Genomic DNA, 54,873 nt, shown 5'->3' with positions numbered 1-54,873 from the left:
GTCGGACGGGGCTCCGGGAGGGGGCGCACGGGAGCACACGACGGGCGCGTTGCACGCCCCCGGTGACCGTGCGCGCCCGCCGACCCGGTAACCCGGCCGCCACGGCGCACTGTCCGTGACCGCGCCCCCGCCCGGCGCCGCACGACCCCTCCCGACCCCCGCATCCGGTCCACCGCACCGGTCTGATGCTCACACTGACTGGGCATCACCTTCCACGGACCGTGTCCCGGCACCCCGCTGCCTGCGTCGGCCGGAGCCCCGGGACCAGGGAGGGAGCACTCCAGTGCCCACGTACGACTTCACCCGCCGCGCCCGCCGCCCGTCCGACCCGGACGTCGTCGTGGTCGGCGCCGGACTCGCGGGCCTGGCCGCCGCCCGCGCGCTCACCGGCCACGGCCTCACCGTCCAGGTCCTGGAGACCACCGACCGGATCGGCGGCCGGATGGCCACCCGCGAGCTCGACGGCTTCCGCCTCGACGACGGCAGCCACCTGCTCAACACCGCCTACCCGGAGCTGCGCCGGGCGCTCGACCTCGACCGCCTGGACCTGCGCCCGCTCGCGCCCGGCGTACTCGTGCACAGCGCCGGCCGCCGCTACCGCGCCGGGGACCCCCAGCTCACCGCCGCCCGGCAGGCCGCCCTCCGGGCCCCGCTCGGCAGCCCGCTGGACAAGGCCCGCCTCGGCAGCTGGCTGGGCCGGATCGCCACCACCCCCGCCGCCCGGCTGCAGGCCCGCCCGGAGACCACCGCCGCCCGCGCACTGGCCGGCCACGGCCTCGCCCCGCGCACCGTCGACGGCTTCCTGCGCCCGCTGCTCAGCGCCCTGCTCGGCGACCCGGCCCTCGGCACCAGCAGCCGGATCGCCGACCTGGTGCTGCGCTCGTACGCCCGCGGCCGGCTCTGTCTGCCCGCCGACGGGATCGCGGCCGTGCCCGCCCAGCTGGCCGCCGCGCTGCCCGCCGGCACCGTGCGGACCGGGGTGCAGGTCACCTCGATCGGCGCCGACGGCGTGGAGACCCTCGCGCACGGGCGGATCGGCGCCCAGGCCGTGGTGGTCGCCACCGACGCCCGCTCCGCGGCCGAGCTGCTGCCGGGGCTCCGGCTGCCCGACTTCCACCCCGTCACCACCTTCTTCCACGCGGCCGACCGCGCCCCGCTCGCCGAGGCCGTGCTGCTGCTGGACGCCGACCGGCCGAACGGACACCCGCCGCTGGTCTCGCACTCGCTGGTGCTCAGCGAGCTGCACCCGTCCTACGCCCCGGCCGGGCAGGCGCTGGTCGCCACCACCGTGCTCGGCCGGCGCTCCTTCGACGCGGGCGGTCCGGCCGGGCTGGAACCGGCCGTCCGCGCCCGGCTCGCCGAGCTGTACGGCGCCTCGACGGCGGACTGGCAGTTCCTCAGCGTGCGGCACGTCCCGGACGCGCTGCCCGCGATGCCGCCGCCGCACAACCCCCGCCGCCCGGTGCGGCTGCTGGCCGGGCTGTACGTCGCCGGGGACCACCGGGACACCAGCACCGTGCAGGGCGCGCTGGTGTCCGGGCGGCGGGCGGCGCGGGCGGTGCTCGGCGACCTCGGGCTGCCGGCCGGGGCGCGGGAGGCCGAGGCGGCGGCCTGAGGCCGGTACCGCGGGGGCGCGGACACGCCAGCGGTCTGCCGGGGTGACAGACCGACGGCGTGCCAGGATGCCTCGCATGACCGTTCTGATCACTCATCGGATGGTTCCAACGGTTTCGGCCGCCCGGCCGGCCGCCCGGTGAGCGCCTCCGCCCAGCCGGTGGCGCTGATCCTGATCCCCGCCGCAGCCGTCGCCGCACCGCTGCTCGCCGACCGGCTGCTGCGGTGGATCGCCGTACCGACCGTGGTGTTCGAGATCGTGCTCGGCGTGCTGATCGGCCCGTCCGTCCTGGACTGGGCGCACGTCGACGACCTGGTGAACGCGCTGTCCCAGTTCGGCCTGGCCATACTGATGTTCCTCGCCGGGTACGAGATCGACTTCGCCAAGCTGCGCGGTGGCCCGCTGAAACGGGCGGGCACCGCGTGGCTGGTCTCGCTCGTCCTGGCCCTCGGCGTCGGCGCCCTGGTCAACCGGGACCCGTGGGACGGCGCCTTCGCCGGGCTGGTGCTCACCACCACCGCGCTCGGCACGATCCTGCCGATCCTCCGCGACTCCGGCGAACTGCCCACCCCTTTCGGCTCGTTGGTGATGGCCACCGGTGCGGTCGGGGAGTTCGGGCCGATCATCGCGATCGCCGTGCTGCTCAGCGGCAACTCGCCCACCCGGACCGCGGTCATCCTCGGCGCCTTCGCGGTGATCACCGCCGTCGCCGTGCTCGGCGCCCGCCGGCCACGCCCGGCCTGGGCCACCCGGCTGATCGAGCGGACCCTGCGCACCTCCGGGCAGTTCGCGATCCGGGCGGTGATCCTGGTGCTGGCCGTCATGGTCGCGGCCGCGCTCTGGCTCGACCTCGACATGCTGCTCGGCGCCTTCACCGCCGGGATCGTCTCCCGGCTGCTGCTCTCCGACATCCGCCGGGCCGAGGAGGAGGTGATCGAGGCCAAGCTGGAGAGCATCGGCTTCGGCTTCCTGGTGCCGATCTTCTTCGTGGTCAGCGGGATGAACTTCGACCTGGACGCGCTGCTGGACGACCCCGGCACCCTGCTGCTCGTCCCGGTGTTCCTGCTGCTGTTCCTCGCCGTACGCGGCCTGCCGGCCGGGCTGCTCGCCCCGGCCGGGCTCGGCGGGCGCGACCGTGCCGCGCTCGGGCTCTACGCGTCGACGGCGCTGCCGCTGGTCGTGGTGATCACCACGATCGAGGTGGAGGCCGGACACCTGCCCTCCTCGACGGCGGCGGCGCTGGTCGGCGCCGGGATGCTGTCGGTCCTGGTGTTCCCGCTGGTGGCCCAGCGGGTACGGGGCGGGCGGCGGGCGGCCGCCGACCCCGAGCGGCCGAGGGTCCGGGCCGAGAGCTGGTGAGCTCCCGGCCCTCGCACGGCCGGTTCCGTCAGATCACGCCCGCCTGGCGGGCCGTCTCCTCGAAGGCCCGGGCCACCTGGCTGCCCCGGTACGGGGTGAGGCGGCGGTGGAAGTCCCGGACGTACTCCAGCGAGCGGGCCGAGCGCATCTCCCCCGCCGCCCGCAGCGCGTCGGTGGCCATGGTGCAGGCCTCGTCGAGGTCCCCCATGCCGAGCCGGGCGGTGGCGAGCACCAGCCGGCAGAAGATCCGGCTGCGCGCGTAGGCGGGCGAGCGCAGCCGCAGCGACTTCTCGGCGTGCTGCGCGCAAGTGCGCCACTGCTGGAGGTCGCGGTAGCAGTGGGCGAACTCGTCGGAGAGCTGGGCCTCGTCGAAGTACCGCGCCCAGGAGGGCAGTTCGTCGCCGGTACGGGAGGCCGCGAGCGACCGCTCGGCCCGGACCAGCGCGGTGGTGCAGGAGCGGACGTCGCCCAGCAGGCCGTGGCCCCGGGCCTCGGCGGCGTGCATCAGCGACTGGACCACCGGCGGGACGGCGGTGCCGACGCCCTGCTGGGCGACCCGGGCGAGCTGGACGGCCTCCCGGCCGTGGCCCAGGTGGACGGCCTGCTGGCTCATCGTCACCAGCACGTAGCCGCCGAGCGCGCGGTCCCCGGCGGCCTGGGAGAGGCGCAGCGCCTGGACGAAGTAGCGCTGGGCGAGGCCGTGCGCGGCGATGTCGAAGGACGTCCAGCCGGCCAGCCTGGTGAGGTCGGCGACGGCTCCGAACAGGGCGCGGCCGATCTGCTCGCCGTAGCGGCCGCGCAGCATCGGCTCGGCCTCGCTCTCCAGGTAGCGGACCAGCGCCTGGCGGGCGTGGCCGCCGCCGTAGGCGTGGTCGAGCGCGCGGAAGAGGTCCCCGACGGCGCGGATGGCGGCGATGTCGCCGCGGCCGACCCGCAGGGCGGGGCGGGCCTCCCGGGTCGGGTCGGTGTACGGCGGTTCGACGGCGGCGGGCGGGCGGCGGCTCTGGGTGGGCACCCGGCCGATGGTGGCGGCGGTGCCGGTGGTTCCGGCGGTGCTGCGGGCGCCCGGGGCGCCGGCGGGCTGGGTGCGCGCCGGGCCCGCGACGGGTGCGCCGGGCACGTTCGACGCCGGTGCGCCGGGGGCGGTGCCGGGCGGACCGGTGGCGGTGTCCGGGCGGGTCAGCGTGGAGCCGTCCCGGGCGACCCGTTCGTCGGTGCGGCCGATCAGCCAGTCCCGGCTGGGGACGACCAGGCCGGCCGGGGTGAAGGCGATCCGGCGCAGTTCGGACTGCGGGCCGTTGTCCTTGCGCCACATGCTCGCCACGATGTCCACCGCCTCCTGCGGGGTCTCGGCGAACTCCAGGCCCGCGTAGACCGGGGCGCAGGCGTCCAGGCCGAGGTCCTGGGCGGTGAGGCGGCGGCCGAGGCGGCGGGTGAAGACCTCGGCGATCAGCGCCGGGGTGGCGCCGCGGGGTTGCTGGCCGCGTAGCCAGCGGGTGACCGAGGTCTTGTCGTAGCGCAGGTCGAGGCCGTGCTCCAGGCCGAGCTGGTCGACCCGGCGGGCCAGGCCCGCGTGCGAGAAGCCGGCCTCCTCGATCAGGGCGGCGAGTTGGCCGTTCTGCGGCGTCGGGCCGGAGTGGCCGGTGTGGCTGCCGTGGCCGCTGGTGGTCGCTGGGGCGGCGGGCGCGGCGGTGGCTTCGTGCCGGGCGGGTGTGGCCTGCACGGGCAGTCGCAGTTCCTCGGCGGTCGGGGCGTCGGCGGTCATCGGGCTAGCGGTCAGCGTGTCGGCGGTCAGCGGTTCAGCGGTCAGCGTGTCGGCGGTCAGGGCGTCGGGCGCGTCCGGAAGGGCCCGGCCGACCGGGCCTCGGCGCTGGCCGAGCGGGTCGAGCGGTCCGTACGCCGGGCTGTCGGTTGCAGGCCGTTGGGACATGTCAGTCAACACCTCTCGGACGTCGCACCGGGCTCCACCAGCAGTTCGGCTCGCCCGGGGCGGCGCCCCCTGTCGGGAATCGGCGTGAATGTAGCGAGCATTCGGGCGCTATGGGTGGATCTGACCGACCAATCCTCCGAACGGGTGAAGCAAGCGCGCCCATTGTGGGGAAGCGGGGCCAGGGTGGGTTTGGCCGTACGGGGGCGAACCGTCAACCGGCGTCGGTGGTGGTCGACGCCATGACAGGCCGCGGTGCTGTGTCGGCCCGCCACATGGGAGCGGCGACGCCGGATTCCTACCGTTCTCGGCCATGGACACCTCTACTGCCCGCCCGCTCGACGGCCGCACGGCCCTGGTCACCGGAGCCGCCTCGGGCATCGGCCGGGCCTGCGCCGAAGCCCTCGCCGGAGCCGGCGCCCGGGTCTACGTCGTCGACCTCGCGGCCGGCCCGGCCCGGGAGCTCGCGGACCGGATCGGCGGGCGCGCGATCGTCGCCGACCTCGCCGATCCCGAGGCCGTGGACGCCCTGCCCGCCGACGCCGACGTCGTGGTCAACAACGCCGGCCTGCAACACGTCGCACCCGTCCACGAGTTCCCGGTCGAACGCTTCACCCTCATCCAACGCGTCATGGTCGAGGCCCCGTTCCGGATCCTGCGCCGCACCCTCCCGCACATGTACGAGCGGGGGTGGGGCCGGATCGTCAACGTCTCCTCCGTCCACGGCCTGCGCGCCAGCGCCTTCAAGTCCGCGTACGTCACGGCCAAGCACGGCCTGGAGGGCCTCAGCAAGACCGTCGCCCTGGAGGGCGCCCCGTACGGGGTCACCAGCAACTGCCTCAACCCCGGGTACGTCCGAACTCCCCTGGTGGAGAAGCAGATCGCCGCCCAGGCGCTGGCCCACGGCATCCCCGAGGAGGAGGTGGTCGAGCGGATCATGCTCGACCGGACCGCCGTCAAGCGGCTCATCGAACCCGAGGAGGTCGCCCAACTCGCCCTCTGGCTCTGCTCCCCCGCCGCCGCCTACGTCACCGGCGCCAGCCTGCCGATCGACGGCGGCTGGACGGCGCACTGAGCCGGTGCCGGCACCGACAACGGTCATGGGGCGGAGGGCCACAGCGGGCCGACGGGCTGTGTGGGTCGACCACATGGGCCGCCGGGCGCGGGCTCCCTACCTTGTGGCGACATCGTCCCCGTCCCCCTGGACCTGGAAGTGGTGACCATGAACGCCCCCGCACGTGGCACGGCGGCTACCAGTTCACTCCCGCGAGTGGTGGCCGCGAGTCTGATCGGCACGACGATCGAGTGGTACGACTACTTCTTGTACGGAACGGCCGCGGCGCTGGTCTTCGGGAAGCTGTTCTTCCCCAACACCGACCCGCTGACCGGGACCCTGCTGTCGTTCCTGACGTACGCGATCGGGTTCGCGGCACGGCCGGTCGGAGCGCTGGTGTTCGGTCACTTCGGCGACCGGATCGGCCGGAAGAGACTGCTGGTGGTGAGCCTGCTGCTGATGGGCGGATCGACCACCGCGATCGGGCTGCTGCCGACCTACGACTCGATCGGGGCGGCGGCGCCGGTGCTGCTGACCGCGCTGCGGCTGGTGCAGGGCTTCGCGCTCGGCGGCGAGTGGGGCGGGGCGGTGCTGCTGGTGTCGGAGCACGGGGACCGGCGGCGGCGGGGGTTCTGGGCGTCGTGGCCGCAGGGCGGGGCACCCGCCGGGAACCTGCTGGCGGCGGGCGTGCTGTCGCTGATGACGGCGGTGCAGTCGGAGAGCGCGTTCCTGGCGTGGGGGTGGCGGGTGCCGTTCCTGCTGTCGGCGGTGCTGGTCGGCGTCGGGATGTGGATCCGGCTGGCGGTGGAGGAGTCGCCGCTGTTCCGGGAGGCGGTCGCGAACCGCCCGGAGGCCGAACAGGCGCCGCTGGTGGGGGTGTTGCGCAACCACTGGCGGGAGGTGCTGGTGGCCATGGGCGCGCGGATGGCGGAGAACATCTCGTACTACGTGATGACCACCTTTGTGCTGACGTACGCCGTCACCCACGCCCACTTCGACAAGCAGAGCGCGCTGAACGCCGTACTGATCGGCTCCGCGATCCAGTTCGTGCTGATCCCGCTGTTCGGGGCGCTGTCCGACCGGGTCGGGCGCAAACCGGTGTACCTGGTGGGCGCGGTCGGCGTCGGGGCCTGGGCGTTCGTGTTCTTCGGGCTGGTGGACACCCACTCGTTCGGGCAGCTGGTCCTCGCGGTGACGGTCGGCCTGGTCTTCCACAGCGCCATGTACGCCCCGCAGGCGGCCTTCTTCTCCGAGCTGTTCGCGACCCGGCTGCGCTACTCGGGGGCCTCCATCGGCGCCCAGTTCGCCTCGGTGGCGGCCGGCGCGCCGGCGCCGCTGATCGCGACCGCGCTGCTCAAGGACTACGGCAGCGCCACCCCCGTCTCGGTGTACGTGGCGATCGCGGCGGCGGTCACCGTCCTGGCGGTGCTGTGCGCGCGGGAGACCAGGGGGCAGGACCTGGCGGAGGTCGCGGAGGAGGCGTCGCCGGACGGTGCGGCGGTCGGGAAGCCCGCCGTGGCCTGAACGCGGCGGCCTGGGGACGCGGTGGCCCGGACGCGGTGGCCTAGCGCGGTGGCATGGACGCGGTGGCTGAGCGCGGTGGCCTGAACGCGGTGGCACGGACGGAATGGCCTGGACGGCGAGCCGATAGCATCGCGATTCCTCGGCACCGACGGAACCGACGCCGATTGGCGGCCCGCACCATGAACCACCCCGGATGACCGGATGAACCGCCCCGACGAGAGCGCCGCGCCCGCGCTGCGACGGCTGCTCGACCTGCTCGCCTCCGGCTCCGCCACCGAGGACTTCGCCGAGGTGCTGGCCGACGCCCGCCGCCGCGGGGCGCCGGCCGGCGTCCTCGCCGAGATCGACGACGCCACCTGGCAGGCCCTGCGGGTGCACCGCACCCTGCGTCAGCACCGGCGCCGGGAAGCCGAGTTGACGGCACTGTTCGACACCGCCGGAGACCTCGCCGCGTCCCGGGACCTGGACACCGTGCTGCAGGCCATCGTCCGCCGCGCCCGGATGCTGCTCGGCACCGACACCGCCTACCTGACCCTGCCGGACGAGGCCGCCGGCGACACCTACATGCGGGTCACCGACGGCTCGGTCTCCGTCCTGTTCCAGACCCTGCGGCTCAGCCTCGGCGACGGCCTCGGCGGGCTGGTCGCCCAGACCGCCCGCCCCTACGCCACCCCCGACTACCGCGCCGACGAGCGCTTCCACCACACCGGCACGATCGACGCGGGCGTGCTGGACGAGGGCCTGGTGGCGATCATCGGCGTACCGCTGCTGCTCGGCGGCGACGTCATCGGCGTCCTGTTCGCCGCCGACCGCTCGCCGCGCGCCTTCTCCCCCGACGAGGTCGCGCTGCTCTGCACCCTGGCCGCGCACGCCGCGATCGCCCTGGACACCGCCGCGGCGCTGGCCGACACCCGGGCCGCGCTGGCCGAACTCAACGCCGCCAACGAGCTGGTCCGGGCCCACTCCGCCGCCGTCCAGCGCGCCGAGCAGGCCCACGACCGGCTGACCGACCTGGTGCTGCGCGGCGCCGAGGTGTCGGACGTGGCCGCCGCCGTCGCCCACCTGCTGGACGGGGAGACGACCGTCCTGGACGCCGAGGGCGAACCGCTCGCCGGACCGCCCGCCGCCGCGGCCGAACTCGCCGACGCGGTGGCCGCCTCCCGGGCCGAGGGCCGGTCCGTACGGCACGACGGGCTCTGGGTGTGCGCGGTGCTGGCCGGGCACGACCTGCTCGGCACCCTGGTGCTGCGCGGCCGGCCCGACCTGGACGACCCCGACCGGCGGCTGTTCGAACGGGCCGGCGTGGTGACCGCGCTGGTCCTGCTGCTGCGCCGCTCGGTCGCGGAGACCGAGAACCGGGTCCGCGGCGAACTGCTCACCGACCTGCTCACCGCCCCCGACCGCGACCCGGCCGGGCTCACCGCCCGCGGCCGCCGGCTCGGGGTCGACCTCGCCCGGCCGCACCTGGCGCTGGCCGCCGAACCCGCCGACCGCGACGGCGACGACCGGGGGCGACTGGCCGGCGCGGCGCGGCGGTACCTGTTCGGATCCCGCGGCGTCAGCGCCGAGCACGGCGAGGCGGTCGCACTGCTGGTGCCCGTCGCCCCGGGCTGCGCCGAGGACCCGGAGCAGACCGCCCGGCGGGCCGCCGAACGGCTGGCCCGGCTGGCGGGCTTCGCCGTCACCGTCGGCGCCGGCCGCCCCGCCGCCGGCCCGGCCGCCCTGGCCGCCTCGTACGACGAGGGCCTGCGCTGCGTACGGGCCCTGCGGGTGCTCGGCCGCGCCGGGGAGGGCGCCTCGGCCGGCGCGCTCGGCTTCCTCGGGGTGCTGCTCGGCGACGGCCACGACGTGGACGGCTTCGTCGGCGGCGCGCTCGGCCCGCTGCTCGCCTACGACGCCAAGCGCGGCACCGAGCTGGTCCGCACCCTGCGCGCCTACTTCGACTGCGGCGGCAGCCTGACCAGGGCCAAGGACGAGCTGCACGTCCACGTGAACACGGTGGTCCAGCGGCTGGACCGGGTCGAGGCACTGCTCGGCGGGGGCTGGAACCAGCCGGAGCGGTCGCTGGAGCTGCAGCTGGCGCTGCGCCTGCAACTGCTGGCCGGGGGTGGTGGCGGCTGACAGGGGTGCCGGGGCGGGTGGGGGCAGGTGGAGGCGGGTGGGGGCGCGGCCGAACGGGTGACGCGGGCGTGGGCGTACAGTGGCGAGGTTGGTCTCGAACGCCTGGCAAGGAGCGGCAGCGGTGAGCGAGAACGTACGTTTCGTTCGAATGGGCATAGGCGAGCACGTCGTCCCGTACGAGGAGGCGTGGGAGGAACAGCAGCGGCTGCACGCGCTGCGGGTCGCGGACGAGATCCCCGACACCGTGCTGCTGCTGGAGCACCCGCCCGTCTACACCATGGGCAAGCGCACCAACCCCGCCGACCTGCCGCTGGACGGCACCCCGGTGGTCGAGGTCAACCGGGGCGGCGAGATCACCTGGCACGGCCCCGGCCAGCTGGTCGGCTACCCGATCGTCAAGCTGCCCGACCCGATCGACGTGATCGCCTACGTCCGCCGGCTGGAGGAGGCGCTGATCCGCGCCGCCGCCGACTTCGGCATCGGAACCACCCGGGTCGAGGGCCGCAGCGGGGTCTGGGTGCTCGGCGAGAACATTCCGGACGCCGTGGTGGACCCGGCCGAGGTGGTCGACATCGGCAAGCTGACCCTGCGGATGGGCCTGCCGCTGGGCATCGACCCGCGACTGGCCGGGCCCGAGTACGCGCCGTCCAACGCCGGGCAGCGCGGCGGCGACCGCAAGCTCGCCGCGATCGGCGTGCGGGTCGCCCGCGGGGTGACCATGCACGGCTTCGCGCTCAACTGCGATCCGGAGATGACGTACTTCGACAAGATCGTGCCGTGCGGCATCCGGGACGCGGGCGTCGCCTCGCTGGCCGGCGAGCTGGGCCGGGACTTCCCGGTGAGCGAGGCGCTGCCGTCGGTCGAACGGCACCTCCAGGCCGTCTTCGCCGAGCTGCCGGAGCCGGCGCTCAGTCGCTCGCTCAGCGGCTGAAGTCTTCCGGGAGCACGCCGGGCTCCCCCCAGTCACTGGGAATCTACTGGCCGGTAGCCGTGTTGCCCTGCGATTGCAGGGCGGCAGGCCCGGCGAAGGCCGTACAACCACAGGCGTACCCTGGGGGTACCCCGTCTAGTTCTAGGAGTCGCACGTGTCCGCTGTCGCGCCCGACGGCAGGAAGCTGCTCCGCCTGGAGGTCCGCAACAGCGAGACCCCCATCGAGCGGAAGCCCGAGTGGATCAAGACCCGCGCGAAGATGGGGCCGGAGTACAACGCCCTCCAGTCGCTGGTGAAGAAGGAGGGACTGCACACGGTCTGCCAGGAGGCCGGCTGTCCCAACATCTTCGAGTGCTGGGAGGACCGCGAGGCGACCTTCCTCATCGGCGGTGACCAGTGCACCCGCCGTTGCGACTTCTGCCAGATCGACACCGGCAAGCCCGCCGAGTTCGACCGCGACGAGCCGCGCCGGGTCGCCGAGTCCATCGTCACCATGGACCTCAACTACGCCACCATCACCGGCGTCGCCCGCGACGACCTGGAGGACGGCGGCGCCTGGCTGTACGCCGAGACCGTCCGCCAGGTGCACGCGATGACCGCCGAGCGCGCGACCGGCCGCACCGGCGTCGAGCTGCTCATCCCCGACTTCAACGCGGTGCCCGAGCAGCTGGCCGAGGTCTTCTCCTCCCGCCCCGAGGTGCTCGCCCACAACGTCGAGACCGTGCCGCGCATCTTCAAGCGGATCCGCCCGGCCTTCCGCTACGAGCGCTCCCTGGACGTCATCACCCAGGCCCGCGCCGCCGGACTGGTCACCAAGTCCAACCTGATCCTGGGCATGGGCGAGACCCGTGAGGAGGTCAGCCAGGCGCTGGCCGACCTGGTCGGGGCCGGCTGCGAGCTGATCACCATCACCCAGTACCTGCGGCCCTCGCTGCGCCACCACCCGGTGGAGCGCTGGGTCAAGCCCCAGGAGTTCGTCGAGCTCCAGGAGGAGGCCGAGGAGCTGGGCTTCGCCGGCGTCATGTCGGGCCCGCTGGTGCGCTCCTCGTACCGGGCCGGGCGGCTGTACCGGCAGGCGCTGGAGAAGCGCGAGCAGGCCGCGGTCTGACCTCGCGGTCCGACCTCGCCGTCGGCCCCGGGCCGTGCGAGCTGCTCGAGCTGTTTGATCTGTTTGATTTGTTTGCGCCATCGGAAGGGCGGAGCCTCGGCTCCGCCCTTCCGGGTTTCACCGCGCTTTGACTGCCTGGTCACGGGCTGGTAACACGGGGTGGGGACGATGGACGCCTGGTGGGCGTTCGATTCTTCTCAGCCACGAGAGGAGCTGTTCGGCATGCGGATGCGGATCCGGTCGGTGGGGGTGGCGCTGCGGTTCGCCGAGAGCGTCCTGCTGGCCCCCGGCCAGCGGCACGCGCGGCGCAACGCCTGGGCGGCGGTGTGCGAGGACCGTCGGCACGCGGCGGACCGTCGGCACGACGGCCCGCCGGGCGGGGCGGCCGGGGTGGGCGGGGTGGGCGGCGCGACGGGGGCGCGCTCCGCGGGACGGTGAGTCCGGCCGTCGCTGTGCGCGACGGCGTGTGGGCGGACGGGTCACGGTTCGGGCGAACGGGTACCCGGGCTTGGATATCCCGTACCCGTGCCACGTACCATGAGCGTTATGGCGAGGGAAACATCCGAGAACCCCGGACGGCTGAAGCAGATCCGTCTGGCGTACACCATGACCAAGAAGGTCGACACCAAGATCGGCCTGATCATCGCCGGCGTCGGCCTGCTGACCTTCGGCGTGTTCCTCGCCATCGGCTTCGCGATCGACCACCCCGTCTATCTGGGCATCCTGGGCTTCATCGTGGCCGTCCTGGCCATGGCGATCGTCTTCGGGCGCCGGGCCGAACGCGCCGCGTTCGGGCAGATGGAGGGGCAGCCGGGCGCCGTAGCTGCGGTGCTGAACAACATCCGGCGCGGCTGGAGCTCCAACTCCACCCCGGTCGCGGTCACCCGCAGCCAGGACGCGGTCTATCGCGCCGTCGGCCGGGCCGGCATCGCGCTGATCGGCGAGGGCAACCCCAACCGGGTGCGCCAGCTGCTGGCCTCCGAGAAGAAGAAGATGGCCCGCGTGGTCGGTGACATCCCGGTGCACGACATCGTGGTGGGCACCGGCGAGGGCGAGATCCCGCTCAAGAAGCTGCAGATCCACCTGATGCGGCTGCCCCGCGCGATCACCGCCGCCCAGGTCACCGAGACCAACGACCGTCTGCGCGCGCTGGGCGACCTGCTCTCCAAGGCGCCGATCCCCAAGGGCCCGATGCCCAAGGGTGCCCGGATGCCCAAGGGCGGCCAGGCCCGCTGACCTCCCCTCCGCTGACAACGCGGAACGGCCCCGCCCCGGAACCTCCGGGGCGGGGCCGTTCGACGTTTCCGGCTTCTCTCCGACTGCTTTCCGGCTTCTCGCCGACTTCCTGGGGCTCCGGGGTTCTCGGGCTCCGGGGCTCCGCCGGCGCCGAACCTCCGCTAGATCCGGACCTCGACGGTGCCGACGGCCTTGTCGTGCAGTCCCCGGGTGTCGCGGTCCCAGACCAGCGGCGGCACCACCAGGCACAGCAGCACGGTGCGCAGCAGGACCTGCGGGATGGTGGCGCGGCGCCCGTCCAGGCGGATCACCCGGAGGCCGAACAGCCGCTTGCCGAGGGTGGTGCCGGTGGTGGAGAGCAGCAGGACCGCGACCAGGAAGAAGAGCGGGAGGGTCCACAGGTTGGCCTCGGCCGTGTCGCCCTTGGCGAGCAGGCCGAAGGAGACCAGCGAGACCAGCCAGCCGTCCACGAACACGGCGCCGATCCGTCGGCCGGGGCCGGCGATCGAGCCGGGGCCCTCCTTGGGCAGTCCGAGGCGCTCGCCGCGGTAGCCGAAGTCGGCGCCCATCTTCTCGGCGGCCGCCTTGGGGCCGTCGATCCACGATCCCAACGCTTCTCTGGTGTCCACGAATCCACACTAACCGGGCTCACGCCGCGGACCGGCACCGGCTCCCCTCCCGGCGGGGCGCGGTCCCGGCCCCGAACCGACCCCGTGGCCGACCTCGGACCGGGTTCGAACCGGGCAGCTCCACGACCGGGTGAATCCCACTCACCGGGCTTACCTGTGGTCCAGACCATTTCCCGGAGGACCCCCAGGTCGGCGGGGCGATTTGCCCCGTCCCGTAGGCCTTTGCCGCCCATTCGGCGGTCGCGGTTAACATCTAGGAAACGAGCGGGTCACCGACTGGAAACGACCCATTCCTAGGGTGAGCCCAATTCGCGAGCCGAGGAGGATGGATGTTCAACAACGCCGCCGAAGTGAAGCAGTTCATCCAGGACAACGACGTGAAGTTCGTCGATGTCCGCTTCTGTGATCTGCCGGGCGTCATGCAGCACTTCTCCGTACCCGCGGCGACCTTCGATCCGTCCGAGACCCTGATGTTCGACGGTTCGTCGATCCGCGGCTTCCAGGCCATCCACGAGTCCGACATGGCCCTGGTCCCGGACCTCGCCACCGCACGCCTCGACCCCTTCCGGGTCGAGAAGCACCTCAACATCAACTTCTTCATCCAGGACCCGGTCACCGGCGAGGCCTACAGCCGCGACCCGCGCAACGTCGCCAAGAAGGCCGAGGCCTACCTCGCCTCCTCCGGCATCGCCGACACCGCGTTCTTCGGGCCCGAGGCCGAGTTCTACGTCTTCGACTCGGTGCGCTTCGACACCAGCGCCAACGCGTCCTTCTACCACATCGACTCGGAGGCCGGCGCCTGGAACAGCGGCGCCGCCGAGGGCGACGTGCGCGGCTACAAGGTCAAGTACAAGGGCGGCTACTTCCCCACCCCGCCGGTCGACCACTTCGCCGACCTGCGTGCCGAGATGTCCCTGGAGCTGGCCAAGTCCGGCCTGGAGGTCGAGCGCCAGCACCACGAGGTCGGCACCGCCGGCCAGGCGGAGATCAACTACAAGTTCAACACCCTGCTGCACGCGGCCGACGACCTGATGCTGTTCAAGTACATCATCAAGAACGTCGCCTGGCGGAACGGCAAGACGGCCACCTTCATGCCGAAGCCGATCTTCGGCGACAACGGCTCGGGCATGCACGTCCACCAGTCGCTGTGGACCGAGGGCTCCCCGCTCTTCTACGACGAGCAGGGCTACGCCGGACTCTCCGACACCGCCCGCTACTACATCGGCGGCCTGCTCCGGCACGCCCCCTCGCTGCTGGCCTTCACCAACCCGTCGGTGAACTCCTACCACCGCCTGGTCCCCGGCTTCGAGGCGCCCGTCAACCTGGTCTACTCCCAGCGCAACCGCTCGGCCGCGATCCGCATCCCGATCACCGGCTCCAACGCCAAGGCCAAGCGCATCGAGTTCCGCGCCCCGGACCCGTCCTCCAACCCGTACCTGGCCTTCTCCGCCATGCTGATGGCCGGCCTCGACGGCATCCGCAACAAGATCGAGCCGCTGGAGCCCGTCGACAAGGACCTCTACGAGCTCGCCCCCGAGGAGCACGCCAACGTCCCCCAGGTGCCCTCCTCCCTCCCCGCCGTCCTGGAGGCCCTCGAGGCCGACCACGAGTACCTCCTGGCGGGCAACGTCTTCACCCCGGACCTGATCGAGACCTGGATCGACTTCAAGCGCACCAACGAGATCGCCCCGATCGCCCTCCGGCCCCACCCGCACGAGTTCGAGCTCTACTACGACCTGTAGGGGTGCCTCTGACCTGCGGAAATGCGGTTTGATCTCTCATCGTTTCCGCAGGTCAGGCAGGGTCCTGACCTGCGGAAACGCGCGGAAAGGGGTCGACTGCAGTACCTCTGGGGCTCGTGATGTGAAATGAGTGTGAAATGAGCACGGACAGATCGAACTCACGATGATGACTCCTTGCCCTTGCCGGCGCTGGGCAGTACGCCATCTCGCTACTCTCAGTAGCCATCACTCGGGGCTCCCGACCCAACGGGTTCGATCTCTTACCGGCACTACGCCACCTCAGACGAGGTGTCACTCGTGCTCGCCAAGCAGCGGAGCCTGCCGTCATCGGGCCGCGCCGGCATGAGGGACGTGCAGTAGAGCGCTTCCCGGCAGGTGCTCTGGGCCAGGCACAGGGCGGACAGCACGGGCGCGGGGCCGCGACTGGACGAGCAGTTCGGTGACGACCCCACTGGACGCGAGGGTCGTCGCCGCAGGGTCGGGACTCGCGCGCAGCACCTGGGCCGCCCGAGCACGCGGACGCCTGACCTGACAGCCCGCGTGCGGGGGCGCAGTCCCGCCGTAGCGGGCCGAGCGCTCTGGCGGAGCACCCGCACGCCCCGGCGCACTGCCGGCAGGCGGGCGCGGCCAGGTCAAGAGCGAGGTGGGACGGCGCAGTTGCGCGGTTGGCGCGCGGCTTGTGCGGTCCGGCCCGCAAGGAGCACGGACCTTGACAGGGTTGTTCGGCGTCCACGGATACGGCGCTCATGACGCGGGCGGTCGCGGAGCGAGGGCGGGCACGCCCGCTGTGGGGGGCGTAAGCATGGTCCGACCAAGGAGAAGCATGCCTGGCCCGTGGCGCCGCCGCGGGGCACGCGTCATGACCGGGCAGAACGGTTGCAGACACCCCGGGCGTGAACTCCGGGGATGGCTGCGGGCGGCCTTTCCGGGCGTCCCCGCACTGGTCCCCGCCAGCGCGGCAGACCAGCGATCGGGGCGGCGTGCGATGAGCGCCTGGCACTCACCGCAGGGCGGCAGGTGGGTCAGGTGTCGGCGGCGGGTTTCTGGCCGTGCTGGGAGCGGCGGAGTTGTTCGTTGATGCGCAGGGCTTCTTCGAGTTGGTCTTCGAGGATGACGATGCGACAGGCGGCCTCGATGGCGGTGCCTTGGTCGACGAGGTCGCGGGCTCGCATCGCGATGCGCAGCTGGTAGCGGGAGTAGCGGCGGTGGCCGCCCTCGGAGCGAAGTGGGGTGATGAGGCCCTGCTCGCCCAGGGCGCGCAGGAAGCCGGGGGTGGTGCCGGTCATCTCGGCGGCGCGCCCCATGGTGTAGGCGGGGTAGTCGTCGTCGTCGAGGTTGTCTGGGGTGTGGGGCCTGTCGGTCGTCGTAGTCACTGCACCTCTCTTGGTTCCTGGGGAACGCGTCGAGGGGCCCCAGCGCCATTGCGGCTCCGGGGCCCCGAGGGGGAACAACACCATCTACCGGCCTGGGCCGGGTTCCTTGTTCCGCAACTCCCCAGGGGTGGGGGTGTGCGGGGATCGCGTATGCGTGACCGGAAACCACCGTCCTCGTACTCAAAAGGGGGTCTGCGGTGTCCGCCCGGGCGAATACCTCACGGGCCGGGCGATCCTGATGGCGCTCTGTCCCTCCGTTCATCCTCTGTACTGACTGATTGGCGAACTGCTCGGTACTGCTGAACTTCAACTGCCTGGTCCGACAGCCAGCCCCGTCGCCCGTCCTGCTCACCTGCTCGGCTTGGAACCCCACTGCCGGACTCCCAGCACGCGCGCCCGCAGCCTGGCGCCTTCACTGGGATACCGCGTACCGCGACTGCTGGTACTGCTCGACTCAACTTCACTTGCCGGTACTGCACCTGCATCTACCGCAGTACCGCTCGTTGGCGGGCCCCTGATCACTGCGGGCCGCCCGGCCCGGCCGCCGGTCCTGTCGCCTTACTGCACCATCCTGGCTTCAGGACCCTGCCACCGTGCCGACCTGCGAACTTCCGTACTACTGCCCGCCAGTTCGTGTCTGGCGGGTACCACTTGACCGCGTTTACGAGAGAAACACTAGCCACGACACCAGGCAATGTCTACTCCAGCGAGCACAGATTTTTCCGTGTCCGCCGGGGAGGTATTCTCCGTCCCGCGCGGGGGCCGGACGGACCGGGCCCGCAGGCGCAGCCGCATGACGGAGGAAGCCACGCTCAGCGGCTCAGGAGCGCGAACGGATCGAACGGGAGGCGAACAGTGGAAGGGCGGCAGACCGCGCCGCACGGGCGCACCCCCGACCCGCATACCAAGGCGTCGCTGGTGGCCGCCATCCGCGAAGCCGTCCGCGACCAGGACGAACGGGTCCTGCGCCGGCTGCTGGCCCGCTTCGCCGAACAGGCCACCATCGCCGACCTGCCCGCCCTGCGCGACGCCATCGACACCGCCCGGTGCCACGGCGACCGTCCGTCGGTACCCCGGTAGCCGGCCCGGCACCGCGGCGCCCCGGATCAAGACCAGCGGGCCAGGACGGCCCGAGCCGGGTAGACGCCGTCATCACCGCGATCGTGGCGGCGGTACGCGCCGGCGACGACGATCGCATCCGGGAGCTTCTGCCGAACCTGGCGGAGTGCGCGGACACTGCGGCGCTGTACGCACTGCGCGACGCGTTGGCCAGCGACCTGCCCGCCGCAGCGCGACCAGGTCCGCCCGCCCGGTCCGGCGCGGAGGAGGGGTGCCGACTGCTGGTGTGGTTTGAACGGGCGCGGGAGTTGGTGTCCGCCCGCAGACGGGGCACCCTGGGAGATGCAGATCACCAGCCACGGGCCCGGCCCGCGCCCGGCACAGCGGCGTGAAGGGAGCCTCGATGATCCAGGTAGGGGACATCCGCGAGTGGCGCACCCACGACGTCGTGGACACGGGGGGCCACAAGATCGGCACGCTGGAGGCGATCTACGTGGACACCAGCACCGACGAGGCGGCCATGGCCACCGTGCAGGTCGGCCTGCCCACCCGCCACCGCCTGGTCTTCGTACCCCTCGACGGAGCAACGGTGGGTCCGGGATACGTCAAGGTCGTCTACGACAAGGCCCTGGTGAAGGACTGCCCCGCGATCGGCACGGACGACGTCCTGCCCGCCGAGGACGAGGAAGCGGTCTTCCGGCACTACAACCTCGCCTACCAGAGCGGCGCCGCAGGCGAGCGCCAGCTCGCCCGGCGCTGACCGATCACCCGACCAAGGAGGCATGTCATGGCCCTGTTCCTCCTCGTGGTCCTCATCGCCATCGTGCTCGGCCTCGTCGGCGCCGTCGTCCACGGGCTGATCTACCTGCTCGTCATCGGCATCGTGCTCCTCGTCGCCGACGTGGCCTTCCTCGCCGTGCGCTCGACCAGGCACCGACGCGCCCTGCGCTGACAGTCCGCCCCGCAACACTCGGCCCCCGCCGCGGTCTCGGACGCACTCCGACGTGCACTTGAGACCGCCTTCGCCTCGCAGATCCCCCTCCCCCAGCCCCTGGACACCACCACCGAAGCCACCCGCCGGCACACCGGCGCCGCCCTCACCAGCCTCGACGGCGAGCGCCTTATGTGCCGCCTGCTGACCCAACTCCCGTGTGGCTACGCACTCCCGTACGACCGCGGTGACCTGACCGCCGCCGCCTGCCGAAGCGAACTGCGGCAGGTCTCCGCCGGTCAGGCTCAGCGCCCCCCGGGCCGACCTGGAGCCGGGGTGACGCTCCAGCGGCTTCCAGACCGCAGGTTGGCGCGGGCCCGACTCCTCGCTCCGCTCACAGCCTGGCGATCGGACTCACGACCGGCCCGCCTCACCCGGCTTCCAGCCTCGAAGCGGGCACTTGGCCTCCTACTCACCGTCTCAGCTGTCGGAGTAACCGAGGTCCCCGATCGTCCAGCTGCTGATGTCCTCGATGGCGATGCGGTACATGCCGCCGGTGTGGGGCAGGGCGAAGTTGCCCTGCAGGATTTTCGCGCGGTGGAGGTGCAGGTGCGTGGGCCGCACGGGCGGGCCTTCGGCGGGCGGCGCGAAGAGGGCGGCGAACGGCTTCAGGTGCTCAGAGGCCTGGAGGACCTCCGCCACCCGCTCCCACCACAGGGAAATCGGCGCGAGCCTGCCGGTGATCACTGCACCGGGGACCACCACGGTCAAGGACATCTGGTTGGTGTGCTCGGACTCGACCATCGCGGCGATGTCGACGAGCAGCCCGTCAGGGTTCGACATGAGTCCCAGATTAGGACACGGCGGTCGGTGTCCGGGAGTCCGCCTCAAGGCGGTGACTGCAGTGCGCGCGGGGTGTCGCCGGCCTACGCGGCCGGGCTTCGACGGGTCCCCGCTGCCGCGAAGGCAGGCCGGCTGCTGCGCGGCGGTCAATGGCCGGGGCAAGAGCCCCCAGATGATGCCGAGGCAACGGTGCGCCGTCGCCTCGGCGCAGGGACCACCCGCGAGCGGTGCGGCACGATCGGCCGCGAAGCGCGGGGCGCCCGGGGTCAGAGTTTGAACATCGCGGCGTACGGCTGGGTGATGCGTTCCTGCCTTGATCCGAAGTCGACGAGTACGGCGATGTCGCCGTCGCCTTCGACGCCGATGGCCCGGCCCAGCCCGTAGCGGTCGTGGGTGACTCGGTCGCCGACGGCGAACCGCTTGAGCGGCGCCTGGGCGCGGACTTTGAAGGGGCTGGTGGGCAGGGGCCGGCGGACTGCTGCTGATTTCGTCATTCCTTGCAGTATGCGCCGGAAATCGCGGGAGCGGGGCCTTTCGGTGGAACTCGAGCGCGGACGGGTCGGAATTCGAATCGTGCCGTCCCCTGTCGCCACCGGAACCGGTGGCGGGGCCGAGCCGGGGCCGAAATGGCGAGAGTCCACGCGGCTCGCCTCGAGGCTCGTCCATGTCGCACTGCCAGTGGAGCCACCGCCCCGGACAGCGCTATGCCGTCAACGACCATCCCCACAGGGCGCGTTGGCGTCCCTGGCGACTCGGGGGCGGCGGGCCCGAGGGGAGGCCACCGAAATACCGGGAGTGAAATAATCCACCACGGAAGGCCGGGGCCTGCTAGAGTCGTCTTAGTTGCAGTAGTGGTTCCCATGAACTTTGTGTGCGCCTGCTGATGTTTCGCGGGCGCATTTCTGTTTCCCGGCTCTTCCCCGGGTGGGTCATCATCGCGGCACTCGAGGCCCGCACTGTGCGCGCTTCGGACAGCCCCTTGAAGGAGATTTCTTTATGGCTAATGGCACTGTGAAGTGGTTCAACGCGGAAAAGGGCTTCGGCTTCATCGAGCAGGAGGGCGGCGGCGCTGACGTCTTCGCCCACTACTCGAACATCAACGCCAACGGCTTCCGTGAGCTGCTCGAGGGCCAGAAGGTCGAGTTCGACGTCACGCAGGGCCAGAAGGGCCCTCAGGCCGAGAACATTCGTCCGCTGTAGTTTTTCTGCTGAGGCACCCGCCTGGCAGCGAGGGGCCCGCACCGCGTACACGCTCGGTGCGGGCCCCTCCGCATTACACACCCCCGGCCGTTCAGGCCCCCTGGCTTCGCCACTGGCGGCCATCCCCACGCGAGACGCCCAGCGCCGCGTCCGGATCGGCGCCCTGCCGTGAGATCCCACGGTTCGAGGTTCGCGCTCCCGATCTTCGGTGAGCGCCGACCGCAGGTGACGTGCCGCACGGTTCTTCCGTCCACGCCCCGCTCTTCACACGTTCTGGCTCGTTCCCTTGCGGTCTCCGCCGGCGCCCCGCGCTGCGGAGCCTTCCTCGTGACGTGCCGCCCTGAGGAAGGTCTCCACATGAACCGCTCCCGTCGCTCCTCCTACCAGAGCTCCAACTCCCGCTCCGGCGCCGCCGCCTACGGATCCCGCTCCGGCGGCAGTTCCTTCTACGGTGACCGGCCGGCCGGCGGCCGCAGCTCCTCCGGGCGGGGTGGCCGTCAGAACTCCTCCCCGCAGGGCGAGTTCGCGATGCCGGTCAGCACCACCCCGGCGCTGCCGGCCGTCGAGTCGTTCTCCGAGCTGGGGATGCCGAAGGCGCTGCTGGCGGTGCTGACCCGCCAGGGCGTCACCGCGCCGTTCCCGATCCAGGCCGCAACCCTGCCGAACTCGCTGGCCGGGCGTGACGTCCTCGGCCGAGGCCGCACCGGCTCCGGCAAGACCATCGCGTTCGGTCTCGCCGTGCTGGCCCGCATCGCCGGGCAGAGGGCCGAGCCGCGCCGCCCGCTGGCGCTCGTGCTGGTGCCCACCCGCGAGCTCGCGCAGCAGGTGACCGACGCGCTCACCCCCTTCGCCCACGCGGTACGCCTGCGGATGGCGGCCGTGGTGGGCGGCATGTCGATCGGTCGCCAGGCCCAAGCGCTGAACCGTGGCGCGGAGGTCGTGGTGGCCACGCCCGGCCGGCTCAAGGACCTGATCCAGCGCGGCGACTGCCAGCTCGACGGGGTCGGCATCACGGTGCTCGACGAGGCCGACCAGATGGCCGACATGGGGTTCCTGCCGCAGGTCACCGAGCTCCTCGACCAGGTCGCTGTCGGCTGCCAGACGATGCTGTTCTCCGCCACCCTGGACCGCAACGTCGACCGCCTGGTGCGCCGCTTCCTCAAGGACCCCGTCACCCACTCCGTGGACCCGTCCGCGGGAGCCGTCAGCACGATGGAACACCACGTGCTGCACGTGCAGAACTTCGACAAGAACGCCACGATCGCCCACATCGCCTCCCGCGAGGGCGGCGTGATCATGTTCACCGACACCAAGCACGGCGCGGACCGCCTCGTGGAGGACCTGCTCGCCAACGGCGTGAAGGCAGCGGCCCTGCACGGTGGCAAGTCCCAGCCGCAGCGCACCCGCACCCTGGAGCAGTTCCGCAACGGCCAGGTCACCGCACTGATCGCCACCAACGTCGCCGCACGTGGCATCCACGTCGACGGGCTCGACCTGGTCGTCAACCTCGACCCGCCGGCCGACCACAAGGACTACCTGCACCGCGGCGGGCGCACGGCCCGTGCGGGCGAGTCCGGCACCGTCGTCACCCTGGTCCTGCCCAACCAGCGCCGTGAGATGGCCCGCATGATGGCCACCGCCGCCATCACCCCCGTCACCACCAGGGTCAGCGCCGGCGACGAGGAGCTGGCCCGGATCACGGGCGCCCGCGTGCCCACCGGCATCCCCACCGTGATCGCCGACCCCGTCGTCGAACGCCCGCGCCGCAGGCCCTCCGCGAGCCGCAACCGCCGCGGCCGACCCACCCAGGCCGGCCGTCCCACCCAGGCCGGCCGCACCCCGCGGACCGCCGCCGGCTCGCGCAGCGCGGCACCGAAGCGAGTCGTCCTCGCCGCCTAGGACACCGCACCCCACCGCAGCACCCGGACCGCCGCCACCACCGGCGGGAGCGACGCGAAGGAGTCCGCCCATGACCACCACCCTCGAACGCCCCACGGCCACCACCACGGTCAGCGACCTCATGACCACCCCTGACCTGCAGATCAGCGACGACGTCACCGCCGACACCGCGATGGACATCCTGAACGGCTCAGGCGCCGACCACGTCCTGGTCCGCGACGACGACGGCCGCTGCGCCGGGCTGCTCACCCGCCTGCACCTCGCGCCGTTCCAGGCCCGATCCTGGTACACCGAACGCACCGCCGTGCGCGACATCGCCCTCGACCGCGCCCCGTTCGCCACCCCCGACATGCCTGCCGACGGCGCGGCCAACGCCATGCGCGCCCGCGGCCTGACCACCTGGCCGGTGGTCGACCACGACGGCCACGCCATCGGTCTCTTCAGCCTCTAGGAGCAGCGGCCGGCGCCGACGTGGCGGCTTCCACTGCGCTGTGGGCACCTGCCGCGCCGGCTCGGCCGAGGAAGGTGACGCCGGCCTCGCCGTCGACATGTTCTCCGGCCGTGCCCCGGCTCCTGCCATAGTGGGTCTGACACTGTGTCGGAGTAGGCTGGACCTACCGAAGGCACTTCGTGAACTGGCCCCGATACTGGTTTCGTCTCCGGCGACCACCAATCCCGGGCCCACGTGCGTGGGCTCGGAGACGGGTCCATGACATGACTGTCACCCTCGACCGCTTGCAACTCGCTGAGGTACCCGCACAGCCGGGTGCTGCACCGGCCCTCCGGCTCTCACTCACCCCCGACGGCGCCTCCCGAGGCCGCCTGGACGGAGCATGGTGGCCGCGCTCGCACGATCTCCTCACCGAACTACCCTCGCTGGCGGCTGAGTTGGATGCGCGGTGGGGGCGTGTCACGCGCGTCGTGCTGAACCCCACGCACTGGCCCGTGATCCCCCGCCTGATCCCCGTCGCCGGCCACGTGGTCCACGGCGGCTGGTTCCTCCAGGAGCAGGACGAGAACGAGGTCATGGTGCGCTCCTACGCACCTCGGCGCCTGGATCTGCTGGTCGTCCCGCCGCACACCGGCGAGGCCGAGGCAGCCGACCTGATGACCGCCGCGGCCGATCCCGCGAACACCCGCACGGCGAGCGAACTGCTCGTGGGGTGGCCGGCGGTAGACGGCATGGCGGCCGCCGAACCGGACGGGCCGAAGCGCGTCTTCCCCGGGCTGCCGCTCACCGCCACCTCGTAGTCGCCGCCACCCGGCGGCTAGGTCACCCCGTGGACACCTCGGGTAGCGACCTGGCCGTCGGGTGCCGCAGCGCGACGCGACCGCCCAACGGCATTCGATCAGCGGTCGTGCGGTTTTGAGGGCAGGTTCCGACGCAGCGGTGCGGCAGTTGCGGCAGCTGTATCCGGACGTCGGCGTACGCTGCGAGGACGGTCTTCCGGGCGGGGATCTGAACTGGCGCCCCGCAAAGTGCGGCTCTAGCAGCTGATCAGCTTGCTGCTTTGAACAGCCTCTCCTGCGCGATTCGGCGCACGGCGCGGGTCAGGGGTGCCGCACGGGCGGCGGGGGTGTTCCGCCCGCGCGGCACGGTTTCCTCTGGGGCACCAGGCCGATGGGGGGGTCAGGCCTGGAGTTCCTTGTGGTCGCTGCCGCCGCTGATGTGGATCTTGCGGGGCTTGGCGGTCTCGGCGACCGGGATGGTGAGGGTGAGTACGCCTGCCTCGTAGGAGGCGGTGATGTGCTCGGTGTCGAGGGCGTCGCCGAGGAACAGCTGCCGGGAGAAGACGCCGAGGGGGCGTTCGGAGAGCTGGACCTCGGCGTTGTCGCCGCGCTGCGCGGGGCGGCGCTCGGCCTTGACGGTGAGCGTGTTCTTCTCGACGTCCAGGTCGATCGCGTCGGGGCTGACGCCGGGGAGGTCGAACTGGACGTAGAACGTGTCGCCGTCGCGCCAGGCATCCATCGGCATCGCGGACGGTCGCGACCACGTGCCGGTCGTGCCGAAGAACTGCTGGGTGAAACGGTCCAGCTCGCGGAAGGGGTCAGTGCGCATCAACATTGTCGAGTACCTCCTCGTCGTATCAACGGGCGACTTCGACGCGCTCACGCATCCGCTCAGGCATGTCACCTGTCAGTGACATGTCGCCGAATAGATGACATGGCGGATGGCAAGGCGTCTTGGGGAGTCAGGGCTCCGGCGTCGGTGGCCTTCCGTGGACAGGCCACCGAGGGGCGGGGTGTGGAGCGGGCTGTTGGTCGCTGCCACAGCGCGATTACCGACGGCGACGCACCGGGCCGCCCGGCTAGGGCGAAGACCATGCGTGACAAGTCCAACTCCGGTCTGCCGTGCCGCGAGCCGAAGGGCTGCGACCAAGTCGGGCCCACAGCTGGTACGGAACCCTGATCGGCATGGTGTCGGCTCGCGCGGGGTCAGGTCACGCCGCTGCGGGGACGGCCTGTCCGCTCTCCACGGGCGACGGCTGTCCGGCCTCGCCGGCCCGGATGGTGATCTTGCGGGCCCGGGAGGCCGAGGCGGTGGGGACGGTGAGGGTCAGGACGCCGTCCTGCAGGTGGGCCGTGATACGGCCCGGGTCGAGGCTTTCGGCCAGGTGGATCCGGCGCTCGGACGCCCCGTGGGAGCGCTCGGCGAGCTGGGTGCGCGCGTGCTCACCGCGGGGGGCGGGACGGCGTTCGGCCTTCACGGTCACCATCCGCCCCAGTGCCTCGACCTCGATCGCCTCCAGCGGGACGCCGGGCACATCGAGCGCGATCACGAAACGGTCGTCCTCGCGCCAGGCGTCCATCGGAATCGGGGCCGGCCGCGACCCGGCTGTGGGGGGCGCCTGGTGGGTCACCGCAGTGCGCATGGACATCGTCGGACACCTCCGGTCCAGAAGCTCTTGTTCGCACCGGTGCGGTGCGACACGAACCGTTGTAGCATGTCATCCAGACGATGACAAACACCCAGTCAGCGAAAGAGTGACGACATGGATACGCAGGACACCGGCACGGCCGGGGTCGGCCCGGCCTCGTTCCTGGCCGCCGCTGCCGCGCTGGGCATGATGGACGCCGCTGCCCGCACCGCTCGCCACGCACCTCCGGACGACGCGGGCCAGCACGACCCGGGCGGTGCGCTGTCAGCGCTCCTGCTGCTGCGTCACCTGCGTGAGGAACTCGCCGGCTGGGAGAGCGGTCTGATCGAGACCGCTCGCGGGGCCGGCGCCACCTGGGCCGACCTTGCCGAACCGATGGGCGTCCAGAGCCGCCAGGCCGCCGAGCGCCGCTACCTGCGCATGCGCCCGAACGCCGACGCCGGCACCGAGGCTGGCAGCACCGGCGAGCAGCGCGTCCAGGCGGTCCGCGACCAGCGTGCCGCCGACCGCGCGGTGACCACCTGGGCTCGCGACAACGCCGCGGACCTGCGCCGCCTCGCCGGGCAGATCGGCGCCCTGGACGGCCTCACCGCCTCGGCGGCGCCCGCCATAGAACGCCTGCTGGACGCGCTCGGCGACAACGACCCCGCCCGCCTGCTCGCCCCGCTCGCCGAGACCCGGCCCTTCCTGGAAGCGGACCACCCGACGATCGCCGGCCGCCTCGACGAGCTCACCACCCGAACCGGCCAGCTGCGGGCCGACAGCGGACGGCAGCGCCGCACACCCCCGGCCGGTCCGTGACCACCCCCGGTAGCGCCCCATCCGGGCCGCGGCCTACGCACAGCTGACCCGCTCCAAAGTCGAAGGCCCGCCCCGGCAGGCAGAGCGACGGCCGACGCCGCGGGCCCTCATGTGAAGACCATCCGTACTCCGATCCCAGCCGACGCCCATGACTCCAGCCGACCTGCAGCAGCTGCTGATCACACGCACCCCCGAGATCCCGGGCATCGCCGCCGCCGACAGGCGCGGCGACGACAGCCCCTACGGACTGGCCGTGACCCTGGACGGGGGCGGCCAGGTGTGGTGGAGCATCACCGGTGCCAGCGGCTCCGCCCCCGCCCAGGCCCCCGCTGGTACTGCCACCGAGAAGACGCAGGTGCCGGACCTGACGGGCCGGCCTGTTGCGGTTGCCCTCGTCGAGCAGGCCCTGGTCGCCGCCGCGACGGCCGACGGCGCGTCCAGCGACGTTGTTCGCGTCGACCGGTACAGCACACGCCCGGATCCGCCGGCGGTGCGATACGGCGCCACGCTGGAATGCCGCGACGGCTGGAAGCTTTTCCTGTCCTGCTACGGCACCGCCCGACCCGGCACCGCCCGCCCCGAACAGCCCTACCAGCCCCTCAGCCGCATCTGAATACCCCCGGAGCCGACCGCGCGGCACACCCGCCCGGCCTGCCCCGGCGACTTGACCCGACCCGAACCCTTTCCACCGAAGGAGACACCTCCCGTGGCCAGCCCGACCCAGACGCTGGAGTTCCAGGCGGAGACCCGCCAGCTGCTGCAGCTGGTGATCCACTCGATCTACTCGAACAAGGACATCTTCCTGCGTGAGCTGATCTCCAACGCCTCCGACGCCCTCGACAAGCTCCGCCTAGAATCCCTCACCGACACCGATCTCGACGTCGACACCTCCGACCTGCACATCACGTTGGAGGTCGACAGGGCGGCCCGCACCCTGACGGTGCGGGACAACGGCATCGGTATGACCCGCGACGAGGTCGTCGAACTGATCGGCACCATCGCCAAGTCCGGCACCGCCAGCCTGCTGGCCAAGATCAAGGAGGCCAAGGACGCGGACGCGGCGCAGCACCTGATCGGGCAGTTCGGAGTCGGCTTCTACTCGGCGTTCATGGTCGCCGACAAGGTCACCCTGCACACCCGCCGGGCCGGCACCGAGCAGGGCACCGCCTGGGAGTCCGACGGCGAGGGCACCTACACCATCGCGCAGGCCGAGGGCCTGCCGGTGGGCACCTCGGTCACGCTGCACCTCAAGCCGGCGGACGGCGAGGACGGGCTCGGCGACTACCTCGCGGCGTGGAAGATCCGCCAGATCGTCAAGCAGTACTCGGACTTCATCCGCTGGCCCATCCGCATGGCCACCGAAACCACCAGCAACGCCGGCACCGACGAGCCTGCCGCCGAGGAGGGCACTGAGCCCGCCACCGGAGACAGGGCCGCCCCCGAGCTGGAGACGCTGAACTCGATGAAGGCGCTCTGGGCACGCCCGCGCTCGGAGGTGTCCGAGGCGGAGTACCACGAGTTCTACCAGCAGATCAGCCACGACTGGCAGGCCCCGGCCGAGACCGTCCACATGCGCGCCGAGGGCACCTTCGAGTACGAGGCGCTGCTGTTCATCCCCGCCCACGCCCCGTTCGACCTGTTCTCCCGCGACACCAAGCGGGGCGTGCAGCTGTACGTCAAGCGCGTGTTCATCATGGACGACTGCGACGCGCTGATGCCCAACTACCTGCGCTTCGTCAAGGGCGTCGTCGACGCCCACGACCTGTCGCTGAACGTCTCCCGCGAGATCCTCCAGCACGACCGCCAGATCACCGCGGTCCGCCGGCGCCTCGTCAAGAAGGTCCTCACCGCCTTCAAGGACATGCAGGCCGCCAACCCCGAGGCCTACGCCACGGCGTGGGAGCAGTTCGGCCGGGTGATCAAGGAAGGCCTGCTGGAGGACCGCGACAACACTGACGCGCTGCTGCCCCTGGTCTCGGCCGCCTCCACCCACGACGCGCAGAAGCCGACCACGCTGCGCGAGTACGTCGCGCGGATGAAGGACGGCCAGGACACCATCTACTACCTGACCGGCGAGAACCGGGCCATGGTGGAGAACTCCCCGCACATGGAGGCATTCACCGCCAAGGGCTACGAGGTCCTCATCCTCACCGACCCCGTCGACGAGGTCTGGACCGACCAGGTCCCCGCCTTCGAGGGCCACCGCTTCCAGTCCATCGCCAAGGGCCAGGTCGACCTCGGCGACGACGCCGACACCGACGGCGGCGACGAGGCGAAGGCGCAGAAGGCCCGGCGCGAGGAGGACTTCGCCGCCCTCCTCACCTGGCTGCAGGCCACCCTGGCCGAGCACGTCAAGCAGGTCCGCCTCTCCACCCGGCTCACCACCTCCGCCGCCTGCCTGGTCGGCGACGCCCACGACCTGACCCCCACCCTGGAGAAGATGTACCGGGCCATGGGCCAGGAACTCCCCACCGTGAAGCGGATCCTGGAGCTCAACCCCACCCACCCCCTGATCACCGCCCTGCACCGGGCCCACGGGGCGAGGTCCGACGACCCGGTCCTCACCGACATCGCCGAACTCGTCCACGGCAGCGCCCTGCTCGCCGAGGGCGGCGACCTGCCCGACCCGGCCCGGTTCACCCGCCTCCTGACCGACCACCTCACCCACAGCCTGTAGCCGTCCGCGGGTGCGGCTCGCCGTTGTCGGCAGTGCAAAGCGGGCCGCACCCGCACCCGGCCAGGACCGCCAGGGCCTGCAGCACCCGCGCGCCTGAACCGCGCCGGGCGTGCGCGCGAGTGCTCTCGATCCGTGCGCATCACCGCCGCAGGAATGCAGCCCGCAGCACCGCTCCCATCGCTTCGGCAGCCGGCAACGGACTCCGGCCACCGCCGACAGACACCCGACCGACCAAGGACATCCGCACGTGTACGAGTACACCGACCGCAGGAACCGCACGCTGGCCGACCGCGTCGATGCCGCCGCCGAGCGTCGCCCGGACCACGGCACCGAGCAGGACAGGGCAGCCGCGACCGCGCTACTGGCCGACATGCTCCAGGCCGCAGCTCAGCACGGCATCACCCTCGACGCCTTCGACTGGGTCACCGACCTGCCCGGCACGTGCTACCGCGCCGTGGCCAGGCACCGCGACCTTGCCGACCGCGTCGATGCCGCCGCCGAGCGTCGCCCGGACCACGGCACCGAGCAGGACAGGGCAGCCGCGACCGCGCTGCTCGCCGACATGCTCCAGGCCGCAGCTCAGCACGGCATCACCCTCGACACTTTCGACTGGGTCACCGACCTGCCCGGGAGCTGCTACGCCGCCGTCGTCTCCCCTCTGCGCGCACAGGCCACCCAGTGGGCCACAGCCGGCTGACCCACGACAAGCCGGATCACTCCTACCGTTCTCGCCGCCCGGTAGACGCCCCGCGCGGTCGGCGGCGCCCCGGCCGCCCCGCGCAGCTCACGAACCGAACCGCTTGACCCCTTCACTCCATGTGACCAGCTCGGATCCCAGCGGACTTCACTCGCATGAGGCACCCGGGAGTCCGCAGGTCGACCGGTGGCTGCGGCTTCCTCCGAGCCCGTGATCCGTCTGTCCGCCCCGGGCCGTCTCCGATGACTTCGGCACCAGCTCTTCCAATCCCGCCTCCCTGCACAGTCCCGCCGGGCACTTCGGGCGCGCGGCGGCGGCTCGGGGGTTGCCGCCGCGCAGCGCGCGACTACCTCACTCACCGGCGCCGCAAAATCTATCCGCGCCGAAGTAGACATTGCTCGCGGGCGGGTCTAACGTTTCTCTCGTAGACAGCAGTCGGCGATACCGGCCAGACACGAACTGGCCGGATTGTTGGACCGAAGTTCGCAGTTCGGTCCGGCAGTGGAGTTCCGAAGCCAGGCAGGTGCAGGACGGCGACGGGACTGGCTGCTGGACCGGGCGGCCCGCAGGCATCAGGGGCCGCCACCAGCGGTATCGAGCAGTACACAGTTCAGTGAGTGCAGGACCGGCAGTCGCAAGACAGGCACGGTCTCGGCAAAGGCGCCCAGACTGCGGGCGCGCGTGCCGAGGGGTCCGGGCAGTGGGGTTCCAGGCCACCGCAGACGCGGGGCGGCCGGCGGGCCCCTGCTGCCGGACCAGGTGGGCCTACACGGCCACCGACCAGCAGTACGCAGTTCAGCAGGTGCAGTACCAGCAGTACGAAAGTGACAGTTCAGTACAGAGGATGAACGGAGGGCGCAAGCGCCATCAGGATCGCCCGGCCCGTGAACACTCGCCCGGGCGGACACCGCAGACCCCAAGGCAAGGACGGTGGTTTCCGGTCACGCATACGCGATCCCCGCACGCCCCTACTTTGCGGCAGTGCGGAAGTAGAAGGACCGGCCCAGGCCGGTAGATGGTGTTGTTCCCCTTCGGGGCCCCGGAGCCGACACGGCCCCGGGGCCCCTCGACGCGTTCTCCCCGAGAACCAGAGAGGTGCAGTGACTACAACGGCCAGCCCCGACACACCCGGCAAACTCGACGACGACGACTACCCCGCCTACACCATGGGACGCGCCGCCGAGATGACCGGCACCACCCCCGGCTTCCTACGAGCCCTCGGCGAACACCGCCTCATCACCCCCCTACGCTCCGACGGCGGCCACCGCCGCTACTCCCGCTACCAGCTACGCATCGCCATGCGAGCCCGCGACCTCGTCGACCAGGGCACCCCCATCGAAGCCGCCTGCCGCATCGTCATCCTTGAAGACCAACTCGAAGAAGCCCTGCGCCTCAACGAACAACTCCGCCTCTCCCAACAGCGCCAAGAGCCCACCGCCGACACCTGACCCGCCCTCCAGGCCGACGAGACCGGCCTGCGGTGAGCGGCAGGTGCTCACCGCGGGCCGCCCTGGGAGCGAGACCCCGACCCCTTCCAGGTCGGGTCGCGGCAGGAGCACGTCACCCTGCCCTAGGCAGCCAGATCCTCCATGCCTTGGAGCGCCTGAAGCTCTCCGCTCTCTTCGCCCCGCCCACCGACGCCCCAGCCGCACGCCGCACCCGCACGGCCCACCCGTCTGGATCTCCCCCGGGCGAAGATCCTGCAGGGCGACTTCGGACTGCCCCACACCGGCGGCAGGTACCGCATCGCCCATGGAGGACATCAGACGAGTGCGGCGCGGTCGCGGCCACCGACCCGCCTGCCGACGAGGTGGCATGACCCGGCTGTTCAGCGTTCCGTAAGGTCCGGGACGACCTTGCGCAGTTGGTCGGCGCTGATCGCGCCGGCGCGCAGGAGTACGGGGGCCGTGCCGGTGATGTCCACGATCGAGGACGGCACGGCTGCGGGCGTTGGGCCCGCGTCCAGGTAGACGGCCACCGAGTCGGTGAGCATGCCCTGTGCGGCACCGCAGTCCTGCGGGGACGGGTGCCCGGTCAGGTTGGCGCTGGACACGGCCAGCGGCCCGGTCTCCGCGAGCAGGTCGAGGGCGACCGGGTGCGCGGGCATCCTCACCGCCACGGTGCCGTTCGTCTCGCCGAGGTCCCACTCCAGGGACGGCTTGTGGCGGGCGACCAGGGTCAGCCCGCCCGGCCAGAACGCGTCCACGAGGTCCCGCGCGTGCGGCGGCAGGTCGTCGACCAGGAGGTCCAGACCTTGCGGGGAGGCGACCAGCACCGGGGAGGGCATCTGCCGGCCCCGACCCTTGGCATCGAGCAGCCGCGCGACGGCGTCGGGGCTGAACGCGTCGGCACCCACGCCGTAGACGGTGTCCGTGGGCAGCACGACAAGCTCACCCCGACGCACCGCCGAACCAGCCTCGCGCAAACCCCTGGCACGCTCGAAGGAATCCGAGCAGTCGAAACGACGCGACACCGCAGCTCTCCAACCCGGCGGGATGCCCGCCCCTCTTCCTCCCGCGCCGCAGAACCCGGCACGGCCCACACCGGCCACGCTACCCGGCACCGGGGCGGCGTCTCGGAACGGATGAGCCGCCAGCTGTCCGGCGGCTCACCCTTCGTGCTTCCCGCTGAAAGCGGTGCGGGGGAAGCGTCCGGACGCGCCTGCGGCACGACAGCGCGGCCTGCGCTGTCGTGCCGTCACGGGTCACCCCCGGCTCGGCGCTATCTGCGTGAGCTCCGCCCGCGCCCCAGGCGCACGCCCCCGAGCACCAGGGCGGCGACGAACAGCACGGCGCCGATCACGAGCAGCCACAGCAGGCCCTTCACCAAGGCGCCGACGAAGCCGAACACCACGGCGATGAGCAGAATGACCAGGAACACGGCCATGACGGTGCTCCTTTCCGTCGTCAGTCGGTGCGCTTCAGGGCGCCCTTTGCCCGGTCGGCCGCGGCTTGCGCTGCGTCCTTGACGTCGTCGGCGGCCTGCCTGACCTTCGACTCCACCTGGTCGGCCTGGCCCTCGCCCTTGAGCTCCTCGTCACCGGTGAGCTCGCCGGCCTTCTCCTTCACCTTGCCGGCCAGTTCTTGCGCCTTGTTCGACAGGTCACTCATCGGTTCCTCCAGTCGTCCGCCGGGCGGCCCATCAGCACCGCCCATTCGTCACCTTTTTAACCGGTATTCGCCCTTTCATGCGCGTGGTACGGATCTTCGGCCGTCCTGGCCGGTACGGGGTCAGGCGGCGGCGGGGGCGAGGTCGGCGCGGCCGAACAGGAGCGCGTAGCCGCGGGGGAGGTAGGCGAGGAGGCGGTCGGTGAGCTCCTCGCCGGCGAGGTCGGTGAGTGCGGCAAGGACGCAGGAGGCGTCCCAGCGGGCGCCGGCGAGGGTGGTGTTCAGGTTGCGGGCGAGGGCTTCGACGAAGGCGGGGGCGGTGACCGGTTCGGTCAGGGGGATCGGGGCGACGAGGGCGGCACGGGCGCGTTCGGGCAGGGCCGCGGCCAGGTCGCAGCGTTCGTCGCCGGTGAGCTGGGAGCCGAGTATGCCGAGAACGGCGTCGAGGATGTGTTCGGCTTCCCGGTCGCTGTCGTAGCGGCCGAGGTCGCGGACCCGCTGGACGAGGTGGTGCCAGGTCATGTCGAGTGCCTTCCGTACGTGGCAGGCCGCTTCTGGGGCGGCAGGCGTGGGTCAGGGCCGCCGGCCGGGCTGGGGCCGGCCGAAGAGGACGTCGTAGCCGGGCGGCAGCTGGAACAGGATGCGCTCCATGAGGTCGTCGCCCGCGGCGTCGGCGGTCGTGGACAGCACGGCGCCGATGTCCCACACGGCGGTGGTTTCGGTGGCGCCCTCGATCCAGGCAGCGGTTGCGCGCACGAACCGTTCCGCGGTGAGCGGTTCGGCGGCCTGCAGCGGGTTGAGCAGGACCAGGGCGAGGGTCTCGGGCAGCCTGGCCGCGAGTTCGGCACGGACCTGTCCGACCAGGTGTGCGCCGAGCAGGGCGAGCACGACACGGGCCGCGCGCTCGGCCTCTTGGGCGGTGGTGTACTCGCCGCGTTCCCGGACGCGCTCCAAGAACGCCTCCCATCGCAGGGTCACCTCGTATCTCCCTCCATCCGGGCGGGCGCGGCACGCGCCCGCGGTCAGGGTTCGACGATCAGCCGCCGGTTCAGGCCGGTGAGCCTGAGCAGGCGCAGCACCCGGGAGCCGGCCCCGCGCAGGATCAGGCGGGCGCCGAGGCGGTCGGCCTGATTCTGGGCGTGCACCAGCGCACCCAGGCCCGCACAGTCCATGAACTCCACACCGGCCAGGTCGAGCACCACCTCGCGGTCCGTCCGGAGTGCGGCGCTCAGGCTGCGTCGCAGTTCGGGGGCGGTGGCGAGGTCGAGGTCACCGCGGGCGGTCACCAGGGCGGCCGCCGTGTGGAGGGTGTGCATGACGTTCTCGCTGTCGGTTCGGCCTGCACAGCACTCGGCGTGCTCGGGGGGCGGGTCCGGGTGGGGCCCGGGGGTGGGCTGTCCCGCACGGTGGGGGGAGCCGCGCGGGACAGCGCCGCTTGCGTGGGGTCAGGCCTGGATCTGCTTGCGCTCGCTGCGGTGGCTGATCGCGATCTTGCGGGGCTTGGCCTTCTCGGCGACCGGGATCTTCAGCGTCAGCACCCCGGCGTCGTAGTCGGCGCTGATCCCCTCGGGGTCGAGCGTGTCGGACAGCATGACCTGGCGGGAGAACACGCCGAGCGGACGCTCGGACAGCTCCCACTTCACGTCCTCACCCTCGTGGCGCGGACGGCGCTCGGCCTTGACGGTCAGCATGTTCCGCTCGACATCGATGTCGATCGCCTGCGGGTCCACCCCGGGCAGGTCGAAGGAGATCACGTACTCGTCGCCCACGCGGCAGGCGTCCAGCGGCATCGGGGCCGGACGCGACCAGGTGCCGTTCGTGCCCAGGAACTGCTGGGTCAGACGGTCCAGCTCGCGGAACGGGTCAGTGCGCATCAGCATCGCGAAACACCTCCATTGGATATGGGTTGCCAGTGCGCTTCACCTGAATCCGTTCTAGCATGTCATCCATCCGATGACAACTTCCCGAGCCATCCAGAGGATGACGCCCGGTGCGCGAGACACCCGCCCCGCCGACCCCCACCCGGACCGCGCGATCCGACTCGACACCCCCGACCGCCCACACCGAAGAACTCCGGCATGACAACGACCAGCGACGTACCTGATCACGCCACCGCTGAGCAACGCTGGCAGCGGCTCCAGGATCAGCTCGACCAGGTCGCCGACCGCACCCGCGCCGAGATCGACACCGCCATCGCCTCGATCGACGCCTGCCTCGCCCGACTCGCGGCCCTCCGCCAGCACCTCACCGACCGCCCGTGACACCCGAAGTAGGAGCCGCACACCCTCCACCGTTCGGAACCCGCCTGATGGTTGCCGGCGGCAGCACGCACGAGTCCGTGAGGTGCGGCGGTACCGAGTTCGCCCCTTCCGGTCGGCACGGCGGTGATGCTGTCATCGCCAAGCGCCCACGACAGACGCACGGCAGGTTCGCCCTCGCACAGGACCAGCCCCCTGGGCTCCAACCGCGCCGGAGCCGTCAGTGGTCGCCGAAGAAGATCTCCCTGACCTCGCGCCCGCGTAGTAGACGAGGACGTAGCCGGCCAGCGGGTCTGCCCGCCGGAGGCCGTCGAGCGAGTTGAGCGGCCAGGCCGATCAGCACGGCGGCCAGCAGACCGTCGGCCAGGGCACCCGGCCCTCGGTCCTGAGTGCTCGCCCAGGCCGAACGCACCGAACGTGGTGGTCGTCGCGGCGCTCCAGCCCGTGGAGGCCCCGGAGCCGTAGGCACTCCCCCAGCCGATAGGCGCTGTACGGGCTCTCCGCACGGCCGTAGATGCCGCGCTGCATGCCGCCGTTCGTCATCGACGGCATCCTGGTCAGGCCAATCAAGGGCTGCCTGCCCGCAGCCGCTCGATCGCGAGGGCCTCACACCGGGCGGCGAGGTGCTCGAGTTCCAGGCCCACCATCTGGTCGTACGCTCGCAGTACCGCGAGGAGCAGGTGGCCGATGACACCGGACTCGATCCACTCGTCCCACCGCCGGCGGATCGTGGTCGCCGAACAGGCCCGGTCAGCGACCCTCTCGTAGCCCATCCCCGAGACCAGCGCCAGGACAAGCCGGCCGAACACGACCGCGTCCGCGATCCGCGGGTTGTGGCACCCCAGCGGGTGCGAATCGGGCCGGGCAGGGATCAGCCTCAGGAACTCCTCACGGATCGGGTCGATGATGGACGCGGGCACGACGGACACCAACCCCCCAGATGATCACATAGCGTAGGCAACTCCATGATCATCAAACCTGCCTCCGTCGTGCCACCCTCTCCGTTTTGGCGTACCGGCCGACGCTCTACACGATGAAGCGGTGGATGGCGTCGTTGGCGTGGTCCTGGAACGACGGGTTGGCCAAGTCGGGGAAGATGTCCGCCTGGTCGACCAGGGGGCCCTTCAGCTTGTTGGCCGCGCTGGCGTAGAACACGCCGCTGGACAGGGTCGGGTCGGTGACACCGTCGACCAGTCGCTTCGCGCCGACCTCAAGCTTGTGGGAGATCCCCAGGGCGGGCAGGACGTACTTGGACGCCATGCGCAGCGGTAGGGCGATGTCGTTGGAGGCTTGGGTGCCGGTGGTGGCGCCGGGGCTCACGGTGATGAAGCGGCGGTCGGGGTGCTGGCGGGCCAGGTAGGCCATCCAGAGGGCCCCGATGTACTTGGCCTGCCCGAAGGCGAGGTTGAAGTCGGTCTTTCCGTCGGCGAAGTAGCTGCCGTCGATGACGGTGGCGAGTTCGTCGGCAGAGGTCGAGGCGAAGGACGGCCGCTTCATCCGCAGCATCGGCAGTCCCCTGGCTGCTTCGCTTCCGGCGAGGACCGCGACCTCGCCGAGCCGCCCCTCGGCCAGGAGTCCTTCGAGGAGCGCGACGTGGCCCAGAACGTTCGTCGCGAAGACCTTGGTGACCCCGTCGGCGGTCAACTCCATCGACCGCGGGCCGATGACGCCGGCGTTCATGACCAATGCGTCGACGGTTCCGTCGATGGCCGCAAGGCCGGCTCGGACCGAGCCCAGATCGGCGACATCCATGACGACGATGTCGAAGATGCGCCGGCCGGTAGCGGCTTCGAGGTCGGCCTTTGCCGTTGTCGCCCGGTCTCGGTTGCGGCATGCCAGGTAGATGCGGGCCGTCTCCGGTCGCAGGGCCAGTTGCCGGGCCACGTCCTTGCCGATCCCGACGTTGGCGCCCGTGATCATCACGGTCTTTCCCGGGAGTGTGCTCATCGGGATTACCTCTCGTCTTCTGTGGGGCTGTTCAGGTGGGACGGCTCATGCTGCTTCGCGGGGCCGGTGCTGCGGTGGCGAGTCACGCGGCCCGCAAAGTGAGTTGCGCAACTCAGTCTGATCCCGGCCAGACTGGGCTGTCAAACTCAGAATCGCTACCATGGGTCCATGGCGAACAAGACGAACGACCGGCCGCGGCTCACCGCGAAGGGCGAGCGCGTCCGGGGCCGAATCGTGCAGGGGGCTGCGGCCTTGATCCACGAGCGCGGGGTCGCGGGTACCACCCTGGAAGACGTCAAGGGGGCAGCGGAGGTCAGCGGCTCGCAGCTCTACCACTACTTCCCCGACAAGAACGAGCTCCTCCAGGCGGTCATCGACCACCAGGCCGACACCCTCGTCCACCACAATCGGGAGGCGCTCAGCGGTGAAGACGGAGTCGCAGCCTGGCGGGACATGCTGATCGCCGGCGTGAAGCACAGCCAGGCAAAGGGCGGCTGCCCACTCGGTTCGCTCGGCGGTCAACTCGCCGAGAGCGATCCCGAGGCCCGAGCCCTCATCGCCGCCGGATTCGAGCGATGGTCAGCTGCCATCAGCGAAGGACTCCGGTCGCTTCACGCCGACGGGAAGCTCGCACCCGGCATCGACCCGGACGACCTCGCCACCACCATGCTCGCCACCCTGCAAGGCGGACTGCTACTCGCCCAGGTACAACGGAGCACGCGACCCTTGGAAGTTGCGCTCGACACCGTCCTCGCCCTTGCCATCCGGACCTGAGACCCGAAGACCGGTAGCCGGCTGTACTCCGCCATGGGCCACTGAACGATGCGTCGCAAGGCCGCCAGGGCCGCCTCCGCGCGCCATCCGACGACTCTGACCGGGTCCCGCTTCCTGTGCAGTTCCTCAGGCTCATGTTCGCGTTGAGGCGGAGCGGCACGGCCCCCGCCGAGCGGCGGCGATGCGGTCCTCTACCTGAGGCACGGACGTCATCACCGTCCGTAGCCTGGTCCGACGACCCTGGCATACCCACCGGTAAGACACCCGCCCGCGCAGCCCCCCGAATCCGATAGCCCAGGTCAACGCCTACTGGCGGACGCTCTTATGCCTGCGGCGTTATCTTGCCCCCCACCTATACGCCTCGCCAAGCAGCCCCGAACCTGTCAAGGGCCACACGCTCCAGCCCGCCGAAACCGAACTGACACCGGACGGCACCTCTGACGTCGGCGACTCGCCCCCCGAACACGGGCCGGGGATCGTCAGCGACCGCCCGGATTGCCGACCAGTACGCGGCTTCCCAGATGCTCGCTGCGGACTCGGTCTCCGGCGGATGCAGAGACTGGAGGAGGTCCAGAAGAAAGGCAAGCGAGGCATCCGGCAAGGGCGCCGGTCGGCTGGCCGCAGGGACACTACCCCGGCTCACACACCCGACGGAAGGCAGCCGGAGGCGCTACGGCAGAATTCCTGGAAGTAACTTCCATCAATCGGCCATCAATTGGAGATGTCCGCGGACTCATGCTTAAGGTGCCAGTCACTGCCACCAATGACAGGCCGCGTAGCCGCCCGGGTGACGCGAGCCTCCGACGCTCAGACTCGGCGAAGCCCTGGAACGTCGCGGCCGCGGATCAGCTCGGTTCTCGGTAGGCTGCGGGCGGCGTCGTGACGTTGCGCCCGTCGAGCCCTTCTGGTCCGGAGGCCGGCTCCCCAGCAGGGCCCAGATGGTCTCCAAGCGCTCCGCAGACCATTGGGGCGACAAAGCGAGCTGCTCCTCCACCCAGGCATCGATCAGCTCCTCCAAGTCACCGCCAAGTGTGCTCATGTGGCGACTCTACGAGATCGTGCGAGCCGTACGCATGATCGGGCCCGCGGATACCTTGAAGCACTGGCACGATGTCGTCCTGGCTGAGGATCACGGTCCAACACTGTTCTGGCCAAGAGGGTTTGGCTGGGAGTCGCCAGGGCACTCAGTCGTCCCCGACCCTGCCGCGAGCGAGGGCTCCCGAGATGCCCTGCTGCTGGCCGCCGGACAGCTCGGTCGGGCGGTGCTTGAGGCGGTCGGTCAGGCCGACGATGGCAACCACCCTCTCCACCCATGCCTGGTCGGGCTTGCGGTCGGCGTTGTCCATCGGCAGTGGGTCTTCTCCAGCGCCGTCAGGGTGGGCAGCAGACTGTTGCCTCAAAAGTCGTTAATCGGCAGACGAGTTGGCGCATGTAAGTCCATTCTGAGCGCATGACCTTGCCCATCGCCTCGCCAGCTACACCTGCGACGGCGAAGATCACCGCAGTGACGCGGCGCGACATCTTTGACTACCTGCGCGGGACCGGCGCCCCGTGGTGGGGGCGACTCGACGACGAGACAGCGTTCCTGGAGCGGCTGTATAGGCTCGACGAGTTGCCGTCGACCGACAGCCGATTCGCCACTGCGCGCGGCGACATCGTCCAGCACCGGTTCAACAACGAGGACTGGGACGATGACTGGATCTTCATGGATGCGCGCCTCGGGCTCCGCTCCGGGCCCGACGAGGTACTGCTCGCCTTCCTCGTGGAGGCCCTGCACCCGGAAGTGCTTTCCGACGTCGACCAAGCCTCTCGGCACGTCGATCAACTGAACCGCCTCTTGGAACCCGATGGCTGGGCACTTCGCGCTTACCAGTTCCTGTCAGGCCGGCCGGTCTACTCACCGGTCCGGGTACAGGCAGCCGGCCCGCTGGTCTCGTTGCCCTTGAACGACGATGACGCGGGCAAGCTCGACCTCGTTCTCGGTCAGGTCTACAGCCTCCTCGACTGCGACGGGCAGGAGGCCGCCCGCGACCTTCTGCGCAAGGCCACGCTCACGTTGCGCCGCGACGGCAGCTTCTACCACCCCATGCCGGGCGACAACTGGACTGCCAGCGCGTCTGAAGCCGTCCTCACAGTCGACCGCCCGCTCCTCCCGGCGTTCACGCCAGCGGTGGCCGATGCGATCTGGCAGCGCCTGGGCCCAGTGCTCGCACGGCTCGGACGTGACGACGTGCAGTCGCTCGTGGTCGAAGGCGACGTGGGGCCGATGCCCTACATCCCGCACGACTGGAGGGGCCGAGCGGTCACACCGGCCTCCCCCGTGATCCGCGGTGCCCACATCAGCTTCGCTTCCACCGACTTCGACGTTGTACGCCAGGACTTCTCCGACCTTGAGATCCGCTCCGCTGCGGACGGCGGCTTCCGCTACCTCTACGACACTCGGGCGAACAGGCCGGTCACCGACTTCGTGCTCGACGACCGACCCCAAGTAGCGACGCTGTGCAACGTCACCATCATCAGGAAGGGCGATACCTACTCCCCCCGAATCAAGCTGTGGAAGAAGGACAAGAGCAAAGCCGAGAAGGCAGCGGCCATGGAGGTCATTCCCGGCACCGAGAGCACACAGCTCATCAAGGCGGTCGTCGACACCAGCGACGCCCACGAGAACTTCTGGAAGGTCATCAACTTCCTCCAAGGATGCACTGGTCTCCACACCCCGGGCAGTCGCACCGGTCTGACTGTCGGCGATGCCGATGAGCTCGCCGAAGTTCTGACCGGCCAGGACCGGACCATGCTCCTGCAAGCGCTCAAAACCGCCATCGGGGGTTCGCTCACCGAAGAAGAAATCCGCCTCATTAGCAACCGCAAGATCCAGCTCCAGCGCTTCGACCGGCTGCTGAACGACCCTGAATATTTTCAGAAGGAGAAGGACCGAACCGCCAAGTCCAGCGAAGCGCTCTGGCAGGAATACTTCGAAGGAAACTCCTGGATCTTCGGTTACGGTCTCAATCTCCTCGCCTGCGAGGCCCTCGATGACGGCAAGCTGGAACGCATCACCACAGGGGCCAACATCTTCACCGGAGCCGGCAAGCGGATCGACGCAATCATGCGCTCCAAAGGCTTCATCAGCAGCATGCTGTTCTGCGAAATCAAGACCCATGAGACGCCACTGCTCGCCAAGACCCTCTACCGCACCCCGGACGTCTACCAGGCCTCGACGGAACTCGGAGGCGGAGTCGCCCAGGTGCAGAAGACCGTCCACAAAGCCCAACGGCTGATCTCCAAGGAACTGACCCGGCTCTACCAGGCCGACGGCACCCCAACCGGTACCGAACTCTCGACCACCAAACCCCGCCAGGTCCTCGTGATCGGCAGCCTGGCCGAATTCAAACACGACGGCGAGGTCAACCCAGAAAAGCTCAGCTCCTTCGAACTCTACCGATCCTCCGTCCAAGGCATCGAGGTCATTACATTCGACGAACTCTACGACCGAGCATGCTTCATCGTGGCGGACCAGTAGGACCCTGTCGCCCACCTCGCTGCCAGGGAAGGGCTCGCACTTCGGTAGCTCTCCGTAGGCCACACAACGGGAAAGCGGCGCGACCTCTCATGACCACCCGGCACCTTTCGGCGCCTCTCATCCGTTGAGGCCGCCGCGTGTGCACTGGTTGTGAAATGATCTTCCATGCGACCCACATTTCCGCAGGTCAGAGGCGTGTTCGATCAGAACTACGACCTGTAAGAGTCCCGGCCCCGGCGTGAGCGGGTCCCTGTAGGTCAGCTGATCGCTGACCTACAGGGACCCGTTTCGTGCAGCACGGCCGTCGCGCCGGGCGGTGCGGGGTCATTCGGGGGTGAGGGCGAGGACGGCGAGGTCGTCGGCGAGGAGGCCGGCGTACTGGTGGACGTCCTGGGCCAGGAAGGAGACCACTCGGTCCGGTGCCGTGCTGGCCAGGGCGGCCAGGCGCGGGGCGAGGGGGTAGAAGGCGCCGGTGGAGTCGCGGGCCTCGCTGACGCCGTCGGTGTAGAGCAGGACGGTGTGCCCAGGGGGGAGGGCGACGGTCGTCGGCTTGGCGGGTTCGTCCTCGGGGCGGAGGTGGCCCAGGCCGAGCGGGAGTTCGTCGGTGCAGGCCACCGGGGCGATGGTGCCCCGGCCCAGCAGCAGTGGGGTGGTGTGGCCGCGGTTGACGAACTCCACGCAGTCGGTGCCCGGGCGGTACTGGAGCAGGACGGCGGTGACGAACAGCTCGTCGTCGCCGCGGTCGGCCGCGTCGCGCAGCACCGCGCGGTCCAGCTGGTCGGCGAGCTCGACCAGGCCCGGGGTGTCGTGGGCGGCCGCCCGGAAGGCGCCGAGCACGTCGGCGACGGTGCGGACCGCGCCGAGGCCCTTGCCGCGGACGTCCCCGAGCAGCACCCGGACGCCGAAGCGGGTGTCGCACACCTCGTAGAGGTCCCCGCCGACCAGCACCTCGGCCTGCGCCGGGCGGTACAGTCCGGCGACCCGCAGGCCGCCGGCCCGCTCCGGCACCGGCCGCAGCACCGTGCGCTGCAGGGTCTCGGCGACGGTGCGGGCCTGCAAGAGGGTGCGGTTCTGCCGGGTGCGCTGCCAGGACAGGGCTGTTCCCATCACCCCGGACAGCGCGGTGGCGATGTACACCCAGACGTGGTGCTGCTCGTTGACGTGGCCCGCGCGCAGGGCCAGCAGCAGCTGGAGGGCCAGCGCACCGCCCGTGGTGGTGGCGGTCAGCACCGGGCCGTAGCTGAACGCGGCCACCACGGGCAGGGCGGTGAGCAGGAAGCCGGCCGCCACCGCGTCCGGGACGACGGCCTCGGTGGCCAGGTCCAGGAGCAGCAGGACCACCGGCAGCCAGGGCACCCAGCGCGGCACCCGGGACTGCGCGACCGCGAGCTGCGGCGGGCGGGGGGCGGACACGGCGGGGGCCTCCTGGCTGACCGGACCTGGGCGATTCGCCAGGAATGACAGGATTGGTCCCTCCATGCTCCCCCACGGACGCCCCCGTCACGAATGGCCGACGTCCCGGGTTCCGGCGCGTGGACCGCGCCGGGCCGGGAGAGGACCGGGAGTGGGGGGCAAGGGCGCGGTCAGCGGAGGGTCACCGGCAGCGTCTCGTAACCGCGCAGCACCAGGCGGTCACGCCGGGTCGGGGCGCCGCCCTGGGCGAGCCCGGGGAAACGGTCCAGCAGGGCGGGCACCGCGAGCTCGCCCTCCAGCCGGGCCAGCTGGGAGCCCAGGCAGAAGTGGGTGCCGCCACCGAAGCTGAGCGGCTGGCTGTCCGTGCGCGACGGGTCGAACACCGCCGGCCGCTCGTACCGGGCCGGGTCGTGGTTGGCCGCGCCGATCAGCAGGGTCAGCCCGCTGCCGGCCGGGACGGGCAGGCCCTCGACCGACAGGCCCTCCTCCAGGGCGACCCGTGCGGTGGCCTGGACCGGGGAGTCGAAGCGCAGCACCTCGTCGGTGAACCCGGCCGGGGTGACCGCGCCGCTGCGCAGTCCGGCGGCCACCTCGGGATGGCGGAACAGCAGGGCGAGGCCGTTGCCGAGGAGGTTGGTGGTGGTCTCGAAGCCGGCCACCAGCAGCAGCACCAGGTTGGCCAGCAGTTCGGTGCCGGACAGCCGCCCGCCGTCCTCGACGGCGACCCGGGCCAGGTCGCTGACCAGGTCGTCCTGCGGGCGGGCCAGCCGTTCGGCGATCAGCGCGGTGAAGTAGTCGGACAGCTCGTCGGCGGCCCGGTCGGCGGCGCCCAGCTCGTCGAAGTCCTGGGTGACCTCCAGGGCGACGGTCAGGTCGGAGGCGAGGTCGCGGAAGTGGTAGCGGTCCCGCTCGGGCACGCCGAGCAGCTCGCAGATCACCCCGACCGGCAGCCGGAAGGCGAAGGCGTCCATGAAGTCCACCGGGGAGCCGTCCGCCCCCTGCTCGGCCATCCCGTCCAGCAGCCGGCCGATCGCCGCCTCCACCGCGGGGCGCAGGGCGGCGACCCGGCGGGCGGTGAACACCGAGGCGATCAGCGAGCGGACCCGGGGCTGGTCGGGGGCGTTGCGCTGGAGGATCGAGCGGCCGAACAGGGCGAGCGAGGAGTGCGCGGCGAACTCCGGGGCGAGGCCGGCCGTCATCTCGGCGGTCGCGACGCCGAAGGCGGGCGTGCGGAGCACCTTGTCGACCGCCGCGTAGCCGCTCACCACGAACATGCCGTCCCCGGCCGGGGCCACCGGGCCGAGCTCGTGCGCCCTGGCGTAGAGCGGGTACGGATCGGTCCTGACCTCCGTGGTCATCAGCTGCTCGATGATCGCGGCGCCGTCCATCTGGTGCTCCCCTCCGACGTGCTGGTTCCTGGTTCGTGAACAGCGGGCGGGCACGGCGGAGTTCCCACCGCCGACGGACCCGGCGGCGCCGGACTCGGAGACGGACCGGAGACGGACCGGGCCCCGGACCGGCGGCGACGGGTCCGGGGCCGGGCGGCAGCGCGGATAGGCTGGTCGGCATGGAGATCTGGATCAATCCGCGGTGTGGCAAGTGCCGGTCGGCGCTCAACGAGCTGAACGCCGCCGGGGCGAAGTACACCGTGCGGCGCTACCTGGAGGACCCGCCGACCGCGGCCGAGCTGGAGCAGGTGCTGGAGCGCCTGGGCCTGGAGCCGTGGGACATCACCCGCACCGACGAGCCGGTCGCCAAGGAGCTGGGGATGAAGGGGTGGCCCCGGGAGGCGGGCGAGCGGGCGCGCTGGATCGCGGCGATGGCCGAGCACCCCGTGCTGATCCAGCGCCCGATCATCACCGCGGACGACGGGCACGCCGTCGTGGCCCGGACTCCCGAGGCGCTCAAGTCCGTTCTGCCGTAGGCGTTCCGACCTGCCGTGGGCGTTCCGGGCCGATCGGTCAGTGGAGCTGGGTCCGCTCCACCGGCCGGCCCGGGTGCCAGTTGAGGACCCACAGGGCGTCGCCGTCCAGGCTGGTGTGCACCACCTGCTGGAGATCCAGCCGGAAGAGGTGGAACGGGGTGGGCGGCGGCTCCGGCAGGTCGGCCGTGAAGGCGGCGAGCTCGTTCTCGTCGGTGACCTCCACCGCGCGGCCGGAGAGCTTGGAGTCCCCGCCGGCCATGGTCTCGTCGCCCGGGTGGGCGTGCAGCGCGAACCGCGCGTCCCGCTGGAGGTCGCGTGCCTTGACCGCGCCGTACATCGACCCGAGCCAGGCGTCGGCCCCGACGAAGTCGACCTCCGACCCGCTCACCCGGGGTGAGCCGTCCTTGCGCAGCGTCGCCAGGACGTGGTGCTTGTTGGCGTCGAACCGGGCCCGTACCAGGGCCGCGAGTTCGGGTGCCTCGTGCTCGAAATCCTGCCAGGTAGCCATGGCGCCAGTCTGGCACCCGGCACCGACAACCGCCGGGTACGAACGGTGCCGCGCGCGCGAGGGGGTGCGGTGGGCGGGCGTTGTCGGTGGGCGGGCGTTGTCGGTGGGCGGTGCCAGACTGGCAGGGTGACCACCTCGAACGCCTCCACCCGGTACATCGCGTTCCTGCGCGCCATCAACGTCGGCGGCCGCACGGTGAAGATGGAGCGGCTGCGGGCGCTCTTCACCGAGCTGGGGCTGGCGGACGTCCGCTCGTACATCCAGACCGGCAACGTCTTCTTCCGGACCGACGAGCCCGACCGGGCCGCGCTGACCGCGCGGATCGAGGCGCACCTGGAGCAGGCGCTCGGCTACCCGGTGCCGGTGCTGCTGCGGACGGTCGACGAGGTGGCCTCGCTGCTCGCCGCCGAGCCGTTCCGGGGCGTCGAGGTCACCCCGGACGTCCGGCTGGTGATCGCCTTCCTCTCCGAGCCGCTGCCGGCCGAGCTCTCCGGGCCGCACCGCTCGCCGAAGGGCGACTTCGAGGTGCTGGGCACCGATCCGGGCGCGGCGTACGTGGTGGTCCACCTCCAGGACGGCAAGTGGGTCACCAAGGAGATGTTCGGTAAGTCGTACCGGGGGGCGGTGACCTCCCGGTTCCTGCACACCACGGAGAAGATCCTGGCCGCTGCCCGGAAGGGCTGACGGCCCGACCGAGCGGGCCGGAGGCACCCGACCCGGCGGGAACCGTGCAGGTGGAGCGGGCGTCTGTCGCTCAGTGAGGTACGAACCATGCGCCGGAACCGCGCGCGATCTGGACAGTCGAAGCCGGTCGAACCGACAATCGGGCCATGACGCAGCCTGAGCTCCCCACCGGCGCCGTCCGGCCCTCCGACGCCGAACGGGACCAGGCGCTCGGGCTGCTCAGGGACGGTGCGGGCAGCGGCCGGCTGTCGCACGACACCTTCCTCGGCCGGATGGACATCGTCCTCCAGGCCACCAGCCGCGACGAGTTGGACGCCGCGGTGGCCGGGCTGCCCACCGGCGGGCCGGTCGAGCGCTTCGTCCTGCGGACGGTCGGCCGGGCCTCCGCCTTCGGCGCCCGGCTGAACCGGGCCTGGCGCACCGAGCGACTGCCCGGGCTGAGCCTGCCGCAGGCCGGGGCGGGACTGCTGACGATCGGCCGGATCCCCGGCTCGGGGCTGCGGCTGCACGACGCCTCGGTCTCCCGGAACCACGCCGAGTTGCGGCACGAGAACGGCGGTTGGGTGCTGTACGACCTCGGGTCGACCAACGGCACCCATGTGAACGGGCGGCGGATCGCGGGCGGGATCCCGGTACGGCCGGGCGACCAGGTGCGGTTCGGGAACCTGGAGTTCCGGCTCGCACCGCACTGAGTCGCCGGAAGCCGCGCCCCCACACCCCGCGTCCCCCACACGCCGCGCCCCCGCAGCGGCTCCCCACCACCCGCTCCCCCGCACCCGCTCCCCGACCCCCGGGGTCAGTGCGGGAACTGCCGGGGCGGCCGTCGGCTGGGCAGCTCGTCCCGGAACTCCTCGATGAGGGTGGAGATCTGGCGGGTCAGCACGGTGTGCTCCAGCCGGTCCAGGTAGCGGTTCTCGGCGGCCAGCGCCTCGACCGTGACGCCGAAGTAGAGCGTCATCAGCGGATTGACGAAGAGCTGCCCGCCCTTGGTCCGCTCGGTGAACTGCACGTCGCCGAACTCGCCGCGCAGCGCGGCCGCCACCGAGCCGTTGACGATGCTGGGGTGCTCCGGGAAGGCGGCCCGGGCGTGCTCGACGGCGTCCAGGTAGAGCGCGCCCTCCCGGCTGCCGCGCGGGATGGAGAAGGCGCCGAGGTAGCCGCCGGCCCGGTCGATCGCCGCGAGGTTCTCCAGCACCAGGGCGTGGTTGACGCCGTGGTGGGCGTCGATGCCGAAGCCCAGGCAGGCGACCAGCCGTTCCGGCACCTCCGACAGGCCCGCCACGGCGGCCAGGCTCGCCATGTCCTCCTCGGGCGTGCCGAGTCCCGTCTCGTCGCCGCGCATCAGGATGTCGGTGCCGCCGTCCACCAGCAGGATCGCGTCCACGTCCAGGTGGGCGACCAGGGTGCGGTAGGCCTCGCGGAGCAGTCTGACGCCCACGGTCGGGAAGGCCCACACGGTGTCGGGCATCCCGTGCAGCCGCAGCCAGCGGGCCAGCGTGCGTTCCGGGAAGTAGCCCTCGGGGGCGGGGGTGTCGGGCCCGATCCTGGCCACGTCGGGCTGGTGCCAGACCTCACCGGGCAGCCCGTAGAGGTGGGTGAAGGAGAGGTTGGCCAGGTGCACGTCCTTGCCGGCCGCCCGCAGGGCCAGGGCGATCGGGAGTCCGGCGTAGACGTCGAAACCCCCGCCGGCGCCGGCGATCAGAATCCGCTCGGCGGCCAGCAGCCGGGTGATCAGCGGGGGTTGCAGCAGAGAGGTCACCGCCGGACGGTAGCGCACGGGTGCCGGCCTCGGCCCGGAATTGTCAGTGCCGGGTGCCAGGATGCGGACATGACCCAGGATGCGGGCATGACCCGGGACACCGCGCTCACCTCCGACGTACTGCTCGAAGCCCAGGAACGGGCAGGCGAGTTGATCCGGTGCGGCTTCCAGGAGCCGGACGAGATAGCCGAGTCCCTGGTCGAGGTCCTCGACGACCAGGGGCTGACGCAGGAGGAGGCGGAGCGGATCGTCGCTCCGCTGTGGGAGGAACGGCTCGCCGAGCAGGCCCACTGGCCGGAGTTCACGGACGTGGACCGGCTGGAGCGGGCCTTCGACCTCCTGGAGGACCAGGGCATCGTCGCGGCGATGGACTTCACCTGTTGCGCCGCCTGCGGCTACGCGGAGATCGGCGGCGAGGCGGACGAGGACTCGCGGGGCTTCGTCTTCTTCCACCAGCAGGACACCGAGGCGGCCGCGGCCGGGCGCGGGCTGATGCTGCGCTACGGCGGCTTCCGCACCGGGGAGGAGTCGGACGGAGCGGAGTCGGGCGGGGAGGAGTCGGGCGGGGCGGCGGAGCAGCGGACGGTGGAGATCGGCCGGGCCGTGGTGGCCGCGGTGGAGACGGTCGGCCTTCCGGTGGAGTGGGACGGCTCGCCGCACACGTCGATCCGGGTCGCTCCGCTGGAGTGGCTCAACCGCCTGCCGGAGTAGGGGCAGGAGCGGCCGCGCGCCGGGGAGCGCTGCGGCGGAACGGTCAGCGGTTGACGTGGAGTTCGGCGTAGTGGTCGCCCTTGTCCGCCTTGCGCAGGGTCACCTTGACCCCGCCCACGGTCGACTCGCTGTCCTTGTCGACGGTCTTCTTGTCGCCGCCGATCGTCACTTCGGCGTTCTTGTCGGTGATGCGGCCGACGGTCATGTCCAACGGGTGGTCACCGCCGAAGACCTTGACGGTCTTGGAGGCGTCGGCGCCGTCGGTCCGGACGGACAGGGTGCAGCTGTTGTCGTCGAGGCAGAGGGCGACGCCGCCCTCGCAGGCGGTCAGTCCGGCGCCCAGGGTCAGGACGGCGGCCGAGACGAGCAGGGCCGGGCGACGGACGGCGGGCAGCAGGCGGCCATGGGCGCGGGTAGGAACACGGCCGCGGGTACGGGGTGCGGTGGGTGTGCTGCGGGCTGAGGTCATGGCTCCGACGGTAGGGGGTGCCGGGCCGGGCGCCATCGACCGCCGGCGGTACGCCTCCCCCGGTCGCAACCCCGGGGCGGGGACCGCCTCGACCCCGAGACGGATGGGTCGAATCCCCTAGGGGGACAAGGGAGTTGAGGACGTCGGCCGAGCATCGGGCAGTAGCTCGGCAGCGGCTCGGCAAGGGCTCGACAACGGCTCCGACGCGAGTCGGCCGCGCGCCGGGCATATGTCTCCGGCACGTGCCACGCGCGTAGATCAACGGCCCGCGAAAGGACCGGCGCTCAGTCGACCAGGCTCCCCAGGCCGCCGCCGGCCACGCCCTCGCCCGCCGCCCCCCACAGCGGCGCGGTGCAGCGCTGGTAGGTCGCCTGCCAGTGCGGCCAGTTGCGGGCCACGTCGTCGTCGCACTCGGCCAGCAGCCGCTCGACCAGCACCGGGTCGACCCCGTCCAGCAGCCAGGCCAGCGCGTCCGCCGTGCCCGGGCCGTCGGCCCCGCGCAGCAGGTCGAGCAGTTCGGCCAGGCCGCCGAGCCGGGAGCTGTCGGCCACCACCCGCTCCATCCGGGGCAGCAGCTGCCGCTCCTCGATCCGCAGGTGGGTCTCCAGCCGGGCGGCGAGGTCCTCCATCGCGTAGGCGACCGGCCAGGCGCTGCCGGTGTCCCGGCTGGCGATCCGGACCAGCGTGGTGACCCGGGTGAAGGAGTGGTCCAGGTTGTGGTGGTCGGCCTCCAGCCAGTTCAGCAGCAGGCGCAGCTCGGGCGCGAAGCGCCGCACGATCGGCCAGATCCGGGTGTCCTGCTGCTCGTGGTGGCAGGTCAGCATGGCGGTCATGAAGGTCCAGTGCCGCAGCACGGCCTCGCCCTTGTCCTCCTCCTCGGGCTGGAGCAGCCGCAGCGCGTTGGGCAGCCGCGCGAGGTCGCGGCGCAGGGCCGCGTGCACCAGCCGCAGGCCGGCGAACCGGACGGTGACCGGCTCCTCGTCCGTGGCCGGCCCGTACGCGTCCCGGGGGTCGACTCCGGGCACCGCCTGGGCGGGGACGGAGACGGCGGGCGGGGGCAGCAGGTGGATCGGCATGGCACTCTCTTCACGGCTGGTGAGGACGGAGGAGGCGGCCGGTGAGGACCGCCCCATCCAAGGTGCTCGCAGTCGATCAGAAGCGAATCAATGTCCGATTGACGCGCAGGTCACGGGCCTGCGCGGGGGCGGGGGCGGCTGCTGCGGCCGCCCCCTCCCGGGGCCCGGATCACTCCGAGGCCGGGCCCTCCAGGTTGGCGCTGAGCCACTGCAGGGTGTCCGGGATCATCTTCTTGAAGTCCGAGGTCAGGTGCTTGCCGCCGGGCTGCTCGTAGTACTGGATGGTCACCGGGGCGACGGCCTTGGCCACCCAGCTCTTGACCAGGTCCTTCTCGTAGCCGTTGGCCCCGCCGGCGGTGACGTACATCTTCACGTCGGCCTTGCCCTGGGTGATGAGCAGGTTGGGGTTGTTGGCCGCCTTCTCGGCGTCGTGGCCCTTCCACAGCCCGGAGTCCGGGACGAAGTAGCCGTCGATCGGCACGGCGGCCTTGTAGACGTCCGGGTACTGGAGGGCCATCTTGGCGCTGCAGAAGCCGCCGGTGGAGGCGCCCATCACGCCCCAGCTGTCGCGCCCCTTCAAGGTGCGGAAGTTGGCGCGGACCCAGGCCGGGATGTCCTCGGCCATCCAGGTGCCCATCTTCGGCTGGCCCGGGATGTCGGAGCAGTCCAGCGCGTTCTTCTCGTCGCTGTTGAAGTTCTGCACCGGCATGATCATGATGAACGGGTGGGCCTTGCCCTGCTTGGCCAGCTGCTCGTCCGCCTCCTGGATCGGCAGCTGGTTGTCGGTCCAGGTGTTGTAGCCGTTGCTCTGGCCGCCCGCGTAGAGGGTCAGCACCGGGAAGCCGGTCTTGGCGAACTTGGGGTCGTTGTACTCGGGCGGCAGCCAGACCCAGACCTGGCCGGTGACGCCGGACTTCGCGCCGGTCACCTTGGTCATCATGATCGGGCCGGCGCCGGTGTCCCGGACCTTGTTGAGGCTGGCGGCCGGGCCGGTCGGCATCAGCACCTTCCCGTTGCCCGGGGTGGGCTGGTCGGCGGTGGGCGTCCCGGGGACGGCGCTGCCCGTGGCGCTCGCACCGCCCGTGCCGGTGGTCGCCGCCGGGGTGCCGTCGGCCGAGGAACCGTTCCCCTTCCCGCCGTCGGACCCTCCGCAGGCCGCGAGCGAGGCGGCCAGGGTGAGCACGGCGGCGCCGGTCAGGACGGCACGGGAACGGGACGACTGCCTAAGCACGGTGAGGACTCTCCGACCGATGTCGCGCCCGGTCCGTCTGACCGGGCGGCGGCCCCCCGGTGGGGCCGGACAGGCCCGGGGGCGCGGGCGCTGTGCGGTCCCCGGAGCGGTGGTGCGCCGTCCGTCGCGGAAGGGCACCTCCCTGCGATCTTATGACGTGGCCCGGGGCGGGCCGGTTGCGAGGTGGCCACCGGAAATCCAATGTTTGTTCGCGATCAGGTAAAGGTCTTCACCGCGCCCGCCGGACGGCGGGGGCCGCCCGGCGGGGAGCACGGGCACCGGCCCGTCCGGCCGTCCGGGTTTTGGACGCTTTGCCCAGTGACGGTGGCCCGCACATCCGGAACGATCGCTCCGGCACCCTCTTCGACCGGATCCGGGAAGAGTGTGACCGTACCGGTACCGAGCCACCGAGCCACCGAGCCGTCGAGCCGTCGAGCCACCGAGGAGAGCGCCATGCTGGAGCAGATCGCCGTCGTCACCGGAGCCGGGAGCGGGGTCGGCCGGGCCGTCGCGGTGGAGCTGGCCGCGGCCGGCTGGCGGCTGGTGCTGGCCGGGCGCCGGGCCGAGCAGCTGCACGCGACGGCCGCGGCCTTCCCCCGGGGCGTGCTGCCCGCCGACGTGGTGCCGACCGACGTCACCGACCCGGCCGCGGTGGACGCGCTGTTCGCGACGGCCGTCGGACACCACGGCCGGGTGGACCTGCTGTTCAACAACGCTGGGATCTTCGGCCCGGCCGTCCCGGTGGACGAGCTGGCGGTCGAGGACTGGCGGGCGGTGGTCGACCTCAACCTGACCGGCGCCTTCCTCTGCGCCCGGGCCGCCTTCCGGCAGATGCGGGCGCAGTCCCCGCAGGGCGGCCGGATCATCAACAACGGCTCGATCTCCGCGCACGTCCCGCGCCCGCAGTCGATCGCCTACACCGCGACCAAGCACGCGGTCACCGGCCTGACCAAGTCGCTCTCGCTGGACGGCCGCCCGTACCGGATCGCCTGCGGCCAGATCGACATCGGCAACGCGGCGACCGACATGACGGCCGCGATGAGCGCCGGGGTGCGGCAGGCGGACGGCCGGATCGCGCCCGAGCCGACCATGGACGTGGCGGACGTGGCCCGCACCGTGCGGCACATGGCGGCGCTGCCGCTGGAGGCCAACGTGCAGTTCGCCACCGTGATGGCGTCGGCGATGCCGTACATCGGGCGGGGCTGAGGCCCGCCCGCCGGAGCGCCCGTCCTCCAGTTCGCCCGCCCGCCGGAGCGCCCGGCGGCGGAGCGCTCACTCGTCGTGCGAGTGGCGGTACCGCAGCCCGCAGCCCCGCCGCTCCAGCCGGTAGACGCTGGTGGTCGGCCAGTACTCGCCGTCCTCCACGACGGGCAGTTCGGCGCGCAGCACCATCCGCAGGGCGGGCGGCGGGGCGGTGGCGTGGACCCGCTTGCGGTGGCCGTCCCAACGGCCGCCGCACAGTTCGAGGTCCAGGACGAGGGGGGTGGCTCTCATCCCGTGATGGTGCCAGCGCCGCCCCCGCCCGGGAGGTCCGGGACGGCGCCGCCACTCACACGGGGGACCCCCGTCAGCCGTGGGCTGACGGGGGTCCCAGGTACGGGCAGAGGGCTACGGCCGCCAGGTGTCGTTCAGGGTGACGTTCCCCGAACCCGGCACGGTCGCCGCCCGGTTGGCCCCGGACTCCCAGGCCACCGCCCCGCTCGCGTCCTTGCGCAGGTACTTGTACTGGAAGGAGGTGCCGGCCGGCAGCGAGAGCGCCAGCGACCAGACCGGGTACCCGGCCGAGGACAGCGGCAGCGCCTTGGCCGGGTCCCAGCCGCCGAGCGCCGCGGCGTCACCGACCACGTACAGGTTCTGCCCGTACGAGGTGGTCGCGTTGACGTTGAAGGAGGCGCCGGACACCGCCGTGCCGGGCTGGACGTACAGCGCCACCGCGTCGCCCGCGCCGACCGTCGCGGTGAACTGCCCGTTGGCGCCCACCTGGTAGGTCGGGCCGGTGCAGCCCCCGCCGGGCTGCGGGTCGCCGTGCTGGACGTCGCAGTACGTCCCGGCCGGCAGTCCGGTCTGGAAGGTCTGGGTGATCGCGCCGCTCTCGTGGTTGATCGCGACGTAGCCCCGGTTGCCGCGGCCGAAGGCGATCGCGTTGTTGCCGTTGGACCACCAGCTGGTCACCCCGGTGCCGGCGACGGCGTTGCGGAAGCCGACCATGTTGGCGATCTGCCGCCAGGCGTGGGTGCAGTTCCAGCCGTCCTGGTAGCAGGCGTTGACGGTGCCGCCGTTGGGCGGGCCGTCGTCGTTGCCGCTGAAGCCGTAGCCCGAGTAGACGTTGGGCGAGCCGTAGGTCGAGGCCAGCAGGAAGACGTTGGCCAGGGTGTAGGTGCTGCCGTAGGTGTAGTTGAGGGTGGAGCCGTTGCGCTCGGTGTCCCAGTTGTCGACGAAGCTGCGCGCCTGGTCGCTCGGCAGGTAGCCCCAGGAGGCGCCCCAGGTGCTGAGGCTTGCGAGCTTGTCGGCGGTGAACACGCGCTTGAGGTCGGTGCCGACCCGGAACTCGTCGACGTCGCCGTTGCCGGTGTACTCGGTGGGCTGGACGGGCTCGCCGGCGCCGTAGATGACCTCCTGCACCCAGTAGGCCTTGGGGTTGGCCGTCTTGGCCTTGATGGCGGCGAGGTCGGTGGCGGCGATGTGCTTGGCGGCGTCGATCCGGTAGCCGTCGACGCCGAGCGAGCCGAGGTCGTCCAGGTAGTGGGCGATGGTGCTCCGGACGTAGTCGCTGCCGGTGTCCAGGTCGGCGAGGTTGACCAGCTCGCAGTTCTGGACGTTGCCGCGGTCCTGGTAGTTGGTGATCGGCTGGCGGCAGGTGTGGAAGTCCTGGTCCTGGTACGTGCCGGGGTAGTTGTACTTGGTGTACGCGGTGCCGCCGGTGCCGGTGCCGGAGCCGGCCGTCATGTGGTTGACGACGGCGTCGGCGATCACCTTCACCCCGGCCGCGTGGCAGGTGTCCACCATGTTCTTGAAGGACGTGCGGTCGCCGAGCCGTCCGGCGATCTTGTAGCTGACCGGCTGGTACGAGGTCCACCACTGCGGGCCCTGGATGTGCTCCTGGGGCGGCGACACCTCGACGAAGCCGTAGCCCTTCGGGCCGAGGGTGGTGGTGCAGGCCTGGGCGACCGAGTCGAAGCGCCACTCGAAGAGGGTGGCGGTGACGTCCTTGCCGTTGTTCGCGGGCGGAGCGGCCTGCGCGGCGGGGGCGCCGAGGGCGGTGCCGAGCGAGAGGGCGAGCGCCGCCGAGGCCGCGAGCGCGCCGGCCGTGCGGGCGGGCCGGCGGGTGCGGGCGGGCCCGCGGGTGGGGGTGGTGACCACGTTGTCTCCTGGGGGTGGCTGGGGTGGGGCAGCCGGGGTGAAGTCTGCAAGAAGCTTCTGTAACTTGCCGGAAACTTGCAGCGCTGAACCTAGGGCGACCGGAACAGGCCGTCAAGGTCCCAGGAGATTCGTTTCTGCATCGACACGGAGCGGAGCACAGCCGAGGCACGGCCGGAGTGTTCCCCGGAGCACGACAAGGGCCCGGCGGCCGTAGCCGCCGGGCCCCTCACCTGCCCTGGTTCACCGGTCCCTCAGGAGCCGGTGCGACCTCAGCCGGTCTGGACGGAGGTGTCGTCGATCACGAAGCTGGTCTGCAGCGAGGAGTCCTCGGTGCCGGTGAACTTCACGGTGACCGTCTGGCCCGCGTAGGCCGAGAGGTCGAAGGTGCGCTGCTGGTAGCCGGCCGCGGCGTCCACGTTCGAGTAGGTCTTGAGCGTGGTGCCGTTGACCGAGACGGCCAGCTTGTCGTACGCGGTGCTGCCGGTCTCGGCGGTGTCGATGTGCAGCCAGAAGCTCAGCGTCGCCTT

The 54,873-nt window shown here is 71.5% G+C and carries 54 protein-coding genes and 3 pseudogenes; 30 read left to right on the top strand and 27 right to left on the bottom strand.

Annotated features, from left to right (window positions below):
• Positions 1-283: 283 nt before the first annotated feature.
• Complete coding sequence (locus tag ACFY2K_RS36275; protein ID WP_387716932.1) at positions 284-1,615, top strand: NAD(P)/FAD-dependent oxidoreductase; 1,332 nt, start codon at positions 284-286, stop codon at positions 1,613-1,615.
• A gap of 138 nt (positions 1,616-1,753) precedes the next feature.
• Positions 1,754-2,974: a cation:proton antiporter gene (locus ACFY2K_RS36270; RefSeq protein WP_380403679.1), complete on the top strand. Its 1,221-nt coding sequence runs from the start codon at positions 1,754-1,756 to the stop codon at positions 2,972-2,974.
• A 28-nt stretch (positions 2,975-3,002) separates the two neighbouring features.
• On the opposite strand, the gene ACFY2K_RS36265 is transcribed toward ACFY2K_RS36270, so the two are convergent.
• Positions 3,003-4,904 (bottom strand): regulator, encoded by a 1,902-nt coding sequence (locus ACFY2K_RS36265; RefSeq protein WP_387716930.1) that lies wholly within the window; start codon positions 4,902-4,904, stop codon positions 3,003-3,005.
• 310 nt (positions 4,905-5,214) lie between these two features.
• Between ACFY2K_RS36265 and ACFY2K_RS36260 the strand changes: the two genes are divergently transcribed.
• The 7 genes from ACFY2K_RS36260 (at position 5,215) to ACFY2K_RS36230 (ending at position 12,875) form a co-directional block, all read left to right on the top strand.
• On the top strand, positions 5,215-5,976 hold the full coding sequence (locus ACFY2K_RS36260; protein ID WP_375892590.1) for a 3-hydroxybutyrate dehydrogenase: 762 nt from the start codon (positions 5,215-5,217) through the stop codon (positions 5,974-5,976).
• A 147-nt stretch (positions 5,977-6,123) separates the two neighbouring features.
• Positions 6,124-7,479, top strand: a complete 1,356-nt coding sequence (locus ACFY2K_RS36255; RefSeq protein ID WP_387716928.1) for an MFS transporter — start codon at positions 6,124-6,126, stop codon at positions 7,477-7,479.
• A 201-nt stretch (positions 7,480-7,680) separates the two neighbouring features.
• Positions 7,681-9,600, top strand: coding sequence for a helix-turn-helix domain-containing protein (locus ACFY2K_RS36250; RefSeq protein ID WP_375892594.1), 1,920 nt, complete (start codon positions 7,681-7,683; stop codon positions 9,598-9,600).
• Positions 9,601-9,748: 148 nt separating this feature from the next.
• Entirely contained in the window at positions 9,749-10,531 is a 783-nt protein-coding gene (gene lipB / locus ACFY2K_RS36245) for a lipoyl(octanoyl) transferase LipB (protein ID WP_375892690.1), read from the top strand.
• Between the two features lie 154 nt (positions 10,532-10,685).
• Positions 10,686-11,639 (top strand): lipoyl synthase, encoded by a 954-nt coding sequence (gene lipA / locus ACFY2K_RS36240; protein ID WP_375892596.1) that lies wholly within the window; start codon positions 10,686-10,688, stop codon positions 11,637-11,639.
• 222 nt (positions 11,640-11,861) lie between these two features.
• On the top strand, positions 11,862-12,077 hold the full coding sequence (locus tag ACFY2K_RS36235) for a hypothetical protein (protein WP_387716925.1): 216 nt from the start codon (positions 11,862-11,864) through the stop codon (positions 12,075-12,077).
• 108 nt (positions 12,078-12,185) lie between these two features.
• Positions 12,186-12,875: a DUF4191 domain-containing protein gene (locus ACFY2K_RS36230; protein WP_375892599.1), complete on the top strand. Its 690-nt coding sequence runs from the start codon at positions 12,186-12,188 to the stop codon at positions 12,873-12,875.
• Positions 12,876-13,036: 161 nt separating this feature from the next.
• Here the strand turns inward: ACFY2K_RS36230 and ACFY2K_RS36225 are convergent, their stop codons facing one another.
• Positions 13,037-13,504: an RDD family protein gene (locus ACFY2K_RS36225; protein WP_375892601.1), complete on the bottom strand. Its 468-nt coding sequence runs from the start codon at positions 13,502-13,504 to the stop codon at positions 13,037-13,039.
• A 329-nt stretch (positions 13,505-13,833) separates the two neighbouring features.
• Between ACFY2K_RS36225 and glnA the strand changes: the two genes are divergently transcribed.
• Positions 13,834-15,246 carry a type I glutamate--ammonia ligase gene (gene glnA, locus ACFY2K_RS36220; protein ID WP_375892603.1) on the top strand — a complete coding sequence of 471 codons (1,413 nt, stop codon included), beginning with the start codon at positions 13,834-13,836 and terminating at the stop codon, positions 15,244-15,246.
• A gap of 1,022 nt (positions 15,247-16,268) precedes the next feature.
• Here the strand turns inward: glnA and ACFY2K_RS36215 are convergent.
• A complete protein-coding gene (locus tag ACFY2K_RS36215) occupies positions 16,269-16,550 on the bottom strand; it encodes a MerR family transcriptional regulator (protein ID WP_387716943.1) in 282 nt (93 codons plus the stop codon).
• A gap of 924 nt (positions 16,551-17,474) precedes the next feature.
• Here ACFY2K_RS36215 and ACFY2K_RS36210 point away from each other — a divergent pair.
• From ACFY2K_RS36210 to ACFY2K_RS36200, 3 genes are all read left to right on the top strand, one after another.
• On the top strand, positions 17,475-17,699 hold the full coding sequence (locus ACFY2K_RS36210) for a hypothetical protein (RefSeq protein ID WP_387716922.1): 225 nt from the start codon (positions 17,475-17,477) through the stop codon (positions 17,697-17,699).
• Between the two features lie 382 nt (positions 17,700-18,081).
• Entirely contained in the window at positions 18,082-18,438 is a 357-nt protein-coding gene (locus ACFY2K_RS36205; protein ID WP_380528171.1) for a PRC-barrel domain-containing protein, read from the top strand.
• A gap of 27 nt (positions 18,439-18,465) precedes the next feature.
• Positions 18,466-18,630, top strand: coding sequence for a hypothetical protein (locus ACFY2K_RS36200; RefSeq protein WP_380528169.1), 165 nt, complete (start codon positions 18,466-18,468; stop codon positions 18,628-18,630).
• A gap of 459 nt (positions 18,631-19,089) precedes the next feature.
• Here ACFY2K_RS36200 and ACFY2K_RS36195 read toward each other — a convergent pair whose 3' ends face one another.
• Positions 19,090-19,452: a hypothetical protein gene (locus ACFY2K_RS36195; RefSeq protein WP_380589700.1), complete on the bottom strand. Its 363-nt coding sequence runs from the start codon at positions 19,450-19,452 to the stop codon at positions 19,090-19,092.
• Between the two features lie 266 nt (positions 19,453-19,718).
• The gene (locus ACFY2K_RS36190; RefSeq protein WP_387716920.1) at positions 19,719-19,946 is read right to left on the bottom strand and encodes a hypothetical protein; all 228 of its coding nucleotides are present in this window, start codon (positions 19,944-19,946) and stop codon (positions 19,719-19,721) included.
• A 502-nt stretch (positions 19,947-20,448) separates the two neighbouring features.
• On the opposite strand from ACFY2K_RS36190, the gene ACFY2K_RS36185 reads away from it, so the two are divergent.
• The 4 genes from ACFY2K_RS36185 to ACFY2K_RS36170 all read left to right on the top strand — a co-directional run bounded on the left by ACFY2K_RS36185 (position 20,449) and on the right by ACFY2K_RS36170 (position 23,802).
• A complete protein-coding gene (locus tag ACFY2K_RS36185; RefSeq protein ID WP_035850027.1) occupies positions 20,449-20,652 on the top strand; it encodes a cold-shock protein in 204 nt (67 codons plus the stop codon).
• Between the two features lie 357 nt (positions 20,653-21,009).
• Entirely contained in the window at positions 21,010-22,551 is a 1,542-nt protein-coding gene (locus ACFY2K_RS36180; protein WP_387716918.1) for a DEAD/DEAH box helicase, read from the top strand.
• A gap of 70 nt (positions 22,552-22,621) precedes the next feature.
• On the top strand, positions 22,622-23,002 hold the full coding sequence (locus ACFY2K_RS36175; RefSeq protein ID WP_387716916.1) for a CBS domain-containing protein: 381 nt from the start codon (positions 22,622-22,624) through the stop codon (positions 23,000-23,002).
• 263 nt (positions 23,003-23,265) lie between these two features.
• Complete coding sequence (locus ACFY2K_RS36170; RefSeq protein WP_387716914.1) at positions 23,266-23,802, top strand: DUF5994 family protein; 537 nt, start codon at positions 23,266-23,268, stop codon at positions 23,800-23,802.
• A 379-nt stretch (positions 23,803-24,181) separates the two neighbouring features.
• Here ACFY2K_RS36170 and ACFY2K_RS36165 read toward each other — a convergent pair whose 3' ends face one another.
• Both ACFY2K_RS36165 and ACFY2K_RS36160 read right to left on the bottom strand, forming a co-directional pair.
• Positions 24,182-24,616 carry an Hsp20/alpha crystallin family protein gene (locus ACFY2K_RS36165; protein ID WP_380528161.1) on the bottom strand — a complete coding sequence of 145 codons (435 nt, stop codon included), beginning with the start codon at positions 24,614-24,616 and terminating at the stop codon, positions 24,182-24,184.
• A 376-nt stretch (positions 24,617-24,992) separates the two neighbouring features.
• On the bottom strand, positions 24,993-25,430 hold the full coding sequence (locus ACFY2K_RS36160; RefSeq protein ID WP_380589715.1) for an Hsp20/alpha crystallin family protein: 438 nt from the start codon (positions 25,428-25,430) through the stop codon (positions 24,993-24,995).
• A 114-nt stretch (positions 25,431-25,544) separates the two neighbouring features.
• Between ACFY2K_RS36160 and ACFY2K_RS36155 the strand changes: the two genes are divergently transcribed.
• The 5 genes from ACFY2K_RS36155 (at position 25,545) to ACFY2K_RS36135 (ending at position 31,053) form a co-directional block, all read left to right on the top strand.
• Positions 25,545-26,231, top strand: coding sequence for a type III effector protein (locus tag ACFY2K_RS36155; protein ID WP_387716912.1), 687 nt, complete (start codon positions 25,545-25,547; stop codon positions 26,229-26,231).
• A gap of 148 nt (positions 26,232-26,379) precedes the next feature.
• A complete protein-coding gene (locus ACFY2K_RS36150; RefSeq protein WP_380528153.1) occupies positions 26,380-26,844 on the top strand; it encodes a hypothetical protein in 465 nt (154 codons plus the stop codon).
• Positions 26,845-26,937: 93 nt separating this feature from the next.
• The gene (gene htpG, locus ACFY2K_RS36145; protein WP_387716910.1) at positions 26,938-28,908 is read left to right on the top strand and encodes a molecular chaperone HtpG; all 1,971 of its coding nucleotides are present in this window, start codon (positions 26,938-26,940) and stop codon (positions 28,906-28,908) included.
• Positions 28,909-29,155: 247 nt separating this feature from the next.
• On the top strand, positions 29,156-29,605 hold the full coding sequence (locus ACFY2K_RS36140) for a hypothetical protein (protein ID WP_387716908.1): 450 nt from the start codon (positions 29,156-29,158) through the stop codon (positions 29,603-29,605).
• 1,100 nt (positions 29,606-30,705) lie between these two features.
• Positions 30,706-31,053, top strand: a complete 348-nt coding sequence (locus tag ACFY2K_RS36135) for a MerR family transcriptional regulator (protein ID WP_387716906.1) — start codon at positions 30,706-30,708, stop codon at positions 31,051-31,053.
• A gap of 380 nt (positions 31,054-31,433) precedes the next feature.
• On the opposite strand, the gene ACFY2K_RS36130 is transcribed toward ACFY2K_RS36135, so the two are convergent.
• The 7 genes from ACFY2K_RS36130 to ACFY2K_RS36100 form a co-directional block, all read right to left on the bottom strand.
• The gene (locus ACFY2K_RS36130; RefSeq protein ID WP_387716904.1) at positions 31,434-32,078 is read right to left on the bottom strand and encodes an L-threonylcarbamoyladenylate synthase; all 645 of its coding nucleotides are present in this window, start codon (positions 32,076-32,078) and stop codon (positions 31,434-31,436) included.
• Positions 32,079-32,326: 248 nt separating this feature from the next.
• The gene (locus ACFY2K_RS36125) at positions 32,327-32,491 is read right to left on the bottom strand and encodes a hypothetical protein (RefSeq protein WP_380528143.1); all 165 of its coding nucleotides are present in this window, start codon (positions 32,489-32,491) and stop codon (positions 32,327-32,329) included.
• 20 nt (positions 32,492-32,511) lie between these two features.
• Complete coding sequence (locus ACFY2K_RS36120; RefSeq protein ID WP_380528140.1) at positions 32,512-32,715, bottom strand: CsbD family protein; 204 nt, start codon at positions 32,713-32,715, stop codon at positions 32,512-32,514.
• A gap of 120 nt (positions 32,716-32,835) precedes the next feature.
• Entirely contained in the window at positions 32,836-33,234 is a 399-nt protein-coding gene (locus ACFY2K_RS36115; RefSeq protein ID WP_380528137.1) for a DUF2267 domain-containing protein, read from the bottom strand.
• Between the two features lie 51 nt (positions 33,235-33,285).
• On the bottom strand, positions 33,286-33,690 hold the full coding sequence (locus ACFY2K_RS36110) for a DUF2267 domain-containing protein (protein WP_380528134.1): 405 nt from the start codon (positions 33,688-33,690) through the stop codon (positions 33,286-33,288).
• 44 nt (positions 33,691-33,734) lie between these two features.
• Positions 33,735-34,028: an STAS domain-containing protein gene (locus ACFY2K_RS36105; protein ID WP_380528131.1), complete on the bottom strand. Its 294-nt coding sequence runs from the start codon at positions 34,026-34,028 to the stop codon at positions 33,735-33,737.
• A 129-nt stretch (positions 34,029-34,157) separates the two neighbouring features.
• Positions 34,158-34,592 (bottom strand): Hsp20/alpha crystallin family protein, encoded by a 435-nt coding sequence (locus tag ACFY2K_RS36100; RefSeq protein ID WP_380589726.1) that lies wholly within the window; start codon positions 34,590-34,592, stop codon positions 34,158-34,160.
• A 198-nt stretch (positions 34,593-34,790) separates the two neighbouring features.
• Between ACFY2K_RS36100 and ACFY2K_RS36095 the strand changes: the two genes are divergently transcribed.
• Positions 34,791-34,973, top strand: a complete 183-nt coding sequence (locus tag ACFY2K_RS36095; protein WP_380528125.1) for a hypothetical protein — start codon at positions 34,791-34,793, stop codon at positions 34,971-34,973.
• Positions 34,974-35,584: 611 nt separating this feature from the next.
• Here ACFY2K_RS36095 and ACFY2K_RS36090 read toward each other — a convergent pair.
• Both ACFY2K_RS36090 and ACFY2K_RS36085 read right to left on the bottom strand, forming a co-directional pair.
• A pseudogene (locus ACFY2K_RS36090) lies at positions 35,585-35,899 on the bottom strand (IS5/IS1182 family transposase); the annotation flags it as partial.
• 97 nt (positions 35,900-35,996) lie between these two features.
• Positions 35,997-36,890, bottom strand: coding sequence for an SDR family NAD(P)-dependent oxidoreductase (locus tag ACFY2K_RS36085; protein WP_387716941.1), 894 nt, complete (start codon positions 36,888-36,890; stop codon positions 35,997-35,999).
• 195 nt (positions 36,891-37,085) lie between these two features.
• Between ACFY2K_RS36085 and ACFY2K_RS36080 the strand changes: the two genes are divergently transcribed.
• Complete coding sequence (locus tag ACFY2K_RS36080) at positions 37,086-37,691, top strand: TetR/AcrR family transcriptional regulator (RefSeq protein WP_380528119.1); 606 nt, start codon at positions 37,086-37,088, stop codon at positions 37,689-37,691.
• Between the two features lie 1,208 nt (positions 37,692-38,899).
• Here the strand turns inward: ACFY2K_RS36080 and ACFY2K_RS36075 are convergent.
• A pseudogene (locus tag ACFY2K_RS36075) lies at positions 38,900-39,081 on the bottom strand (ABC transporter ATP-binding protein); the annotation flags it as partial.
• 60 nt (positions 39,082-39,141) lie between these two features.
• Between ACFY2K_RS36075 and ACFY2K_RS36070 the strand changes: the two are divergent.
• Entirely contained in the window at positions 39,142-41,211 is a 2,070-nt protein-coding gene (locus tag ACFY2K_RS36070; RefSeq protein ID WP_387716899.1) for a Shedu anti-phage system protein SduA domain-containing protein, read from the top strand.
• Positions 41,212-41,535: 324 nt separating this feature from the next.
• Here ACFY2K_RS36070 and ACFY2K_RS36065 read toward each other — a convergent pair whose 3' ends face one another.
• Together ACFY2K_RS36065 and ACFY2K_RS36060 are read right to left on the bottom strand one after the other, a co-directional pair.
• Complete coding sequence (locus ACFY2K_RS36065) at positions 41,536-42,624, bottom strand: PP2C family protein-serine/threonine phosphatase (protein ID WP_375892604.1); 1,089 nt, start codon at positions 42,622-42,624, stop codon at positions 41,536-41,538.
• Between the two features lie 170 nt (positions 42,625-42,794).
• Complete coding sequence (locus tag ACFY2K_RS36060; RefSeq protein WP_387716897.1) at positions 42,795-44,012, bottom strand: cytochrome P450; 1,218 nt, start codon at positions 44,010-44,012, stop codon at positions 42,795-42,797.
• Between the two features lie 179 nt (positions 44,013-44,191).
• On the opposite strand from ACFY2K_RS36060, the gene ACFY2K_RS36055 reads away from it, so the two are divergent.
• Positions 44,192-44,548 (top strand): arsenate reductase family protein, encoded by a 357-nt coding sequence (locus ACFY2K_RS36055; RefSeq protein WP_375892608.1) that lies wholly within the window; start codon positions 44,192-44,194, stop codon positions 44,546-44,548.
• Between the two features lie 37 nt (positions 44,549-44,585).
• On the opposite strand, the gene ACFY2K_RS36050 is transcribed toward ACFY2K_RS36055, so the two are convergent.
• A complete protein-coding gene (locus tag ACFY2K_RS36050) occupies positions 44,586-45,056 on the bottom strand; it encodes a pyridoxamine 5'-phosphate oxidase family protein (RefSeq protein ID WP_380592734.1) in 471 nt (156 codons plus the stop codon).
• Between the two features lie 126 nt (positions 45,057-45,182).
• Between ACFY2K_RS36050 and ACFY2K_RS36045 the strand changes: the two genes are divergently transcribed.
• Both ACFY2K_RS36045 and ACFY2K_RS36040 read left to right on the top strand, forming a co-directional pair.
• Entirely contained in the window at positions 45,183-45,740 is a 558-nt protein-coding gene (locus ACFY2K_RS36045) for a DUF1697 domain-containing protein (protein WP_380522749.1), read from the top strand.
• A 146-nt stretch (positions 45,741-45,886) separates the two neighbouring features.
• Positions 45,887-46,432 (top strand): FHA domain-containing protein, encoded by a 546-nt coding sequence (locus tag ACFY2K_RS36040; protein ID WP_375892613.1) that lies wholly within the window; start codon positions 45,887-45,889, stop codon positions 46,430-46,432.
• A 104-nt stretch (positions 46,433-46,536) separates the two neighbouring features.
• Here ACFY2K_RS36040 and ACFY2K_RS36035 read toward each other — a convergent pair whose 3' ends face one another.
• The gene (locus ACFY2K_RS36035; RefSeq protein ID WP_380522750.1) at positions 46,537-47,499 is read right to left on the bottom strand and encodes a DUF1152 domain-containing protein; all 963 of its coding nucleotides are present in this window, start codon (positions 47,497-47,499) and stop codon (positions 46,537-46,539) included.
• Between the two features lie 69 nt (positions 47,500-47,568).
• Here ACFY2K_RS36035 and ACFY2K_RS36030 point away from each other — a divergent pair, with 69 nt between their 5' ends.
• Positions 47,569-48,210: a DUF6891 domain-containing protein gene (locus ACFY2K_RS36030; RefSeq protein ID WP_387716894.1), complete on the top strand. Its 642-nt coding sequence runs from the start codon at positions 47,569-47,571 to the stop codon at positions 48,208-48,210.
• A gap of 43 nt (positions 48,211-48,253) precedes the next feature.
• On the opposite strand, the gene ACFY2K_RS36025 is transcribed toward ACFY2K_RS36030, so the two are convergent.
• The 3 genes from ACFY2K_RS36025 to ACFY2K_RS36015 all read right to left on the bottom strand — a co-directional run bounded on the left by ACFY2K_RS36025 (position 48,254) and on the right by ACFY2K_RS36015 (position 50,986).
• Positions 48,254-48,679 (bottom strand): hypothetical protein, encoded by a 426-nt coding sequence (locus ACFY2K_RS36025; protein WP_380522751.1) that lies wholly within the window; start codon positions 48,677-48,679, stop codon positions 48,254-48,256.
• A 284-nt stretch (positions 48,680-48,963) separates the two neighbouring features.
• Positions 48,964-49,755 carry a hemerythrin domain-containing protein gene (locus ACFY2K_RS36020; protein ID WP_375892619.1) on the bottom strand — a complete coding sequence of 264 codons (792 nt, stop codon included), beginning with the start codon at positions 49,753-49,755 and terminating at the stop codon, positions 48,964-48,966.
• A gap of 169 nt (positions 49,756-49,924) precedes the next feature.
• On the bottom strand, positions 49,925-50,986 hold the full coding sequence (locus ACFY2K_RS36015) for an alpha/beta hydrolase (protein WP_375892620.1): 1,062 nt from the start codon (positions 50,984-50,986) through the stop codon (positions 49,925-49,927).
• A 453-nt stretch (positions 50,987-51,439) separates the two neighbouring features.
• Between ACFY2K_RS36015 and ACFY2K_RS36010 the strand changes: the two genes are divergently transcribed.
• Positions 51,440-52,192: an SDR family oxidoreductase gene (locus tag ACFY2K_RS36010; protein ID WP_387716891.1), complete on the top strand. Its 753-nt coding sequence runs from the start codon at positions 51,440-51,442 to the stop codon at positions 52,190-52,192.
• A gap of 66 nt (positions 52,193-52,258) precedes the next feature.
• On the opposite strand, the gene ACFY2K_RS36005 is transcribed toward ACFY2K_RS36010, so the two are convergent.
• The 3 genes and pseudogenes from ACFY2K_RS36005 to ACFY2K_RS35995 form a co-directional block, all read right to left on the bottom strand.
• Positions 52,259-52,480, bottom strand: a complete 222-nt coding sequence (locus ACFY2K_RS36005; RefSeq protein ID WP_375892623.1) for a hypothetical protein — start codon at positions 52,478-52,480, stop codon at positions 52,259-52,261.
• Positions 52,481-52,594: 114 nt separating this feature from the next.
• The gene (locus ACFY2K_RS36000; RefSeq protein ID WP_387716888.1) at positions 52,595-54,346 is read right to left on the bottom strand and encodes a carbohydrate-binding module family 20 domain-containing protein; all 1,752 of its coding nucleotides are present in this window, start codon (positions 54,344-54,346) and stop codon (positions 52,595-52,597) included.
• Between the two features lie 269 nt (positions 54,347-54,615).
• Positions 54,616-54,873 (bottom strand): annotated as a pseudogene (locus tag ACFY2K_RS35995) (hypothetical protein); the annotation flags it as partial.

The sequence above is a fragment of the Kitasatospora sp. NPDC001309 genome (assembly GCF_042896295.1).
Taxonomy (GTDB): Bacteria; Actinomycetota; Actinomycetes; order Streptomycetales; family Streptomycetaceae; genus Kitasatospora.
This window is presented reverse-complemented; position numbering and strand designations above follow the sequence as displayed.

What these genes read in the sequence shown, in the direction of transcription:
- ACFY2K_RS36040 (WP_375892613.1), top strand. Translation starts at nt 45,887, where the DNA reads ATGACGCAGCCTGAGCTCCCCACCGGCGCCGTCCGGCCCTCCGACGCC.
- ACFY2K_RS36165 (WP_380528161.1), bottom strand. Translation starts at nt 24,616, where the DNA reads ATGTTGATGCGCACTGACCCCTTCCGCGAGCTGGACCGTTTCACCCAG.
- ACFY2K_RS36005 (WP_375892623.1), bottom strand. Translation starts at nt 52,480, where the DNA reads ATGAGAGCCACCCCCCTCGTCCTGGACCTCGAACTGTGCGGCGGCCGT.
- ACFY2K_RS36095 (WP_380528125.1), top strand. Translation starts at nt 34,791, where the DNA reads ATGACAACGACCAGCGACGTACCTGATCACGCCACCGCTGAGCAACGC.
- ACFY2K_RS36265 (WP_387716930.1), bottom strand. Translation starts at nt 4,904, where the DNA reads ATGTCCCAACGGCCTGCAACCGACAGCCCGGCGTACGGACCGCTCGAC.
- ACFY2K_RS36050 (WP_380592734.1), bottom strand. Translation starts at nt 45,056, where the DNA reads ATGGCTACCTGGCAGGATTTCGAGCACGAGGCACCCGAACTCGCGGCC.
- ACFY2K_RS36250 (WP_375892594.1), top strand. Translation starts at nt 7,681, where the DNA reads ATGAACCGCCCCGACGAGAGCGCCGCGCCCGCGCTGCGACGGCTGCTC.
- ACFY2K_RS36205 (WP_380528171.1), top strand. Translation starts at nt 18,082, where the DNA reads ATGATCCAGGTAGGGGACATCCGCGAGTGGCGCACCCACGACGTCGTG.
- ACFY2K_RS36120 (WP_380528140.1), bottom strand. Translation starts at nt 32,715, where the DNA reads ATGAGTGACCTGTCGAACAAGGCGCAAGAACTGGCCGGCAAGGTGAAG.
- ACFY2K_RS36190 (WP_387716920.1), bottom strand. Translation starts at nt 19,946, where the DNA reads ATGACGAAATCAGCAGCAGTCCGCCGGCCCCTGCCCACCAGCCCCTTC.
- ACFY2K_RS36160 (WP_380589715.1), bottom strand. Translation starts at nt 25,430, where the DNA reads ATGTCCATGCGCACTGCGGTGACCCACCAGGCGCCCCCCACAGCCGGG.
- ACFY2K_RS36085 (WP_387716941.1), bottom strand. Translation starts at nt 36,890, where the DNA reads ATGATCACGGGCGCCAACGTCGGGATCGGCAAGGACGTGGCCCGGCAA.
- ACFY2K_RS36195 (WP_380589700.1), bottom strand. Translation starts at nt 19,452, where the DNA reads ATGTCGAACCCTGACGGGCTGCTCGTCGACATCGCCGCGATGGTCGAG.
- ACFY2K_RS36070 (WP_387716899.1), top strand. Translation starts at nt 39,142, where the DNA reads ATGACCTTGCCCATCGCCTCGCCAGCTACACCTGCGACGGCGAAGATC.
- ACFY2K_RS36080 (WP_380528119.1), top strand. Translation starts at nt 37,086, where the DNA reads ATGGCGAACAAGACGAACGACCGGCCGCGGCTCACCGCGAAGGGCGAG.
- ACFY2K_RS36030 (WP_387716894.1), top strand. Translation starts at nt 47,569, where the DNA reads ATGACCCAGGATGCGGGCATGACCCGGGACACCGCGCTCACCTCCGAC.
- ACFY2K_RS36200 (WP_380528169.1), top strand. Translation starts at nt 18,466, where the DNA reads ATGGCCCTGTTCCTCCTCGTGGTCCTCATCGCCATCGTGCTCGGCCTC.
- ACFY2K_RS36055 (WP_375892608.1), top strand. Translation starts at nt 44,192, where the DNA reads ATGGAGATCTGGATCAATCCGCGGTGTGGCAAGTGCCGGTCGGCGCTC.
- ACFY2K_RS36105 (WP_380528131.1), bottom strand. Translation starts at nt 34,028, where the DNA reads ATGCACACCCTCCACACGGCGGCCGCCCTGGTGACCGCCCGCGGTGAC.
- ACFY2K_RS36155 (WP_387716912.1), top strand. Translation starts at nt 25,545, where the DNA reads ATGGATACGCAGGACACCGGCACGGCCGGGGTCGGCCCGGCCTCGTTC.
- ACFY2K_RS36235 (WP_387716925.1), top strand. Translation starts at nt 11,862, where the DNA reads ATGCGGATGCGGATCCGGTCGGTGGGGGTGGCGCTGCGGTTCGCCGAG.
- ACFY2K_RS36125 (WP_380528143.1), bottom strand. Translation starts at nt 32,491, where the DNA reads ATGGCCGTGTTCCTGGTCATTCTGCTCATCGCCGTGGTGTTCGGCTTC.
- ACFY2K_RS36010 (WP_387716891.1), top strand. Translation starts at nt 51,440, where the DNA reads ATGCTGGAGCAGATCGCCGTCGTCACCGGAGCCGGGAGCGGGGTCGGC.
- ACFY2K_RS36255 (WP_387716928.1), top strand. Translation starts at nt 6,124, where the DNA reads ATGAACGCCCCCGCACGTGGCACGGCGGCTACCAGTTCACTCCCGCGA.
- lipB (WP_375892690.1), top strand. Translation starts at nt 9,749, where the DNA reads ATGGGCATAGGCGAGCACGTCGTCCCGTACGAGGAGGCGTGGGAGGAA.
- ACFY2K_RS36230 (WP_375892599.1), top strand. Translation starts at nt 12,186, where the DNA reads ATGGCGAGGGAAACATCCGAGAACCCCGGACGGCTGAAGCAGATCCGT.
- ACFY2K_RS36100 (WP_380589726.1), bottom strand. Translation starts at nt 34,592, where the DNA reads ATGCTGATGCGCACTGACCCGTTCCGCGAGCTGGACCGTCTGACCCAG.
- glnA (WP_375892603.1), top strand. Translation starts at nt 13,834, where the DNA reads ATGTTCAACAACGCCGCCGAAGTGAAGCAGTTCATCCAGGACAACGAC.
- ACFY2K_RS36185 (WP_035850027.1), top strand. Translation starts at nt 20,449, where the DNA reads ATGGCTAATGGCACTGTGAAGTGGTTCAACGCGGAAAAGGGCTTCGGC.
- ACFY2K_RS36025 (WP_380522751.1), bottom strand. Translation starts at nt 48,679, where the DNA reads ATGACCTCAGCCCGCAGCACACCCACCGCACCCCGTACCCGCGGCCGT.
- ACFY2K_RS36020 (WP_375892619.1), bottom strand. Translation starts at nt 49,755, where the DNA reads ATGCCGATCCACCTGCTGCCCCCGCCCGCCGTCTCCGTCCCCGCCCAG.
- ACFY2K_RS36175 (WP_387716916.1), top strand. Translation starts at nt 22,622, where the DNA reads ATGACCACCACCCTCGAACGCCCCACGGCCACCACCACGGTCAGCGAC.
- ACFY2K_RS36170 (WP_387716914.1), top strand. Translation starts at nt 23,266, where the DNA reads ATGACTGTCACCCTCGACCGCTTGCAACTCGCTGAGGTACCCGCACAG.
- ACFY2K_RS36060 (WP_387716897.1), bottom strand. Translation starts at nt 44,012, where the DNA reads ATGGACGGCGCCGCGATCATCGAGCAGCTGATGACCACGGAGGTCAGG.
- ACFY2K_RS36180 (WP_387716918.1), top strand. Translation starts at nt 21,010, where the DNA reads ATGAACCGCTCCCGTCGCTCCTCCTACCAGAGCTCCAACTCCCGCTCC.
- ACFY2K_RS36260 (WP_375892590.1), top strand. Translation starts at nt 5,215, where the DNA reads ATGGACACCTCTACTGCCCGCCCGCTCGACGGCCGCACGGCCCTGGTC.
- ACFY2K_RS36150 (WP_380528153.1), top strand. Translation starts at nt 26,380, where the DNA reads ATGACTCCAGCCGACCTGCAGCAGCTGCTGATCACACGCACCCCCGAG.
- ACFY2K_RS36115 (WP_380528137.1), bottom strand. Translation starts at nt 33,234, where the DNA reads ATGACCTGGCACCACCTCGTCCAGCGGGTCCGCGACCTCGGCCGCTAC.
- ACFY2K_RS36215 (WP_387716943.1), bottom strand. Translation starts at nt 16,550, where the DNA reads ATGGGGCGCGCCGCCGAGATGACCGGCACCACCCCCGGCTTCCTGCGC.